This window comes from Streptomyces hundungensis (assembly GCF_003627815.1).
In the GTDB taxonomy this organism is placed as follows: Bacteria; Actinomycetota; Actinomycetes; order Streptomycetales; family Streptomycetaceae; genus Streptomyces; species Streptomyces hundungensis_A.
Genome location: NZ_CP032698.1, coordinates 6,168,873 through 6,225,930, shown reverse-complemented (window position 1 = coordinate 6,225,930; position 57,058 = coordinate 6,168,873). Strand labels below are relative to the sequence as shown.

Here is a 57,058-nt window from a genome sequence, read left to right as displayed (position 1 = left end):
CCGCGAGCGCTCCGGCGCCGGTGCCGCCGTCCCGGATCCACGGTGTGACGATTCCGTCCGCCTCGGTACGGCTGATCGCGGACATGTCCGAATACGGGGACTGAAACGGCCTGATCGCACGGGTGCGGCGCACGGGATGGAACCGTGCGCTCCCCCGCTCCGTCCAAGCGCCGTCCCTCGTCAAGGGGATGCGGGATACGACTGGACAGGAGCGATCTGGTGAGCAGCGAGCACACGCAGGACGAGCCCCGGCAGCGGCGTTCGCGGCGGTCTCCCTTGATCCTCGCCGCGACGGCCGTGGCCGTACTGGCCGCGGGCGGTGGCGGGGCGTACTGGGCCACGACGGCGTCCTCATCGGGCGGCGGCAGCGCGCCCGCCGCGGACGGCGCACCCCCGCCGCTCGCCCTCGACAGCGCCCCCGGCGGGAGCGGCGGCAGCGGTGGCGGCACCGGGAGCAGCGCCGGCAACGGCATCGCGCCGGGTGAGCCCGACCCGAACGGGGTCCTCTACCGGGCGTCGGTGAAGCTGCCCGGCGGCCCCCGCGAGGCGGCCGTCCACCGGCCGCGCGGCACGGTGGGCGAGGCGGAGGTGAACCGGCTCGCGCGGGCGCTGGGCGTCGAGGGCGCGGCGCGCCTGGAGGGCGAGCGCTGGACGGTGGGCGCGACGAAGGACGGCTCGGGACCGACTCTGACGGTCAGTCAGAAGGCGCCGGGTACTTGGACGTTCGCGCGTTTCGGCAGCGGCGGCACGGACAACTGCCCCAAGGGCGCGAAGTGTCCGATGCACACCACGGGCGCGGACACCGGGGGCGGTACGGGCGGCGGCCCGGTGAGCGAGCAGGCGGCGAAGGCGGCCGCGGCGCCGGTCCTCAAGGCGCTCGGACAGGACGACGCCAAGCTGGACGCCCAACAGATCCTCGCCTCGGCCCGGGTGGTGAACGCCGACCCGGTGGTCGACGGCCTGCCCACCTACGGCTGGACGACCGGCATCCAGGTCGGTTCGGACGGTCAAGTCGTGGGCGGCAGCGGCCGGTTGACGATGCCGGACAAGGGCGCGGTCTACCCCGTGATCAGCGCGGACAAGGCCCTCGACCAGCTCAACAGCCACCCCGGCCGGCGGCCGATGGCCAAGGACTGCACGGGCCCGGTGCCGCTCGACGGGCAGCCCACCCAGGGCCGGCTGCCGAGCGACCCCCAGGGCAACATCAAGCCCTGCGAGCAGCCCACCCCCTCGACGGTGACGGTCGACGGAGCCACCTTCGGGCTCGCCGCGCAGTTCGTGGACGGGACCCAGGCGCTGGTGCCCTCGTGGCTGTTCCATGTGAAGCCGGACGCCGGGCAGCCGTTCACGATCAGCGCGCCGGCGGTGGCGCCCGAGTACATCGCCAAGCCCCCCTCCCCGCCGACCGGCGCCCCGGTCCCGGCTCCCTCGGGCTCGGCCACCACGCCGGGCGCCCACGGCCAGGCGCTGGAGTCCTACGCCCTCGCGCCGGACGGGCGGACCCTGGACATCACGTTCTGGGGCGGGGTGTGCAGCACCTATACGGCGACGGCCGACGAGAGCGGCGACGGCGTGCGCGTCACGGTGACCGGCCAGGTGACGAATCCGAAGAAGATGTGTGTCGCGCTGGCCAAGCAGCAGACGGTCTCGGTGGAGCTGGGCCAGACGCTCGGGGCGCGCAAGGTGATCGACGCGGACACCGGCAAGGAGCTGGCGAAGAAGTAGCGCCGGGAAGAAGTGGCGCCGGCCGGACGGCTGTGGACGTCCGGACCGCTGTGGACATGACGAAGGCGGGTGCCCCCGAGATCGGGGGGGCACCCGCCTTTCGACTGCCGCGAGGCTTAGCTGAAGGAGTCGCCGCAGGCGCAGGAACCCGTCGCGTTCGGGTTGTCGATCGTGAAGCCCTGCTTCTCGATCGTGTCGACGAAGTCGATCGAGGCGCCGCCCAGGTACGGGGCGCTCATGCGGTCGGTGACGACCTTGACGCCGTCGAAGTCCTTGACGACGTCGCCGTCGAGCGAGCGCTCGTCGAAGAACAGCTGGTAGCGCAGGCCGGAGCAGCCACCGGGCTGAACGGCGACGCGCAGCGCCAGGTCGTCCCGGCCCTCCTGCTCAAGAAGGCCCTTGACCTTGGCCGCGGCGGCGTCGGACAGGAGGATGCCGTCGCTCACGGTGGTGGTCTCGTCCGATACGGACATCTGCTTCTCTCCCGGGTTGTACGGACTGCTTGCCGACGGTTGCAACCGGCGGGGCCCCGGATTCATTCCGGGTCTTCTCTTTCATGCTCGCACACGTGGGCGCAAGCGGGGAAAGGCCTGGGGACAACCGGGGGCGGAGAGGGACGGGGGCCGGGTGCGTCACATCGACGTTATGGCCATCGTCAAAGTGACGTGAAGCAGTTATGATAGATAGCGTCATTTAGACGAAAACCCCCGGTGCACCACACCGGCTCCACTGGAGCGGCTCCGCCGCACTGCTCAGGAACAGAAAGGGTGCGTGACGTGACCACCGCCCAGCCCCGTCAGGACCTCGCCGGCCGCGTCGAGCTCGACGTCCAGCCGACGCCGCTCGCGCTGCTCCTGCTCGGCCGCGAGGCCGACCCCAAGAGCGAGCGCGGCGTGGAGTGCCCCGGCGACCTGCCTTCGCCCTCCGACCCGGACCTGGTGGCGCGCGCCCGCGCGGCCAAGGCGAAGCTCGGGGACAAGGTCTTCATCCTCGGGCACCACTACCAGCGCGACGAGGTCATCGAGTTCGCCGATGTGACGGGCGACTCGTTCAAGCTCGCCAAGGACGCGGCCGCCCGGCCCGAGGCCGAGTACATCGTGTTCTGCGGTGTGCACTTCATGGCCGAGTCGGCGGACATCCTGACCGGGGACGACCAGAAGGTCGTCCTGCCGGACCTCGCCGCGGGCTGCTCGATGGCCGACATGGCCACCGCCGAGCAGGTCGCCGAGTGCTGGGACGTACTGACCGAGGCCGGCATCGCCGAGCAGGTCGTTCCCGTCTCGTACATGAACTCCTCGGCCGACATCAAGGCGTTCACCGGTAAGCACGGCGGCACCATCTGCACCTCCTCCAACGCCGAGCGCGCCCTGAACTGGGCCTTCGAGCAGGGCGAGAAGGTGCTCTTCCTGCCGGACCAGCACCTGGGCCGCAACACCGCGGTGCGCGACCTCGGCATGTCGCTGGAGGACTGTGTGCTCTACAACCCGCACAAGCCCAACGGCGGGCTCACCGTCGAGGAGCTGCGGGGCGCCAAGATGATCCTGTGGCGCGGGCACTGCTCGGTGCACGGCCGCTTCTCGCTGGACTCGGTGAACGACGTGCGCGAGCGGATCCCGGGCGTGAACGTCCTCGTGCACCCCGAGTGCAAGCACGAGGTGGTGGCCGCGGCGGACTACGTCGGCTCGACGGAGTACATCATCAAGGCCCTGGAAGCCGCCCCGCGCGGCTCGAAGTGGGCGATCGGCACCGAGCTGAACCTGGTGCGGCGCCTGGCCAACCGGTTCGCCGCCGAGGACAAGGAGATCGTCTTCCTCGACAAGACGGTCTGCTTCTGCTCGACCATGAACCGCATCGACCTGCCGCACCTGGTGTGGACCCTGGAGTCGCTCGCCGACGGCAAGGTGATCAACCAGATCCAGGTCGACCGGGAGACCGAGAGCTTCGCGAAGCTGGCTCTTGAGCGGATGCTGGCGCTGCCGTAACCGCGCGGAACACGACGGAAGGCCGCCCCCCTCGACGGGGGGGCGGCCTTCGTCATGCCTGGGCCTTCGTCATGCCTGGGCCTTCGTCAGGCGCGGACCTTCGTCACGCGTGGCCCGGTCAGGCGTTGGCCGGCTCGCGGTCGTCGGAGTCCGACGCCTCGGCGGCCCCTGCCTTCTTGGCGCGCTTGGCCGCCTTCTTCTTCGCCTTGCGCTCCTTGCGGAGCTCGACCATCGCATAGAGGGTCGGCACCAGGAGCAGGGTCAGCAGCGTCGAGGTGACCAGGCCGCCGATCACCACCACCGCGAGCGGCTGGGCGATGAAGCCGCCCTCGCCCGTGATGCCGAGCGCCATCGGGAGCAGCGCGAAGATCGTCGCCAGTGCCGTCATCAGGATCGGGCGGAGCCGGTGGCGACCCCCCTCGACGACCGCCTCGACCACGCCGAGGCCCTGCTTGCGGTACTGGTTGATCAGGTCGATCAGGACGATCGCGTTGGTCACCACGATGCCGATCAGCATCAGCATGCCGATCATCGCGGGGACGCCCATCGGGGTGTCGGTGATGATGAGCAGGCCGATCGCGCCGGTGGCCGCGAAGGGGATGGCGACCAGCAGGATCAGCGGCTGGATGAGGGACTTGAACGTCGCGACCAGGAGCATGAAGACGATCGCGATCGCCGCCAGCATCGCCAGGCCCAGGTTCTTGAACGCGTCCGACTGGTCCGAGGAGACACCGCCGATGGAGGCGGTGGCGCCGGCCGGCAGCTTCAGGTCCTTGATCTTGGCCTGGAGGTCGGTGCTGACCTTGCCGGTGTTGTCGCCGACCGGCTTGGCGGTGATGGTCGCCGAGCGGGCGCCGTCGATCCGGGTCATCGAGACCGGGCCGGGCACCAGCTTCACCTCGGCGATGTCACCGAGCTTGACCGGGCCGAGGGAGAGGCTCCTGAGCTGGTCCACGGTGGTGGCCGGGTTGGGCGAGGTGATGTAGACGTCCCGCTCGGAGTCGCCCATGATCGCCTTGGTGACCTGGGTGCCGCGCACCTGCTGGGCGACGGCCATGCCGAGGGTGGTCTGGTTGAAGCCCGCGTCGGCCGCCTTGGCGTTGGGCTGCACCGAGACGCGGGGCACGCTCTGCGCCAGGTCGCTCTGCACGTCGCTGACGTCCTTGAGACCCGCGACGGCCTGACGCACCTGCTCCGCGGCCTTCTTCAGCACGTCGCCGTCGGCCGCCTTGACGACCACGCTCAGGTTCTGGCTGCCGAAGCCGCCGCCGGAGGAGATCGCGGGGTTGCCCGGCTGGTTCTTGAGGGCCGCCTCCAGCCGGTCGTGCGCCTTGTCGTAGTCGCCCGCGCTCTTGAGCGTCACGGTGTACGAGGCCTGGTTGGCGCCGGTGCCGCCGCCGAAGGCCGCCATGAAGCCGGAGGAGCCGACGGTGACCTGGTAGCTCTTGACCGCCGGGTCACCGGCGAGGATCTGCTCGACCTTCTTGGAGGCGGCGTCCGCCGCGTCCAGGCTGGTGCCCGGCTCCAGCTCCTGCTTGATCGACAGGGTGTCCTGCTCGCCCTGGTCGAAGAAGTTGGTCTTGAGCAGCCCGGCCATCCCGAAGGTGCCGATCAGGATGACGACCGCGAGCAGCACACTGGTGAGGCGGCGGCGGGTCGCGAAGCGGAGCACCGGGACGTACACCCGCTGGAGGCGGGACTTGTTCTCCTTCTCCTCGGCCCTGCGGCGCGCCTCGTCCGGGTCGATGCCCGCGATCGCCTTCGGCGCGCGCAGGAACCAGAACGACAGGACCGGGACGACGGTCAGCGAGACGAGCAGCGAGGCCAGCAGGGCCGCGGTGACGGTGAGGCTGAACGAGCCGAAGAGCTCGCCCACCATGCCGTTGACGAAGGCGATCGGCAGGAAGACCGCGACGGTGGTGAGCGTCGAGGCGGTCACCGCGCCGGCCACCTCCTTGACGCCCGTCAGGATCGCCTCATGGCGCTCCTCGCCGTAGCCGAGGTGGCGCTTGATGTTCTCCAGGACCACGATCGAGTCGTCGACGACCCGGCCGATCGCGATCGTCAGCGCGCCGAGCGTGAGCATGTTCAGGGAGAGGTCCTGCGTCCACAGCACGATCAGCGCGAGGACCACGGAGAGCGGGATGGAGACCGCGGTCACCAGGGTGGAGCGGATCGAGGCGAGGAACAGCAGGATCACGATCACCGCGAAGAGCAGGCCGAGCGCGCCCTCGGTGGTCAGGCCGGAGATGGCCTTGGAGACCTGGGGGCCCTGGTCCGAGACGACGGTGAGCTCCGCGCCCGCGCCGAGGTCCTTCTTCAGGTCGGGCAGCTTGTCCTTGACGGCCTGGGAGATCGCGACGGCGCTGCCGTCGTGGTCCATGGTGGCCATCACGGCGAGGCTGGGCTTGCCGTTGGTGCGGGTGATGGAGACCCGCTTCGCGGGCACCTGCGTGACCGTGGCGATGTCACCGAGGCGGACCGGGGCGCCCTGCTGCGGCTTGATCCGCAGGTCCTGGATCTGCTGGAGCGAGGTGTAGGGGGCGCCGACCTGGACGGTGCGGCTCTTGCCGTCCTCGGAGAACGAGCCGCCGGGTATCGTCGCGCCGCCCGCCTTGAGGGCGTCGCCGAGCGTCATGGTGGTGAGGCCGGCCTCGGCGAGCTTCTTCGCGTCGGGCACCACGTTCACCTGGAGGTCCTGGACGCCGTCGACGCTGACGCGGCCGACGCCCTTGATGTCCTCCAGGACCGGCACGACCGTACGGTCCAGCTGGTCGGCGAGCGCCTGCTGGTCCTTGTCGGAGGTCACCGCGAGCACCACGGTCGGCATGTCGTCGGTGGAACCGGCCACGACCTGCGGGTCGACCTCGGAGGGGAGCTGGGTGCGGGAGCGGTTGACGGCCTGCTGGATGTCGGCCACGAGCTGCTTCGTACCGGTGCCGAAGTCGAAGGTCGCCATGATGACGGCGTTGCCCTCGGACGCCGTGGACGTGATGCCCTTGACTCCGCTGACGGCCTTGATGTTCTTTTCGAGCGGCTCGACGACCTGCTTCTCGACCACGTCGGGGGACGCGCCCTGGTAGGGGGCGAGCACCGACACCATCGGCAGTTCGATGGTGGGCAGCAACTGCTGCTTGAGCTGCGGAATGGCGATCGCCCCGAAGACGATCGCGACGATCGACATCAGGCCTATCAGGGCCCGCTGTGCGAGGCTGAATCTGGACAGCCAGGACATGGGTGGGGTCTCTCTTCTGTGGCGTGCGAGCGGCGGTACGAGGCAGGAGGGGCAGGCGGGACCGGCCCGCGATCACGCGGCGCATCACCCGGGAAGACCCGGCCCCCACCTACAACCCTCGGCCATGGGGCGGGGTCAATGCCTCGCTCCCAGGTCCCTTTCCTTATCCCGCGCATACCGCAGCCGCAGTACGCCGCACTCCACCCGTCACTCCACCCGTGGGCGGACAAGGCCCGATTCGTAGGCGATTACCACCAGTTGGGCGCGGTCGCGGGCGCTCAATTTGGCCATCGCCCGGTTGACGTGGGTCTTGACCGTGAGCGGGCTGACGGTGAGCCGCTCGGCGATCTCGTCGTTGGAGTGGCCGCCCGCGACCTGGACCAGCACCTCGCGCTCGCGCACGGTCAGGGCGGCGAGCCGCTCGCCGTACCGCCGCGACTCCTCCTCGCCGGCGTCCCAACTGCCGCCCTGGGCAAGGAAGGTGGTGATCAGGCCCTTGGTCGCGGCCGGGGAGAGCAGGGCCTCGCCGGCCGCGGCGATCCGGATCGCGCCGAGCAGCTCCTCGGGCTCGGCGCCCTTGCCGAGGAAGCCCGAGGCACCCGCCCGCAGCGACCGCACCACGTACTCGTCGACCTCGAAGGTCGTCAGCATCACCACGTGGACGGAGGCGAGGGCGGGGTCGGCGGTGATGGCGCGGGTCGCGGCCAGGCCGTCGGTGCCGGGCATCCGGATGTCCATCAGGACGACGTCCGGCAGCGTCCGGTGGACCACGTCGACGACCTCGGCGCCGTCGGCCGCCTCGCCCACGACCTCCATGTCCGGCTCGGAGTCGACCAGGACGCGGAAGGCCGAGCGCAGCAGCGCCTGGTCGTCGGCGAGTACCACCTTGATGGTCATGACGTGCCTTCCCCCGTGGCCCCGGTCTCCGCGGCCTTGACCGGCAGTATCGCCTGGACGCGGAAACCGCCGCCGTAGCGGGGGCCCGCGGTGCAGCTGCCGCCGAGGGCGGTGACGCGCTCGCGCATCCCGAGCAGGCCGTGGCCGCCGCCGTCGCCGTCCGCGGCGCCGGTGCTTGTGCCGTTGTCGATGACGGTGATCTCGGTGTTCGGACCGACCCGTACGACGCTCACCTCGGCCCTGGCGCCGGGGCCCGCGTGCTTGCGTACGTTGGTGAGCGCCTCCTGGATGACCCGGTAGGCGGCGAGGTCGACGGAGGCGGGCAGCGGGTCCTCGTCGGTGCGGGCGAGCTCCACGGGCAGCCCCGCGCGCCGGAAGCCGGCCAGCAGATCGTCCAGGACGGCGAGGCCGGGGGCGGGTTCGGTGGGGGCGGCGGGGTCCCCGGACTGGCGCAACAGGCCGACGGTGGAGCGGAGTTCGTCCAGTGCGGAGCGGCTGGCCTCGCGTACGTGGGCGAGGGCCTCCTTGGCCTGGTCGGGCCGCTTGTCCATGACGTGGGCCGCGACACCGGCCTGCACGTTGACCAGGGCGATGTGGTGGGCCACCACGTCGTGCAGGTCGCGGGCGATCCGCAGGCGCTCCTCGGCGACCCGGCGCCGGGCCTCCTCCTCGCGGCCGTGCTCGGCCCGCTCGGCGCGCTCCCGGATGGCGTGGATGAAGGCACGCCGGCTGCGGACGGCGTCTCCGGCGGCCGCGGCCATGCCGGTCCAGGCGAAGACGCCCAGGTGTTCCTGGGAGTACCAGGGCGGGACGCCGAACAGCATGGCCGTGCCGGTGAGCACGACCATCGTGAGCAGGCCGACCCGGTAGGTGGTGGGCCGGTCGGTATGGGCCGCGACGGTGAAGAGGGCGACGACCGCGCTCATCGCGACGGGCGCGGGCGGCGCGCCGAGGGCGAGCTCCACCGCGGCGAGCGCGGTGGTGCAGGCGAGCACGGCCATGGGCGCGCGGCGCCGCAGCACGAGGGCGCCGGCGCCCAGCGTCATCAGGACGAGCGAGCGGGGACCCGGCGTACGGGTGCCGAAGGTGGGCCCGTTGGGGCCGTGCGGGTCGGCGAAGGACCCGATGACCATGCAGATCAGGACGCCGACGGCGAGGGCGGCGTCCAGGGCCAGCGGATGCGCCCTGAGCCAGGGCCGGGCGCGGTCGATGGGGGTCACGGGCACCTACCGTAAGGGTCCGGGGGCCCGCCCCCGTCAGCCCGGGATGAGCCCGTCGTCGCTGAGCATGTCCCTGACCTCGTCCAGACTGGCGTCCGGGCCCGGAAGGATCAGCTCGGACGGTTCGAGGGCGTCGTCGGGCAGGGGCGTACCCAGGCGGCGCACCGCGTCGAGCAGCGCGCCCAGGGTCTGGCGGAAGCCCTGCTCGTCGCCGCTCTCCATCTGTTCGAGGAGCTCGTCGTCGAGCTTGTTGAGCTCGGTGAAGTGGCTGTCCGCCAGCTTCACCTGCCCCTCCCCCATGATCCGGACGATCATGAACGTCTCCTGCCGCTCGTCACTGCTTGTCGAAGCGCGGGCTCTGCTGCGGGGCCTGGTCCTGCGGGGTGGTGGCGCCGCCCTCGATGGCCTGCTTCCCGGCGGATCCGCCGCCCATGAGCTCGGCCTTCATCCGCTGGAGCTCCAGCTCCACATCCGTACCACCGGACAGCCGGTCGAGCTCGGTCTGGATGTCGTCCTTGGCGAGGCCCGACTGGTCGTCGAGGGCGCCGGAGGCGAGCAGTTCGTCGATCGCGCCGGCCCGCGCCTGGAGCTGCGCGGTCTTGTCCTCGGCCCGCTGGATGGCGAGGCCCACGTCGCTCATCTCCTCGGAGATGCCCGAGAAGGACTCGGCGATCCGGGTCTGGGCCTGGGCCGCCGTGTAGGTGGCCTTGATAGTTTCCTTCTTGGTGCGGAAGGCGTCGACCTTGGCCTGGAGCCGTTGGGCCGCGAGGGTGAGCTTCTCCTCCTCGCCCTGCAACGTCTGGTGCTGCGTCTCCAGGTCGGTGACCTGCTGCTGGAGCGAGGCACGGCGGGACAGGGCCTCGCGCGCCAGGTCCTCGCGGCCCAGCGAGAGGGCCTTGCGCCCCTGGTCCTCCAGCTTGGAGGACTGGCTCTGCAACTGGTTGAGCTGTAGTTCAAGACGCTTGCGGGAGGTCGCCACGTCGGCGACGCCCCGGCGTACCTTCTGGAGCAGCTCAAGCTGCTTCTGGTACGAGTAATCGAGGGTCTCGCGAGGGTCCTCGGCCCGGTCAAGGGCCTTGTTCGCCTTCGCGCGGAAGATCATTCCCATACGCTTCATGACACCGCTCATGGGCTTCGCGCGCCCCCTTCTGACGGACTCCAGCTCCCGCTGCTGCAACAGAACCCACAGTACGGGCCCTGCATCCATTACCGCACTGTTCGGGCGTCGATGCGCTCATCCCCAAGGACGACTACGTCCGCCGTCGATCCGGCGCAGGGAGTAGGTGACCCTCGGGGGAAGCGCGCGCCGCCCGTCCCTACGGACGCAAGGCGTTGCGGGATCGTTCCCCACCGGCCTGGGGTCCATGCCGGGTACCCCGTACCCTTGGGGATTGTGTTCCGTAGCCGTTCCAACGCAGAGAAGGCCCCCACCGACAAGGTGACGGCGGACCTCTCCCAGAAGTCCCGCGACCCCGAGGCTCCCAAGGGGCGCCCCACTCCCAAGCGGAGTGAGGCCCAGACCCAGCGCCGCCGGGCTTCCACCGTGCCGACCGACCGCAAGGAGGCCGCCAAGCGCCAGCGCGAGGCCCGCCGGGTCGACATGGCGAAGCAGCGCGAGGCGCTCGCCAAGGGCGATGAGCGCTATCTGCCCGCCCGTGACAAGGGCCCGGTGCGCAGGTTCGTCCGCGACTACGTCGACTCGCGGTTCTCGGTCGCCGAGATGTTCCTGCCGCTCGCGGTGATCATCCTGGTGCTCTCGATGATCCGCATCGGCAGCCTCCAGAACCTCTCGCTGCTGCTGTGGCTCGTGGTGATCGTGCTCATCGTGCTCGACTCGGTCGGCCTCGCCTTCCGTCTGAAGAGGGCGCTCGCCGCCCGCTTCCCGGACGAGCCGAAGAAGGGCGCCGTCGCCTACGGCCTGATGCGTACGCTCCAGATGCGTCGACTGCGGCTGCCCAAGCCGCAGGTCAAGCGCGGAGAGCGGCCCTGAGCGGCACACCGTCCGGGTTCACCGGCGCCTCCGGCGCCTGGCTGGAGGGGCTCGGCGGGCTGCGCAACGTCGTCCGCCAGGAGCTCGTCGCCCGGCACCTGGACGAGCAGATAGCCGGGCGCTTCCCGGTGGGCCAGCGGCTGCGCGTCCTGGACGTCGGCATGGGCCAGGGCACCCAGGCCCTGCGCCTGGCCCGCGCCGGGCACTCCGTGACCGGGCTCGAATCCGACCCCGCGATGCTCAAGGTGGCCCGCGAGGCGCTGGTCACCGAGCCCGAGGGCATCCGTGAGCGGGTCCGCCTGATCGAGGGCGACGGCCGCGAGACCGGTGTGCACTTCATGCCGGGCTCCTTCGACGTGGTGCTCTGCCACGGCGTCCTGATGTACGTCGAGGAGCCGGACGCGATGCTGGCGGGCCTGGCCCGGATGCTCGCCCCCGGCGGTCTGCTCTCGCTGCTCGTGCGCAACGCGGACGCGCTGGCCGTGCGGCCGGGCCTGGCCGGTGACTGGGCGGGCGCCCTGACCGCCTTCGACACCGACTCGTACACCAATCGGCTCGGTCTGCCGGTGCGGGCCGACCGGCTCGCGGTGCTGACCCGCACGCTGGACGGGATCGCGGCGCCGCTGCACACCTGGTACGGGGTGCGGGTGTTCACCGACAACGTGCCCAACACGGCCGAACTGCCCGCCGCCGACGAGCTGGAGCGGCTGCTGGCCGCCGAGGACCGGGCCGGCCGCACCGACCCCTACCGCCAGGTCGCGGCGCTGCTGCACCTCTTCGGCGTACGGGACTGAGCCGCGGGTATCCGCCGAGTGGGCCCCGGTCCGGGGCTCCGGTACCTGATCGGGCGCACCGAGGGGCCGTCATATCGGACCAAAGGGATACTCCTGCCATGGATGCATCTCTTCGCGCCGGGCGGGCGCGCCGTGCGGTGCCGCCGCTGACCGTCGCCGTCGCCACCGCCGTCGCGCTGAGCGGCTGTTCGGGCACCGGACCCGCCGCGGCGCCGAAGGCGTCGACCGCCACCTCCGCGAGCTCCGCGGCCCCCCAGCACAGCGGCTCCGGGGGTGCCAACACGCTCCAGAGCGACTACCAGCGGGTCATCAAGGACGTGCTGCCCTCCGTCGTGCAGATCGACGCCTCCAACAGCCTCGGGTCGGGGGTCGTCTACGACGGCCAGGGGCACATCGTCACCAACGCCCATGTGGTCGGCAACGAGCGGACGTTCAAGGTGTCGACCTCCGGCAGCGGTGCGGCGATCACCGCGCGGCTCGTGTCGTCCTACCCCGAGCAGGACCTCGCCGTGATCAAGCTCGACTCGGTGCCGAGCGGCCTCAAGGCCGCCCGGTTCGGCGACTCGGCCAAGGTCGAGATGGGCCAGATCGTGCTCGCCATGGGCTCCCCGCTCGGCCTGTCCTCCAGCGTCACCCAGGGCATCGTGTCGGCGACCGGCCGCACCGTCTCCGAGGGGAGCGCCGGCGGCGGGACGGGCGCCACCATCGCCAACATGGTGCAGACCTCGGCCGCGATCAACCCCGGCAACAGCGGCGGCGCCCTGGTGAACCTGGACGACGAGGTCATCGGCATCCCGACGCTCGCCGCGACCGACCCGGACATGGGCGGCAGCGCGGCCCCCGGCATCGGTTTCGCGATCCCCGCGTCGATGGTCAGGACGGTGGCCGACCAGATCATCAAGAGCGGCAAGGTCACCGACTCCGGCCGGGCCGCGCTCGGCATCACCGGCCGCACCGTGGTCGACGCCGGCTACCAACCGGCCGGGGTCGCGGTCGTCCAGGCCCCGGCGAACGGCGCGGCGGCCCGGGCGGGCCTGCGGCCGGGCGACATCATCACCCGGCTCGGCGACACCGACATCGCCTCCATCACCGCGCTCACCGAGGCCCTGGCGGCCGACAAGCCCGGCCAGAAGGTCCAGGTGACGTACGTCCGCGACGGAGCGAAGAAGACGGCGGAGGTCACCCTCGGCGAGATCTGAGACGGGCCGGGGGCACCGCGGGCGCCCCCGGCCGCCTGGTTTCAGACCTGTTCGGCGTGCAAGCTCATCGGGCCGTAGATCTTCGCGCCGTCCTCGAAGAGGAAGACCTGGTCGGCCCCGCCCTCCACGAGGTCCTTCCACACCTCACCGATCCAGGACTCCGCGTCGCCCTGGGTCGTGAACTCCTCCGGCGCCACCGCCGGCTCGACCTCCGTACCGTCCGACTTCTCGAAACGCCACGTCCACGCCATGTCCGCCTCCTTACGTCACGTTGCTGCCCGCAGCGTAACCGGGCGCGCAAGAGGGCCGGTTACGCGGGAGGATCGTGCCTGTGGAACTGACTCTCCTCGGCACCGGGGCCCCCGCCGGCCTGCCGCGCCCCGACTGTCCCTGCGCCGCGTGCGCCGTAGCCCGCGGAGCGGACGCCCGCGCCGCGACCGCCCTGCTCGTCGACGGCGCGCTGCTGCTCGACCTCACACCCGGCGCGGCGCTCGCCGCCGCCCGCGCCGGGCACTCGCTGGCGGGCGTGCGCCAGGTGCTGCTCACCCACCCGCACGACGGGCCCGCCCTCGAACTCCCCGCCGGGCTGCCCGCGGCCGGCCGGGTGCCGGACGGCCGCAGGCTGTCGCTGATCAGCGGCCACCGGGTGGTGGCCGTGCCGCTGGACTCGCCGGGCACCGGGTACGAGGTGGCCTCCCCCGACGGCGAGCGCCTGCTCTACCTGCCGCCGGGCGGCGCCCCCGCGGGCCCCGCCGAGGTGCGCCCGTACGACATGGTGGTGGCCGATGTCTGCGGGCGCCCCGACGCGCTGGCCAGGCTGCGGGCGGCGGGCGGCATCGGCCCCGCCACCGATGTGATCGCGGTGCACATCGACCACGAGGTGCCGCCGGGGCGGGAGTTGGAGCGCCGGCTCGCCGCGCTCGGCGCGCGGGCGGTGCCGGACGGCACGACGCTGGTGGTCGGCGAGTACCACGCGGTGCCGGACGTGCCGCGCCGGGCGCTCGTCCTCGGCGGGGCGCGCTCCGGCAAGTCGGTGGAGGCCGAGCGGCGTCTGGCGGGCTTCCCGCGGGTCGTGTACGTGGCGACGGGGGGCGGCCGCGAGGGCGACGCCGAGTGGGCGGCGCGGGTCGGCCTGCACCGCGAGCGCCGGCCCGCCTCCTGGCGTACCGAGGAGACCTGTGAACTCGCGCCGCTCCTCGACGAGCCGGGGCCCCCGCTCCTGATCGACTGTCTGGCGCTGTGGCTGACCGACGCGATGGACCGGGTCGGCGCGTGGGACGACGAGAAGTGGGCGGCGGGCGGCGAGCGGGCGCTGAAGGAGCGTACGGCCGAACTCGTCGCGGCCGTCCGGGGCACCTCGCGCACCGTGGTGGCGGTGAGCAACGAGGTGGGCTCGGGCGTGGTGCCGGCGACGGCGTCGGGCCGCCGGTTCCGGGACGAACTGGGGCGCCTGAACGCGGCGTTCGCGGCCGAGTGCGAACAGGTGCTGCTCGTCGTCGCGGGTCAGGCGCTCCTGCTGCGCGGCTGATGTCCACCCGCTGGCGGTACTGTTCGGCAGATGAGCAGGCTGAACCTGGACGACTTCTCCGATCTGATCGAACGCCCCGACAACGGCGTGCGGCGTGACGCCGAGGAACGCCGGGAGCGGCAGAGCGTGCCGCCCGGCGCGCTCGGCCGGCTCGACGAGCTGGCCACCTGGCTCTCGGCGGCGCAGGGCGCCAACCCCGTCAGGGCCGTCGAGCGGCCCCGCGTGGTGCTGTTCGCGGGCGACCACAAGGTGGCCGGGCTCGGCGTCTCGGCCCGTCCCGCCGCCTCCGCGCACACCCTGGTCCGCTCCGTCCTGGAGGGCGAGAGCCCGGTCGCGGTGCTCGCCCGCCGCCAGGGCGTCCCGGTCCGGGTGGTCGACGCCGGTCTCGACTGCGACCCGGCCCTGCTGCCCGAGGACGTGGTGCGCCACCGGGTGCGGCGCGGCAGCGGCCGTATCGACATCGAGGACGCGCTCACGGTGGAGGAGGCGGAGGCGGCCGTACGGCTCGGCGTGCGGATCGCCGACGAGGAGGCCGACTCCGGCACCGACCTGGTGGTGCTCGGCGACCTCAGCGTGGGCGGCACCACCCCGGCGGCGGTGCTGATCGCGGCGCTGTGCGGGACGGACGCCTCGGTGGTCACCGGGCGCGGCGGCGCCGGGATCGACGATCTGGCGTGGATGCGCAAGTGCGCCGCGATCCGTGACGCGCTGCGCCGGGCGCGGCCGGTTCTCGGCGATCAGCTCGAACTGCTGGCCGCGGTGGGCGGCGCGGACCTTGCCGCCGCCACGGGTTTCCTGCTCCAGTGTGCGGTGCGCAGACTGCCGGTGATCCTCGACGGGGTCGTCTCGTCGGCCTGTGCGCTGGTCGCCCAGCGGGCCGCCTTCCGGGCGCCGGACTGGTGGCTCGCTGGCCAGTCGAGCGGCGAGCCGGGCCAGGCGAAGGCGCTGGACCGGATGGCGCTCAACCCTCTGCTCGATCATGGCGTCACAGTGGGCGAAGGAACCGGGGCATTGCTCGCTCTTCCCCTCGTACAAGCCGCGGCCGCCCTGGCCGCGGAGCTGCCCGAGCGCGCCGACCAGCGCACGGACGGCACGCAGGAGAGCGTCGAGGAGTGAGTCACGGCAGCGCCGGGGGGCCTCCCCCCTGCGCTGCCCGCGGCCACTGCGAAACGCCTTGCCCCCATATCATCGCGTTTCATGGGAGAAGTCCGCTTGAGCACCACTGAAGGAACGAACCGGAGCACCCCCCGCTCGCGGACCGGCGCGGCGTTCGCCGTCTGGTACCTGCGCGTCGTGACGTTCATCAACTTCCTCAGTGCCGTGTGGGTGACCCTCGGACAGGGGCTGCGGCGGCACAACACGGACGACTACTTCACGCCGTATCTGCTCGAAGCCGGCTTCACCTCCGGGGTGGTCACGCTCTTCCTCGCCGTCACCATGCGCCGCCGCAAGCGGGCCGCCTGGATCCTCAACCTGGTGCTCGGCGGGCTCTTCCTGCTGCTCTGCGCGTACGTCATGGCCCTGCCGGGGTTCCACCGCTACCTCCAGAACTGGATCTCGCTGGGGCTCACCACCGCCTTCGTGGTGGCGCTCCTGGTGGGCCGCCGCGAGTTCTACGCCAAGGGCGACCGCTCCAACCCGCTGGCCGCGGTCGTCACGGCCGTCGGCGGGCTGCTCGTCACCTCGCTGATCGCGGCGGTCCTGGTCAGCGCGACCAACACCTATGACGGCACCGACCAGTCGACGTTCCTGCGCCGCTGGCGCTACGGCCTGATGCGTCTGGTCTTCCTGGTCCCCGACGACCGGCACACCCAGGGCGTCACCACCCCGGGCTGGGTCAACGTCACCATCAACGTGCTCGCCACGCTGCTCCTGATCGCGGTCGTCTACGCCGCCTTCCGCAACCGCAGGGCCGTGGACCCGCTCACCGTCGAGGACGAGGAGAAGCTGCGCGCGCTCCTGGACAAGCAGGGCGAGCGCGACTCGCTCGGCTACTTCGCGCTGCGCCGCGAGAAGGCCGTCATCTGGTCGCCCACCGGCAAGGCCGCCGTCACCTACCGCGTGATCAACAGCGTCTCGCTGGCCTCCGGCGACCCCATCGGCGACCCCGAGGCCTGGCCCGGCGCGATCGAGCCGTGGCTCGCCGAGGCCCGCGCGCACGGCTGGATCCCGGCCGTCACCGGCGCCAGCGAGGAGGCCGGGCAGATCTACGCCCGGCACGGCCTCGACGCACTGGAGATGGGCGACGAGGCGATCGTGGAGACCGCCGAGTTCACCCTGGAGGGCCGCGCCATGCGGACCGTGCGCCAGGCGTACAACCGGGTGAAGCGGGCCGGGTACGAGGTGCGGATCCGCCGCCACGCGGACATTCCCGCCGAGGAGATGGACGAGCTCCTGCGCAAGGCCGACGACTGGCGCGACGGCGCCACCGAACGCGGCTTCTCGATGGCGCTCGGCCGGCTCGGCGACCCCGCCGACGGCCAGTGCATGATGCTCGAATGCTTCGACGGGGACGGCGAGTTGAGGGCGCTGCTCAGCTTCGTGCCCTGGGGCCCCGAGGGGCTCTCGCTCGACCTGATGCGCCGTGACCGTGACTCCGAGAACGGCCTGATCGAGTTCATGGTGATCGAACTCCTCCAGCGCGCCAAGGAGATCAGGATCACTCAGGTCTCACTGAACTTCGCGATGTTCCGTTCCGTCTTCGAGCGCGGCTCGAAGCTCGGGGCGGGACCCGTGCTGAGGCTGTGGCGCTCGCTCCTCAGCTTCTTCTCCCGCTGGTGGCAGATCGAGTCGCTGTACCGGTCCAACGCCAAGTACCGGCCGATCTGGGAGCCACGGTTCACCTTGTTCGAGAAGAGCGCGGACCTGCCGCGCATCGCCATCGCGTCCGCGCGCGCCGAGGGCTTCCTGGAAGCCCCGGGCCTGCCCAAGTGGCTGCACCGCAGACACCTGGAGTCGCAGAGATGAGCGGTGGGGCCAGGGGCGGGGTGCGCCGGTTCGCGGAACGCGAATGGGGGCCCCTGCTCAAGACCGTGTCGTACGCGCTGCACACCCAGCGCTGGCGGGCGATCGGGCTGACGCTCTCGGCGGTGGCCCTCACCTCGGTCTTCCAGATCATCCAGAACCAGTCCTGGGGCTTTCGGCCGATCCAGATCATCGGCTCGGTGAAGGCCGAGTACCCGCTGTGGATCTCCCTCCTGCGCACCCCGTTCTCGCTGTTCGTGCCGGCCCTCGACCTGCCGGTGTGGGGCGCGCTCGCCCAGGTGCTGCTCGTCTTCGGCGTCGCGGAGATCTGCATCGGACGCGGGCGGATGCTGCTCATCGCCTACGCCGCGACGCTGGCCGGCACCCTGTACGCGCGGGTCGGCATCCACATCGGGCCGGACAGCGTCTTCGGCCTGCCCGCCTCCGCCGCCGAGATGGTCGACACCGGCCCCTCGGCGGCCGTCGTGGCCCTCGCGGTGTACGTGTGCTGGCGCTACCGGGCGTACTGGACGGCCGGGGTGGTGGTCGCCTCGATGGTGCTCGAAGTGGTGCTCAAGAACAACCTCGCGGGCAAGGAGCACATCGCGGCCCTCCTCGCGGTCGCCGTGATCTGCTGGGTCACCTGGGTGCGGCGCAGGAGGCGACGACGCGACCGTCATGATCGCGGGCGGCGCACCGGGAGCTTGTCGGGTGCGCCGCCGATCCAGTCCTGAAGCCGACGGCGCGGCGCCGACCAGCGCCGGTCGTGACGGTAGGCCCGCATCCCCGCCCTGGCCCTGGCCCGGGGCCGTTTGCGGTAGAAGCGCCGGGCCCACGGGGAGTCGGGGCGGGCGAGCCGGATCGCGCCGAACAGGGCCACGAACGGCACGAAGATGCCGAGCACCGAAAGCCGCACCTTGCCCTTGAAGAGCGCGATCAGCACGAAGCAGAAGTTGATCGCCATCGTGGTGATGAACGAGGCGCGGTCCTGCCGCTCCCCGGGGCTCACGTCATTGACGCCGAGCGGTGAGAACCCGGCCAGCACCAGCGTCATCAGGGCGGCGGTCAGCACCACGACCTCGACGCTCTTGCGCCCGTTCTCGGTCCAGTACACGTCGTCGAGGTGCAGGATCAGCGCGAACTCGTCGAGGACGAGGCCCGCGCCCATCCCGAACAGGACGGCGAAGACGGGAGCGGCGATGCCGTGCCGGCCGCTGCCCACCGCGCCGAAGCCGCCGACGATGGTGAGGATGACGCCCGGCACCACATGGTGGATGTGCAGCCCGCCGGGCCTGATGTTGCGGAACGGGCCGCGCCCGGCCCGGATCAGACGGGTGATGGAGCGCGTCACCACGAACGTCACGACGAACGCGGCGAGTGCGAGCAGCATGGGCAGCTTGCCCGGCTCGGTGATGTTCCGGTAGAACCAGTGACCCATCCCACCCGCTCCTGTTTGCGCTGGTATGCGCAATTTACCGCCGGGGGCGGGCGAAGCGCTCAAGATAGCCTGCGCCGGGTGAACCCAAGCACGGCCCTGCACGGCGTACGTTTCGCCTTCGGCACCCTCACCGTCTTCCCCGCCCGCATCACCCGGTGGGACCGCGCCACCGCCCGCGCGGGGATGACCCTCGCCCCGCTCGCCGGGCTCGCCGTGGGCCTGTGCGCGGCGGCCGCGGGCGCGGGGCTCCGGGCGCTCGGGGCGGGGGCCCTGCTTGCGGCCGTGGGGAGTGTGGCCGCGCCCGCCCTGTTGACCCGGGGTCTGCATCTGGACGGGCTCGCCGATGTCGCCGACGGCCTCGGCAGCGCCAAGCCCGCAGAGGAGGCGCTGCGCATCATGAAGCGCAGCGACATCGGCCCCTTCGGCGTGGTCACCCTGCTGTTCTGTCTGCTGGCCCAGATCGCGGCGCTGTCCCGACTGTTCGAGGACGGCTGGGCGCGGGGCGCGGCCGGGGCCGTCGTCGCGGCGCTGACCGCCCGCACCGCGCTGACCCTCGCCTCGCGGCGCGGGGTCGCGGCGGCCCGGCCCGACGGGCTCGGCGCGGTGGTCGCGGGCACGGTGGCGGGGTGGGGCGCGCTGGCCGTGGCCGCCCTGGTGACGGCGGTCTGCGCGGGCACGGGCGGCCTGTTCGGGCCCTGGTCCGCGCCGCACTTCGCGCTGGCCGCGGTGGCCGGGCTCGGGGCGGCCGAGGTGCTGCTGCGACGGTGCCTGCGGCGCTTCGGCGGGGTGACGGGCGATGTGTTCGGGGCGGTCGCAGAGGGCTGCGCGACGGTGACGCTGGTCGCCCTCACGCTCGGCTGAGCTTGTCGTTGAACGACGAGCTCAGCCTCAGCAGGGGTCGCGCCAGACCTGGAGGTCGTACTTCTTCGCCATCGAGCTGAGGCCGAGCTTCTTCGACTGGGCGCAGAACCGGGCGGGCGGGAGTTCGTACTCGACGTGGAAGACGGCCTTGCCCGCGGCGACGAACGGGGTGAGCCGGTCGCACTCGTGGTACTGGGCGCACTGCTCGTTGACCGCGAAGTCGAAGTGGGCGAGCAGCGGCGGGATCTGGTCGAGGTCGTTCTTCAGGCCCACCCCGAGCCCCCGGTCGTGGGCGAGGCGGGCGACCAGCTCGTTGTAGCGGAGCTGGTCGGCGGCCTTGAGGGGGAAGCCGGTGTCGTTGCGGTAGCCGTCCATGTTGTCCGGTTCGACCGCGTCGAAGCCCTTGGCCCGGCACATGTCCAGACGGGCGGCGACGAGCGGCTCCAGGACGTCGGTGCGGCGGATGTCGAGCCAGCGCTCGCCGTCCCAGCCGTTGCCCTTGCCGAGCACGTCCTTGGGGAACCGCGCCGCGTCGGGCCGCCAGTTCTCCCAGGCGCCCGTCGAGACGTAGCAGATGACCTTGCGGCCCCGGCGGTGCAGATCGGCGACGGCCGCCGCGCTCTGGTCGAAGGCGTCGATGTCGTACACCTGGACGTCCACGGTTGCGTCGAGGGTGCCCTTGAGCTGCCACTGCCAGGTCAGGCCCGGCTTCGGCTTCCAGTGCGGGCCCGAGGGGGCGGGAGGCCTGGTGCTCCCGCCGTCCGCGCCGTCCCCCTCGTCGGGCCCGTCCGGGGAGGAGGTGCACGCCGCGAGCAGGAGCAGCGGGGCGAGCAGGAGGAGCGCGCGTCTCACCGGGCGGGCTCCGGGAGGTGCGGCAACGTGCCCCAGGGGTGCGGGAGTTGACCGGGAACCAGGCAGTGGACCGGGGCCTGGGCGACCGCGTCGGGCGGCGCCTCGTACACCAGGTGGCAGGTGTCGGGTCCGGCCGTCCCGGTCGGCCGGTACGCCGACCAGGGGCCCTCGAAGGTGACGAGGAGGTCGGCGATCCTGGCGTAGCCGGGGTGCGGGTCGGCTCCGTGGTTCAGGACGAGCGTGACATAGGTGTCCTGGGTGGCGGCGAGCGCGGTCCGCAGGTCCGCGTAGTACGGCAGTTGCTGGGCGTTGGTGGCCGCCTGGTCGAGGAAGAGCCCGTGCACCCCGTACCACTGGTGGTGGCGCACCGCCTCGCGCACCACGTCCTGCGGCGGGCGCCGGCCGTAGGCGGTGTCCACGTAGCCGAGCACCCGCACGCCCGCCGAGCGCAGCCGGCCGGCCACCGCGGCGAACGCGGCGTCGGGTGAACTCCCGGGCCCGCTGGCCGGGTTGAGGACGACCCCATACAGCGAGGGCGCGGCGGCGATCAGCGCGTCCCAGGCGTCGGGGCGCTCGGCCGGGTGCTCGTAGTAGGGCACCAGGAGTCTGCTCATGTGCTGCCTCGCAGCGCGCTCGGGGTTCTCGGAGGGCTCGGTGGGGGGTTCATGGGCGGTGGGGTTCATGGATGGCTGGGTTCATGGGCGGCGGCGTTCATGGGCGGCGGCGTTCATGGGCGGTGGGCGCTCGCCCTTCCCAGTAGGACACACGCCATGGCGGCCAGCAGCGCGACCGCGCCGCCCGAGACCACCAGGCCCGCCTCGGGCGGCGCGCCCAGGAGCAGGGCCAGGGTCTGTGCGAGGGCCGCCGCGCAGCACACCACGGCCGCTCCCGGCGCCGCCCCGAACGACTGGAGCAGCAGCCCGGTCCACAGCACCGCGCCGATCATGAGCAGCGTCGCCAGACGGATGCCGCTCAGTGCGGGGGCGTCCGGCCACAGCCGGGTGCCCGCCTCGGCGAGCGCGGCCAGGGTCAGGAGATAGGCGAGGAGGCAGAGCGAGACGGTGGCCGTCACCGAACCGCGAAATCCCCGCGCGCTCGACGTGGCGCGCAGGCCCGCGAGGCTCTCGGCGCGGAAGCGGTGCAGGAGCCATTCGGCGGGGCCCATGCTCAGCGTGAGGGCGACCGCGGACGGCCCGGCGACCATGCCCGTGGAGTCGTGCCGAAAGAGGTCGCCGAGGGCGGCGTACAGCACGAGGATGCCCGCGCCGAGGCCGAACAGGCCGTACGGGACGGAGGCGGCGAGCCGGGGCGAGACCGCGCCCCGCGGGCCGGGCCCGGCCGTCTCGCCGCGCAGCGCGAGCACGGCGAGCGTCACCGCGGCGAGAAGCGAGCCCAGGAGCAGCGCGGGGCCCACGGTGGCCGCGACTGCCGGTACGAGGCCGAGGGTGAGGGGCAACAGGGCCCAGAACAGCGGGCGTTCGCGGCCCAGCACCAACAGCGTGGTGGCCGCCGCGAGGTAACAGCACTGGCCGGCGGCGAACACGGCGGCGTCCAGGTCGTTCGGGCCGGCCGCGGCGACAGCGGCCAGGGCGCTGAGCGCGGCGCCGAGCGGGGCGCCCAGGCGCAGCGCGCGGACGGCGGCGGGGCGGTCGGCGAGGCTGAGCCAGGAGTGCGCGCGGTGGGAGAGCGACTGGTTCCACACCCAGCCCGTGACGGTCCCGGCGAGCAGGGCGAGCGTCCCGGAGGGGAGGCCGAACTCGGCGGGCGGCCCGGCCAGCAGGGGCGCCCCCAGGACGTAGGCGAGGCCCGGCAGGGCGAAGACGAGGCCGCGCAGGAGGCAGGAGCCGAGGTGGGTGTGCCAGGGCTCGGGGGGCGGGGCCGGGGCGGCCGGGTAGTGGCGCTCGACCCGGCCGTAGAGCTCCTCGGCGAGCGAGAAGGAGTCGGGATGGCCGTAGACGGCGTGTATCCGGGCGTCGGTCATGCCGTCGGACTCCATGATCGCGGCTATCTCGTCCGGGTGGACGGCCACGGCTATCAAGTCCTCAAGGCGCAGGGCGAGTTCGGCCACGGCGTCGCCCTCGGGCGACCGGGCCGTGCGCTGGCGGGGGATGAAGGGCAGGGTGTCCTGCCCCTCCTCCCCGCCGATCCACAGGGATCCGCTCATCGGGCCACCCCGCCGAGCGTGCCGGCCGCCCCGTCGTGGGACAGCTCGCGGTACCAGGGCGCCGCGAGTTGCAGCGTCCAGTCGTCCTCGGGCCTGAACTCGGCCCGCGCGGGCTCGGGTTCGAGGTGTCCGGCCAGTTCCCGGTAGATGCGGCGGAAGCCGTCCACCGACCGGTGCAGGGTGAACTTGTCGATCACGCGCTGACGGGCGGCGGCGCCCAGTTCGGTGCGGCGCGCGGGGTCGCGGAGCAGTCCGATGGCGGCTTCGGCCATGACGGCGGGCTCCCGTGGCGGCACCACGAGCCCCGCGTCGCCGGCCGCTTCCCGTACCCCTCCGACGTCCGTGGAGACGGTGGCCCGCCCGCAGGACATGGCCTCGATCAGGGAGAACGGGAAGCCCTCGCTGATGCTGGAGAGCATCACGACGCTGCCCGAGGCGTACGCGCTCGCGACGTCCGTGACGCGGCCCTCGTAGGAGATGCCGTCGGTGACGCCGAGTTCGGCGGCCAGCTTCTCCAGACGGGTCTTGTAGTCCTGGCCGCCGGCCGGCACTCCCCCGTACAACCGCAGCCGGGTGTCGGGGAGTTCGGCGCGCACGATGGCGTACGCCCGGATCAGGGTCTCCAGGTCCTTGATCGGGTCGATGCGCCCGCACCAGCTGAGGGTGGGGATCGCCGGGTCGGGTCCGGCGTGCGGGAACAGGTCGGGGTCGACGCCGTTGTAGACGGTGCGGATGCGCTCGGAGGGGGCGCCTCCGCGCTCCTCCCAGCGGCGGTTGTACTGGTTGCAGGGGGTGATGAGGTCGGCCTTGCGGTATCCCAGGGTGTTGAGCTCCCGGTAGAAGCTCAACAGCACCGCCTTCACCGGCCAGCTCTGCTGGGCCGTGCGGTAGCCGAGATAGCGTTCGCGCAGGTAGATGCCGTGTTCGGTGAGCAGGAACGGCACCTGGTCGAAGTGCTGCGCGGCGAGCGCGGGCAGCGTGGCCAGGCCGCTGCTGACCGCGTGCGCCACGCTGTCCGCCGGGATGCGGGCGGCGAGCGGGCGCAGGGCGTGTTCCAGGAGGTCGGTCGCGGTCAGGGCGTCGTGCACGGTGGGCCGCGCCCGGGAGAGCGCCAGGTGCGGCATGCTCCAGATCCACATGAGCGACTTCAGCGCCGCCTCGGAGCGCAGCGCCGCCGACAGGCGCCCGGCCCGGGCGAGTTCGGCCAGGCCGTACAGGGCCGAGGCGAAGTCACAGCCGGACTCCGGGTCGAGCAGGGCGAGCAGGAAGCGTTCGTAGGTGTCGGTGAACCGGCGCCGCTCCTTGCCGAGGAGCGGCCGGCGCCTGCCGGGCTGCGGCCCCCACAGCGCGAAGGCCGTGTGCCGGTAGACGTTGGCGGGAAGCTCCCAGGTGACCGGCTCGCGGCCGCTGCCGGTGAGGGCGACGACCTGGAAGTCGACCTCCGGCATCCCGCGGACGAGCTGATCGCACCAGGTACTCACACCCCCGTGAATATGCGGATATGTGCCCTCTGTGAGCATGGTGACATGACGGCCACTGCTCGGCATGAATGTCCCCCCAGGACAAGCGGTCGTGCGTACAAGGTCTGTCCGGCGGGTCCCGCCCCCGGGACGCCCTGTGGTTCACGGCGTCCGGGTGCCGGGCCGCCGACGGGCGACCGGACCCGCCGGACAGACCCTGGCGATCGAGCGGTCGGTCAGGCCGGCAGCTTCAGCGTGATCGCCGACTGGAGCGCCTCGGGCGAGGTCCAGTCGGAGCGCTCGCCCGCGTACGGCGTCCCGAAAACGGCGGTGCCGAGGAGCAGTTGCTTGACGGTGCCCTCCGGCGCCGTGACCGGGGCGGCCACCCCCTTCGGAGCCTGGACGGTCACGGCGGTGCCGATCCGGTAGGCGGTCACCGAACCGGACGCGAGCGCCTTGTCCCAGGACGCCCGGCGGCCCAACTCGGTTCCCGCGTCCTTCTCGCGCAGGTTCACGATCGGCGCGTTGTCCGCGTACAGCGCCTTGTAGTCGCCGAGGATCCGGTCGAGGACCGGGTAGAGGATCCGCTCCTCGGCCAGGTTCGACTGGTGGACGTACGTCGGGCGCGGGTCGTTCCACAGCACGTGCGAGAGCGCGGTCTTGGCCTCCCGCGGCACGATGTACGACGCGTAGCCGGTGGCCGTGTCCAGCGGTGCGGGCATGCAGGTGGAGGCCGGGTTGTCCTCGCAGACGCCGCTTCCGCCGTTGGCCCGTGAGGTGTACAGCCAGTTGTACTCGTCGGTCATCTCGGCGGCCTTGCCGACGTTGTAGTACACGTTCATCGGGTGCCGGGGCACCGTCTGGGTGGCGCCGACCGCGCGCTGGTCCGGCTCGCGCGAGGCGTCGCTGCCGGCCCATTTGATCCCGTTGTCGGCGAAGGCGCCCGCCAGGTTCGGGTTGTCGTCGGGCTGCTGCGGCAGGACCTTCATGCCGGAGTGCTCACCGGTGACGATCTCGCTCTTGTCGACCGGGAGGCCCTTTTGGACGGCCCAGTTGTAGTTCTGCGAGATCTGCGCCGAGATGTCGGCCCGGCTCATCCACTGGGTGCTTCCGTCGGCGTTCTTCTTGCACTGCCACGGCACGACGGTGTTGTCCTGGACGCAGCCGAGGAACTCGTGCGTGTAGGTGTGGTTCATCCAGCGGAACTTGGCCTTGTCGGCCAGGAGTTGGGCGGTGAGCGCGTCGGTGCCGCCGTTCTCCGACTTCCACTCCTCGCCCGAGCCCGCGTTGAAGACCATGTCGAGCGTGAAGCCGCTGGTCTGCTCCCACTGCGCGGCGTACTGGGCGTCGGCCGCCGTCATCCGGATGTCCGTGCTCGCGGCGCCGCCCGCGGGGCAGTCGAAGTCGCCGGGCGTGCAGTTGTTGACGGTGTCCCAGCGGGCGTCGGGCGCGAACACGTCGTCCACGTGCATCGACAGGTAGTTGTGGCTCTGCCCCAGGTGCACGCCCTGGGTGACCCACTCCACCATGCCCTTGGCCAGCGCCTGGAACTGCTGCTGGTACTGGTTGTAGGCGAAGGTGACGACCAGCTCGCTGCGGCCGTCGTGGGCGTACTGGCCGAGCATGCTGCCGCCGGTGGGGGCGTCCAGATAACTGGTGAAGCCGTCCCGGGGGTGGGCCGCGTAGCCGTAACTCTCGGGCACCGCCGGGTCGTTGTCCTCGAAGGTGAGCGGCCCGTCCAGATAGCCGAAGGCCGCCGCCTTGCCGGCCGCCGTGAGCTGCGTCTTCGCTCCGTCCAGGACGCCGGACCAGCCGCCGTTCTGGTCGGTGTAGTCGAGCCCGACCTCGGGGTGGGCCCAGGTGTAGGCGTCGATCTGGCGGATCCCGAAGGTCTTCTCGTAGGCGGCCAGAGCGGCCTGTTCGGGAGCGTCGGCGGCGCCGAACGGGATCTCGTTGGGCGCGATGACGCCCTGGAACTTGGCGTGCGGACGGCCGCTGATGTAGTCGCTGAGGAACGCGGCGTTGACGGTCGGCCGCCCCGCGGCGCCCAACGCGACCGTCTGGTACGGGACTCCGGTGTTCTTCAGCTCGGCGACGAGGGCGCCGACCGCGCTCCCCCCGTCGTCGAGGACCAGCACCTTCAGATCGATCCTCGGCAGCACCGTGGCCGCCGCGCCCGCGGCCGGAACGGCCGTGCCGAGCAGGCCGGTTGCCAGCAGCGCCGTGAGCGCCACCCGCGATCTGGCCAGTTTCAAGGCCTTCGCCTTCATATGTCCCCCCTCATGAGGCTCTCCGCACACGGAACGCGCCGGGAGAGCCTGTGGTGATGATGCAAAGGGGCACCGTGTCCCCTGTGCCCGATCGAGGTGAGTGTGACGGAGCTCTCAGCGAGAATGCGGGCCAAACATGAAAGAGACACCACGGATGAGTGAATTACCGCCGCCGCTATCGAACTCCGTCACCGCGCGTAGGCTCGTGGCTGGTGCTCGACCGCCCGAAATACGATGTGCGGGGCCCCGGCCGGGCCATCCGACGGTCGAACACTCCCCAAAGATTCTCAAGGAAGAGAGATCTCACCACCGTGACTGCTCTGACTCTCAGCACTGCCGGTGCGGCGACGCTGCGCGCCGACGCCCTCGTCGTCGGCGTCGCCAAGGCCGCGGGCCCCAAGGGTGGGCTGGTCGTCGCGCCCGGCGCCGAGGCCGTGGACAAGGCGTTTAGCGGAAAGCTCGCCGCTGTCCTGGAGACCCTCGGCGCCCGTGGTGCCGAGGGTGAGGTGACCAAGGCCGTGTCGCCCTCCGGCCTCAAGGCCCCGTTCGTCCTCGCCGTCGGTCTCGGCACCGCCCCCGCGGCCGACGAGGCCTACGACGCCGAGGTGCTGCGCACCGCGGCGGGCAACGCCGCGCGCGCCCTGCACGGCATCAAGAAGGCCGCGTTCGCGCTGCCCATCGAGGCCGCCGAGGACATCGAGGCGATCGGCGAGGGCGCCCTGCTGGGCGCGTACGCCTTCACCGCCTACCAGTCCGCCGACAAGACGGCCCCCGACGCCAAGGGCCCGCTCGCCGAGGTGACCCTGCTCGGCGCCAAGCCGCGCGACAAGGCACACAAGGCCGCCGTCGAGCGCTCGCTGGCGGTGGCCGAGGAGATGAACCGCGCCCGCGACCTGATCAACACCCCGCCGAACGACCTGACCCCCGAGGCCTTCGCCGCGGTCGTCTCGGCCGCCGGCAAGGAGCACGGCCTCAAGGTCCAGGTGCTCGACGAGAAGGCCCTGGAGAAGGGCGGCTTCGGCGGCATCCTCGGCGTCGGCGTCGGCTCCGAGAACCCGCCCCGCCTGGTGAAGATCACGTACACGCACGCCAAGAACGCCAAGCACCTGGCGCTCGTCGGCAAGGGCATCACCTACGACTCGGGCGGCATCTCGCTCAAGCCGGCCGGTCACAACGAGACGATGAAGTGCGACATGTCCGGCGCCGCCGCCGTGTTCGCCGCCGTCGTCGCGGCCGCGCGCCTGGGCCTCGAAGTGAACGTCACCGGCTGGCTCGCGCTCGCCGAGAACATGCCGTCGGGCTCGGCCACCCGCCCCGGCGACGTGCTGCGCATGTACAGCGGCAAGACCGTCGAGGTCCTCAACACCGACGCCGAGGGCCGCCTGGTCCTGGCCGACGCGCTGTGGAAGGCCTCCGAGGAGAAGCCGGACGCGATCGTCGACGTGGCCACGCTGACCGGCGCGATGGTGCTGGCGCTCGGCGACCACACCTTCGGCATCATGGCCAACGACGACGCCTTCCGCACCGCGATCCACGAGATCGCGGAGGAGTCCGGCGAGCAGTCCTGGCCGATGCCGCTGCCGGCGAACCTGCGCAAGACCATGGACTCCCCCACCGCCGACCTCGCCAACATGGGCGTGCGGATGGGCGGCGGCCTGGTGGCCGGCCTGTTCCTGAAGGAGTTCGTCGGCGAGGGCATCACCTGGGCCCACCTCGACATCGCGGGCCCCGCCTACAACGAGGGCGCCCCGCACGGCTACACCCCCAAGGGCGGCACCGGCTCCTCGGTGCGCACCCTGGTCCGTCTGGCGGAGCGCACCGCCTCGGGCGACCTGGGCTGACGGCTCGCGCACAGCCGACACACGGGCGGCCCCGGGCATACGCGCGGGGCCGCCCGTGTTCACGCTCCGTACCGTCACGCTTCGGCGGATTTCGCTGTCGACGAAATCCGCACGCCGGGGCGTGGTGGTGGAGTCACTCCTGAGACCGCCGTGCCCGACGATCAGCGGTCTCAGACACCGGCCCCGCGTCCCGCCTTCCGTCAACAAGTGCGAAGATGGGTTCTCGGCAGGACAGGGCCCCCACCACAGGGCCGAAGACAAGCGGCCGATACCAGCCGCCGCCGGTCATCGACGACCGCGCCCGGCGCACATGCATGGAGGACGTGACGTGGCGAACGACGCCAGCACCGTTTTCGACCTAGTGATCCTCGGCGGTGGCAGTGGCGGTTACGCCGCGGCCCTGCGCGGAGCGCAGCTGGGCCTGGACGTCGCACTGATCGAGAAGAACAAGCTCGGCGGCACCTGCCTGCACAACGGCTGCATCCCCACGAAGGCCCTGCTGCACGCCGGCGAGATCGCCGACCAGGCGCGCGAGGCCGGCCAGTTCGGCGTCAAGGCCACCTTCGAGGGCATCGACATCAACGCGGTCCACGCGTACAAGGACGAGGTCATCTCGGGCCTGTACAAGGGACTCCAGGGCCTGGTCGCCTCCCGCAAGGTGACCTACATCGAGGGTGAGGGCCGGCTGTCCTCCCCGACCTCGGTGGACGTGGGCGGCCAGCGCGTCCAGGGCCGCCACGTCCTGCTCGCGACCGGCTCCGTGCCGAAGTCGCTGCCGGGCCTGGAGATCGACGGCAACCGCATCATCTCCTCCGACCACGCGCTGACCCTGGACCGCGTCCCGCAGTCCGCGATCATCCTGGGCGGCGGCGTCATCGGCGTCGAGTTCGCCTCGGCGTGGAAGTCCTTCGGCACCGACGTCACCGTCATCGAGGGCCTCAAGCACCTCGTCCCGGTCGAGGACGAGAACAGCTCCAAGATCCTGGAGCGCGCGTTCCGCAAGCGCGGCATCAAGTTCAACCTGGGCACCTTCTTCCAGAAGGCCGAGTACACCGCCAACGGTGTGAAGGTGACGCTGGCCGACGGCAAGGAGTTCGAGGCCGAGGTCCTCCTCGTCGCCATCGGCCGCGGCCCGGTCTCCCAGGGCCTCGGGTACGAGGAGCAGGGCGTCGCGATGGACCGCGGCTACGTCCTGGTCGACGAGTACATGCGCACCAACGTGCCCACCATCTCCGCCGTCGGCGACCTCGTTCCGACGCTCCAGCTCGCGCACGTCGGCTTCGCCGAGGGCATCCTGGTGGCGGAGCGGCTGGCCGGTCTCAAGACCGTCCCGATCGACTACGACGGCGTGCCCCGGGTGACGTACTGCCACCCCGAGGTCGCCTCCGTGGGCATCACCGAGGCCAAGGCCAAGGAGATCTACGGTGCGGACAAGGTCGTCGCTCTGAAGTACAACCTGGCGGGCAACGGCAAGAGCAAGATCCTCAAGACCGCGGGCGAGATCAAGCTCGTCCAGGTCAAGGACGGCGCCGTGGTCGGTGTCCACATGGTCGGTGACCGTATGGGCGAGCAGGTCGGCGAAGCCCAGCTGATCTACAACTGGGAGGCTCTGCCGGCCGAGGTCGCGCAGCTCATCCACGCGCACCCGACGCAGAACGAGGCGCTCGGCGAGGCCCACCTGGCCCTGGCCGGGAAGCCGCTGCACTCCCACGACTAGTAGCCCCTCGGGCGCGACGACCACTTCCCGCAATTCGTAAGGAGCAACCGAAACCATGTCGGTTTCCGTAACCCTTCCGGCGCTCGGCGAGAGCGTCACCGAGGGCACCGTCACCCGCTGGCTGAAGGCCGAGGGCGAGCGCGTCGAGGCCGACGAGCCGCTGCTCGAGGTCTCGACCGACAAGGTCGACACCGAGATCCCCGCCCCCGCCTCCGGCATCCTCGCCTCCATCAAGGTGGCCGAGGACGAGACCGTCGAGGTCGGCGCGGAGCTCGCCATCATCGACGACGGCTCCGGTGCGCCGGCCGCCGAGTCCGCCCCGGCGCAGCAGGCTCCGGCGCAGGAGGCCCCCGCCCAGGAGGCCCCCGCACCGCAGGCCGCGCCGTCCACCGAGACCGAGACCCCGGCTCCGGCCCCGACGGCCGAGGCCGCTTCGGGCGGCGGCTCCGCCGAGGGCACCGACGTCGTCCTTCCCGCGCTCGGCGAGAGCGTGACCGAGGGCACCGTCACCCGCTGGCTCAAGGAGGTCGGCGAGGAGGTGGCCGAGGACGAGCCGCTGCTCGAGGTCTCCACCGACAAGGTCGACACCGAGATCCCCGCGCCGGTCGCCGGTGTGCTCCTGGAGATCGTGGTCGGCGAGGACGAGACCGCCGAGGTCGGCGCCAAGCTCGCCGTCATCGGCGCCCCGGGCGCGGCTCCGGCCGCCGCTCAGGCTCCGGCCGCCCCGGCTCCCGCGGCCGCCCCGGCCCCGGCTCCGGCCGCCACTCCGGCGCCCGCCCCGGCCGCTGCTCCGGCGCCCCAGGCCCCGGCCGCGCCCGCCGCTCCGGCTCCGGCGCCCCAGGCTCCGGCCGCCCCGGCTCCGGCTCCGGCCGCCCCGGCGCCCGCCCCGGCCGCTCAGGCGCCCGCCCCCGCCGCCACCTCCGGTGACGACGGCGCGTACGTCACGCCGCTGGTCCGCAAGCTCGCCTCCGAGTCCGGTGTGGACCTGGGCGCGGTCAAGGGCACCGGCGTCGGTGGCCGCATCCGCAAGCAGGACGTCATCGCCGCCGCGGAGGCCGCCAAGGCTCCCGCACCGGCCGCCGCCGCCCCCGCCGCGCCGCAGAAGGCCGCCCCGTCCGTCGAGGCGTCCCCGCTGCGCGGTCAGACGGTCAAGATGACCCGCATGCGCAAGGTCATCGGCGACAACATGATGAAGGCCCTGCACTCGCAGGCGCAGCTCACCACGGTCGTCGAGGTGGACATCACGAAGCTGATGAAGCTGCGCAACGCGGCGAAGGACGCCTTCGCCGCCCGTGAGGGGGTCAAGCTGTCCCCGATGCCGTTCTTCGTCAAGGCCGCGGCCCAGGCGCTGAAGGCCCACCCGGTCGTCAACGCCCGGATCAACGAGGACGAGGGCACCATCACCTACTTCGACTCGGAGAACATCGGCATCGCCGTGGACTCCGAGAAGGGTCTGATGACTCCGGTCATCAAGGGTGCGGGCGACCTCAACCTGGCCGGCATCTCCAAGGCCACGGCCGAGCTGGCCGGCAAGGTCCGCGGCAACAAGATCACCCCGGACGAGCTGTCCGGCGCGACCTTCACCATCAGCAACACCGGCTCGCGCGGTGCGCTGTTCGACACGGTCATCGTGCCGCCGAACCAGGTCGCCATCCTGGGCATCGGCGCCACCGTCAAGCGTCCGGCGGTCATCGAGACCGCCGAGGGCACCGTCATCGGCGTCCGCGACATGACGTACCTGGCCCTCTCCTACGACCACCGTCTGGTGGACGGCGCCGACGCGGCCCGCTACCTGACCACGGTCAAGGCGATCCTGGAAGCCGGCGAGTTCGAGGTCGAGCTCGGCCTGTAAGGCTCTCCAAGGCACCCTGGGACGGCTGTAACACTCGTCTCACCAGCGGCCGCGCCCCCGTTCGGACTCTTCCGGGCGGGGGCGCGGCCGTATTGTTTGGCACGTCACCGCTCGCCTTAAGGAGCCATCCCCATGACCGTGCCCGTCGTCCACTCGCTGCGCGAGCAGATCCGCGAGCACATCGTGGAGGGGATCGTCAGCGGGCGCTGGAAGCCCGGTGAGCGGATCGTGGAGCGGCGCATCGCGGTGGAGCTCCAGGTCAGCCAGACGCCGGTGCGCGAGGCCCTCAGGGAGCTGGAGAGCCTGCGCCTGATCGAGTCGGCCCCCAACAAGGGCGTACGGGTGCGCAATCTGAGCGCGGCCGATCTGGAGGAGAGCTACCCGGTGCGGGCCGGTCTGGAGCAGATCGCGGCCGAGCTGGCGGCGGAGCGGCTCGCCCGGGACTGCTCGGCCCTGGAGCCGCACGTGGCGGCCCTGTACGAGGCGGACCGGGCGGCGGACGGCACCGCGCAGGTGCGCCACACCGTGGGTTTCCACCGCGAACTGGTGCGCGCGGCCGACAACAGTGTGCTGTTGCACACATGGGAGGGGCTCGGCATCGAGGTGTTCACGGCCCTGTCGATCCGCTGGCTCGGCACCGTGCAGAAGTCGTACGCCGAGGAGCACGAGGATCTCGTCGCGGCCTTCCGGCGACGGGATCCGGCCATCGGCCCGCTGGTGAAGGCCCATGTCCTGGGGTGTGCGCCGCGTAGCGCCTGACCTGCGGGGCGGAGCGAGAAGCACCTGCCATTCCAAGGCACCGGGTGCCCTTTTTCGCGGCACCCTGTGCCGACTTTCCGGATTCGAAGAAGTTTTTGGCTCAACGCTTTGATCGATCATCGATCGTCGGCTTACAGTCAACGGCGGACTCACCGGTCCAAGGCCCCGTCCTGCCAGACAAAGGCCCCCTTTTCTCCACCCCCCTCCTGTCCGGAAGGCGGCGATCATGATCGACCCCGTAGCCAAGTTTCCGAGCGAGCTCGACCAGCTCCCGGACCGTGACACCGAGGAGACCGCCGAATGGGCGGCCTCCCTCGATGCCGTCGCCAAGGCCGCCGGCCCGCACCGGGCCGCGTATCTGATGCGCCGCACGCTCCAGCACGCCGAAGGCGCGGGCCTCGCCCTGCCGAAGCTGCTGGAGACGGACTACGTCAACACCATCCCGTCCTCCGCGGAGCCCGTCATCGACGGCGACGAGGAGATGGAGCGCCGGATCACCGCGTGGAACCGCTGGAACGCGGCCGCGATGGTGACCCGCGGCTCGAAGTACGGCGTCGGCGGCCACATCGCGACCTTCGCGTCCGCGGCGTGGCTGTACGAGACCGGCTTCAACCACTTCTTCCGCGGCAAGGAGGGCGACGGATCGGGCGACCAGCTCTACATCCAGGGCCACGCCTCGCCCGGCATCTACGCCCGCGCCTTCCTCGACGGCCGCCTCACCGAGGCGCACCTCGACAAGTTCCGCCAGGAGTCCGCGGGCGACGGCCTGCCGTCCTACCCGCACCCGCGCCGGCTGCCCTGGCTGTGGGAGTTCCCGACCGTCTCCATGGGACTCGGCCCGCTCTCCGCGATCTACCAGGCGCGCTTCAACCGGTACCTCACCAACCGGAACATCAAGGACGTCTCCAACTCCCACGTGTGGGCGTTCCTCGGTGACGGCGAGATGGACGAGCCCGAGTCGACGGCGGCCCTGGCGCTCGCCGCCCGCGAGGGTCTGGACAACCTGACCTTCGTCATCAACTGCAACCTCCAGCGCCTCGACGGCCCGGTCCGCGCCAACTTCAAGATCGTGCAGGAGCTGGAGGCCCAGTTCCGCGGCGCCGGCTGGAACGTCGTGAAGTCGCTGTGGGGCGGCGCCTGGGACGAGCTCTTCCAGCTCGACACCACCGGCGCCCTCGTACGCCGCCTGCGCGAGGTCCCCGACGCCCAGGTGCAGACGTACCAGACGCGCGACGCGGCCTACATCCGCGAGGACTTCTTCGGCAAGGACCCGGCGCTCGTCGAGATGGCGAAGCTGCTCTCGGACGACAAGATCCTGGAGTGCTTCCACCTCTCGCGCGGTGGCCACGAGCCGCGCAAGGTGTACGCCGCCTACAAGGCCGCCCTGTCCCACAAGGGCGCGCCCACCGTGATCCTGGCGCAGACCGTCAAGGGCTTCACCCTGGGTGAGGGCTTCGCGTCCAAGAACGCGAACCACCAGATGAAGAAGCTCACCAACGACGAGTTCAAGAACATGCGTGACCTTCTTGAACTGCCCATCTCCGACGCCCAGTTCGTCGACGGCCAGGTCCCCTACGGCCACCCCGGCGCCGACTCCCCCGAGGTCCGCTACCTCCAGGAGCGCCGCGCGGCGCTCGGCGGCCCGGCCCCGGCCCGCCGCAGCCACGCGATCGAGGCGCTGCCGGCCCCGGCCGACAAGTCGTTCGCGGCGTTCGACAAGGGCTCCGGCAGCCAGTCCATGGCCACCACCATGGCGTTCGTCCGGCTGATGAAGGACCTCATCCGCGACAAGACGACCGGCAAGCGCTGGGTCCCGATCGTCCCGGACGAGGCCCGCACCTTCGGCATGGAGTCGCTCTTCCCCTCGCTCGGCATCTACTCGCCCAAGGGCCAGACGTACGAGCCGGTCGACCGCGACCAGCTGATGTACTACCGCGAGGCCAAGGACGGCCAGATCCTCAACGAGGGCATTACCGAGGCCGGCTCGATGGCCGACTTCATCGCCGCCGCCAGCGCGTACGCCACGCACGGCGAGCCGATGATCCCGTTCTACATCTTCTACTCGATGTTCGGCTGGCAGCGCACGGCCGACCAGATGTGGCAGCTCGGCGACCAGCTCGGCCGCGGCTTCCTGGTGGGCGCGACCGCCGGCCGCACCACCCTGACCGGTGAGGGCCTCCAGCACGCCGACGGCCACTCCCCGGTGATCGCGGCGACCAACCCGGCGGCCCTCTCCTACGACCCGGCCTTCGCCTATGAGGTCGCGGCCATCGTCAAGGAGGGTCTGCGCCGGATGTACGGCGAGGCGGCGCCCGGTGAGGACCGGGACGTCTTCTACTACCTCACCGTCTACAACGAGCCGATGCCGCAGCCCGCGAAGCCCGCGGGCATCGACGAGGGCATCATCAAGGGCCTGTACCGCTTCAACACGGCGGAGTCCGCGGGCGTCACCGTCCCTGGCAACGCCCCGCGCATCCAGCTGCTCGGCTCCGGCACGGCGATCCACTGGACGCTCGAAGCCCAGAAGCTGCTCGCCGAGGAGTGGGGGGTCGCCGCCGACGTGTGGTCCGCCACCTCCTGGACCGAGCTGCGCCGCGACGCCCTCGAAGCCGATGCGGCCCTGCTGCGCGGCGAGGAGCGAACTCCCTTCATCCGCACGGCACTTGAGGGCGTGGACTCCCCCGTCCTCGCGGTCTCCGACTACATGCGCCAGGTCCCCGACCAGATCGCGCAGTGGGTCGAGCAGGACTACTCCTCGCTCGGCGCGGACGGCTTCGGCCTCTCCGACACCCGTGAGGCGGCCCGCCGTCACTTCGGCGTCGACGCCCAGTCGATCGTCGTCGCGGCCCTGGCCCAGCTCGCCAAGCGCGGCGAGGTCCCGGTCACGGCCGTGAAGGAGGCGCGCGAGCGCTACGGCCTGTAGGCCGCACCCGGTACGCACGTGTGCCCCGTCCCGATTGCCGGGGCGGGGCACCCGTGCGTGAATGGGCGACCGGGGGCGGCACGACTCCGGGAGCACCGCATGAAGATCTACAACCGTCCCTCCGCGCCCGCCTGGGCCGATCTGTCCACGACCGACGTGTCCGGCGCCAAGGCCTTCTACGGCGGCCTCTTCGGCTGGCAGGGCGCGGACGTGCCGATGGAGGAGGCCGGCGGCTACGGCATGTTCCTGCTCGGCGATCAGTACGCGGGCGGATACGGACCCTGCATGGCGCCCGGGCAGCCGGTGGCCTGGCTGGCGTACTACCAGGTGGAGTCGGCCGACGCGACGGCCGCGCTGGTGACCGGCAACGGCGGAACGATCGTGGCCGGCCCCATGGACGTCTTCGACTCCGGCCGCCTCGCGGTGTTCGCCGACCCGGAGGGCGCGGTCTTCGGCGTGTGGCAGCCCAAGGAGCACAAGGGCTTCGGGGTGGCCGGCGTGCCCAACAGCATGACCTGGTTCGAGCTGCTGACCCGGGACCCCGACCGGGCGAAGACGTTCTACCGGGCGGTCTTCGGCTGGGGCGGCGACGCCGAGCCCTACGGCACCTCCGAGTACACCGAATGGCAGCTGGAGGGCGAGAGCTTCGGCGGCATGATGCGGATGACCGACGACTTCCCGCCCGAGGCGCCGCCGCGGTGGATGGTGTACGTCCGGGTCGAGGACTGTGACGCCACCGCGGCGAAGGCCCGCGCGCTGGGCGGCGAGATCCACGTCCCTCCGACCACCATCCCACCGGGCCGCTTCGCCGTGCTGCGCGACCCGCAGGGCGGTGCGTTCTGCGTGATCGCCCTGAACCCGGCGTAGTTGACGGTGCCGGGGCGTACGTTCCGGTATCAGAAGACCCCAACTCGGGCCGCACGACAGTGCATTGGCAGGCACGGACCGTTCATGACAGACAACTCGCCGTCAATGGCAGGGCGTTGTAGTCTGGGGCCGTGCCTGGAATCAGCGCTTCGACCGATGGACGGCGTCGTCCGCGGGATGTGGTCGCCGACGGCCTGCGGGCCCTCATCTCCGGCGGGGAGCTGCGGGTCGGTGAACACATCCCGACCCAGGCGCAGCTCAGCGAGCGCTTCTCGGTGCCGCGCGGCGCGGTCCGCGGCGCGGTCGAACTCCTGGAGCGCGAAGGCCTGATCAGGCGGGCCCAGCAGGGCACCCCGCCCACGGTGGCCCGCCCCGGCGCGGGCCGGGTTCCGGCTCGGCGCGACGAGGTGCCCGGGCCGCGCCGGCACGCACCGCGGCCGGCCGGGATCTTCCTCGGCGAGCGGGTGGCGCAGTGCTTCCGCGAGGAAGAGGTGACCATCGACGCGTACTGCCTCAATGGCGAGACATTGGCATCGGCGCTGGCCGGTCCGCTGGTCACCGTGCAGGCCGAGGGCGCGGGCCCGCGCCGGGTGGCGGTGCGCATCCTGCTGCCGGACGCCGAGGCTCCGCTGGCCCTGCCGCAGGTGGTCGGCGATCTGGGAAACGCCAGGGCGCGCGAGCGGCTGCGGATCACCAGCAACCACATCTACGGCTCGCTGCGCCATTCACTGCGCATGCTCAAGGTCCGCGACCTGGTCCCGGACGTGACGGTCGAGGCCCGCAAGGTGTCGATCACACCGACGCAGAAGGTCTACATCCTCAACGGCCGCGAGGTGCTGGCCGGGCACTACCAGGTGACCGAACGCACGGTGGATCTCGACCGGACCCCGATCGAGATCTACGACATGCTCGGCGTGGAAGGCATGCTCTTCCGGCACACCGTGGTCGACGACGACGAGGTCACCCGCGGCTATGTCGAGCAGACCCAGCAGTGGTTCGACTCGCTGTGGAACACCATCGCCCGCCCCATGGACCCGAACTGAGCCGGATCCGGAGCGGGCGCCACACGGGCCGGCCGTGCGGTCAGCGGGCGGCGATCAGCAGCACCACCACGAGCACGGCCGCCACGCACACGAGGTTGGTGCGCGGCCCGGACGGAACCGTCGCCGGCTGCTCGCCGCCCTCGCCGCCCGTCTCGCCGCCGCCCTTCGCGAGCAGCACACCCAGGGCGAGCACCAGCAGGCCCGACGGCCCGAGCAGCGACACCACACCAGCGTTCGACAGCAGTTCGAGGACGATTCGCACGCGTGTCTCCAGTCCCATGGAACACCTCCTCCGGTTGTCGCCGCCGCGGACCGCGTGAGTGACGATCGCAACCTCATTGGCAGGCGATTGTGTTCCCTCCTCCTACCCGGACTGAATGGCTGCCATCTATGGTCAACCGGCTGCATATCGACCAACACGACTATGCCAATGGGAAGTTGCCCGGCCAACCGGCTCAACCAGCCGGTCAAGTACGGCAGTTGACCGGTCGGCACAACCATCTGTCCTGTCCTGACCGCGAGTTGTAGCCTCTGTGGGTGACGACCCACACCACCGGGGCCGACCGGGACGACGCCGGGGAGATCCCCCGCTACCGATTGGTCGCCGACGCGCTGCGCCAGGACATCCAGAACGGGGTGCCGGCGCCCGGCGAGGGGCTGCCTAAACAGGAGCAGCTCATGCGCCGTTTCCACTGCGGACGCGGCACCGTGCAGAAGGCGCTCCAACTGCTGCGCGACGAGCAGCTCCTGGAGGAGGGTGTCTCGGGCCGGGGTGCCCGGGTGGCTCGCCAGGCTGCCATCGGGCGACCATTGGTCTACTACATCTCCCGCGCCTTCGAGGCGCCCCATGTCTCCCTCGACGTCTGGTCGCTGCACACCGAGGAACTGTCCCGGGCCGTCCAACAGCAGGCCGAACTCATCGGGCTCGGCGACCGCCCGGCGCCGCGGTCGATCCGGGTCCGGGTCCTGGTGCCGGACCTGGACACCCACCACCCCTATCCCCGCCACCTCGACGACCCGGAGGACCTGCGCCCGCTGCGGCGGCTGCGCCGGGTCATCCGGATGTACGCGGAGGCGCTCCACCACTCGCTCACACAGCTGGCCGAGGAGGGCACGGTGGGGTCGGTGTCCGTGGAGATCCGGGTCCTGCCGACGGTGCCCGGCGAGAAGCGCTACCTCATCAACGGCACCCAGATGCTGACCGGCTACTACTTCCTGCGCAAGACCCGGATCCTGGTGGACGCCGCGTCCATAGAGGTGCTGGAACTGCACAGCGACACCCTGTTCCCGGCCACCCTCGAAGGCAACGGGGCCCGGTCCCTGGAGCGTGCGGAGTTCCAGCAGGCCCAGGCCTGGTTCGACTCGCGCTGGGAGACGGTGGCGACACCACTGCGCCCGCTGGACGAATGGCCCGGCCAGTAGCGCGCCCCCCGGGTACCCCCTCCGCCCTTGCCCGCCACGGGCCGCACGACACGGCCCCGAGGGGGGCGACAGGTGTGCCAGGGGTGGCCCGGCGTGGCAACCGGACGAAAAGCGCCGCTCCGCGTGCGCCGCCTCCCGCCACCCACGATGCTGGATCCGTGATGGACGAGACGGAGTTCTGGGAGATCGTCGACCGTACCCGCGAGGCCGCCGACGGCGACCCCGAGGAACAGGCCGACCTGCTCGTGGAACGGCTGGTGCAGTTGGACCCCGACTCCGTGCTCGACTTCGCCCGGCACTTCGAGGCGCGCTACAACCGCGCCTACCGCTGGGACCTGTGGGGCGCCGCGGCGGTGCTGCTCGACGGGGCCGGCGACGACACCTTCGACTACTTCCGCTGCTGGCTCATCGGCCAGGGCCGCGAGGTCTTCGAGGGCGCGCTGCACGACCCCGACGCCCTGGCCGACCTGCTCGGGGAGTTCGACGAGGAGGTCGACGGCGACGGCGAGGAACTCGGCTACGCGGCCGACGAGGCGTATGAGCAGCTCACCGGAGTCGTCGCCCCCGACCTCGGCATCCCGCCCCAGGCCGACGAGCCGGAGGGGACCGCGCTGGACTTCGAGGACGACACGGCGCTCGCCTCCCGCTACCCCCGCCTGTGGGAACGCTTCGGCACGGGCTGAGCGGGGCTGCGCGCGGGAGCGGGCACGAGGGCGTCGTCCGGGGCGGGCGCGCGAGCGTCGTCCGGGGCGCGGGGCGCGTCTCGCCGCCCGGGCGCGGGTGGCTCAGAAGTGCGTTCCGCCGTCGACGCGGACCTCGGTGCCGGTGATGAAACGGCCGTCGTCGCTCGCCAGCATCGCGACCACCGACGCCACCGTCTCCGGTCCTGCGAAGCCCTGGCCGATCGCCGGGGCGAGCTTCACGAAGAGCGACATGTCGGCGTCGGCGGGCAGGCCCGGGCCCACGCTCGCCCGGGAGGCGCCGGTGCCGTCGGTCATGCCGGAGGAGATCGAACCGGGCTGCACCGCGGTGAAGCGGATGCCCTGCTTGGCGTACTCGGCGGCGAGCGCGTGCGTCATCGACTGGATGCCGCCCTTGCTGGCCGCGTACGCCGCCATGTAGGGGTGGGCGAACACCGCGGAGGTCGAGCTGAAGTTGACGACCGCCGCGCCACGGCCTTCGAGCAGCGCCGGGATCGCCTCGCGGATCATCAGGAAGGTGCCGGTCAGATTGACCGCGACGACCTGGTTGAACTCGGCCAGGCTCGTCTCGTGGGTGTGCGAGGAGCGCAGGATGCCGGCCGCGTTGACCAGGACGTCCAGGCCGCCGAGCGCGCAGACCGCGGCGGTGACGCCCTCGGTGACCGAGGCCTCGTCGGCTATGTCGATGACGAGGGTGGTCAGCCGCCCGAGCCCCGCGCCCGCCTTCTGGGCGGTGTCCTTCAGACCGGCCTCGCTGACGTCCGCGGCGACGACGTGGCCGCCCTCGGCGAGCAGGCGAAGCACGGTGGCCTGCCCGATGCCGGAACCGCCGCCGGTGACCAGTGCACGGCGTCCTTCGTAGCGGTCGGTGACGGTGTTCGGGCTCATCGCGGTCCAGCTTTCTCGGGTTGGCGGCCCGGGCGGAACACCCGGGGGAACACCACCGTACGCCCAGGTGACACGTTTTGCCATGTCGTCAAAGCGTGCATACCACCTGGGTGCGCGCGTACGCTGACGACGTGACCGCCTCCGATCCGCAGCCCGCCTCCCCGTCCCGGCCCTCGCTGACCGAGCGCCGCAAGGCCGCGACCCAGCTCGACATCGCCCGCGCCGCGGCCGCGCTCTTCGCCGAGCACGGGCCCGACGGCACCACCGCCGAGGCCATCGCCCGGCACTCCGGGGTCGCGCTGCGCACCTTCTACCGCTACTTCCGCTCCAAGCAGGACGCGGTCGGCCCGCTCCTGTCCGGCGGCGCCGAACGCTGGCGGGCGCTCCTGGAAGCGGCCGAACCGGGCCCGCTCGCCGCGATCCTGGATTCCGCCGTGCGGGAGGCCCTCGCGGCGCCCGACGCACCCGCCGTCGAGCAACTGCACTGGACCCGGGGCCTGTTGCGCGCGGCCGAGCACGACGCGGCGCTGCGCGCGGTCTGGTACCGGGTCAACCAGGACTCCGAGGAGCGCCTGCTGCCCGTGCTCGCCCGCCTCGCGGGGCCGGGGGCGGACGCCCTGGAGGTACGGCTCGCCGCGGCCGCGGCCACGGACGCGATCCGGGTGGCGCTGGAGGCCTGGGCCGCGACGGACGCCCCGGTCTCGGGCACCGGCTCCCCCGCCGAACTCGCGGTGCGCTGTCTGCGCGAACTGACGGGCGGGATGCGGCTGTTGGGGCGGTGAGGGCGCGGGGGTGATGCCCGTGGGACCGGATCTCGCCGGGCCGCGGGTGATGCCCGTGGGACCGGATTTCGCCGGGCCGCCCGGGTCGGTTTTCGAGCGCCCGGGTCAGCCTTCCAGCAGGGAGCGCCCCATCAGGACGTCGTCCGCGTACCTGCCCTCGATGAGGAACTCGCCCGGCAGTACGCCCTCGACGGCGAAGCCCTCCGCCGCGTACAGCGTGCGGGCCGGCGTGTTGTGGCCGAGCACGCGCAACGTGATGCGGGTGGCGCCCTGCCTGCGGGAGGCGTCGTACGCCGCGTGCAGCAGGGCCCGGGCCACGCCCCGGCCGCGGGCCGCCTCGGCGACTTCGAGCCCCTGGATCTGCCGGACGTGCCGGTTGCAGGCGAGCGGCGTGGCGGGCACCAGCCGGATGAACCCCGCGAGTTCGCCGTCCACCTCGGCCACGAGGTAGTCCGCGGCCTCGTGCCGCTCGTCGAAGAACGGCTCGTACGGCTCGGTCGGGCGCGGCTGCACGGAATGCAGCGGGGACCAGACGGCCCGGGTGAGCGCGCCCAGCGCCTCGCCGTCCGAGCGCCGGGCGGGGCGAATCCGCACGGGCGACACGGCAGGGGTGGGAGGAGAAGGACGGGGATCGCGGGACGACTCGGCCATGCGGTCACTGTGCCACGGGCCGGCGAGCGCGAGGATGGACTCCATGAAGATCGCGGTGACGGGTTCGACAGGACTGATCGGTACGGAGCTGGTGCGCTCGCTGCGGGCGGACGGGCACGAGGTGCTCCGTCTCGTACGGCGCCGGCCGGGCGCACCCGACGAGGTCGCCTGGGATCCGGTACGCCAGTACGTGGACGCGGCGGGGCTGGCCGGCTGCGAAGCGGTGGTGCATCTGGCGGGGGCGGGCGTGGCCGACCACCGGTGGACCGCCGCGTACAAGAAGGAGATCCGGGACAGCCGGCTGCTCGGCACGGCCGCGCTCGCCGAGGCGCTCGCCTCGCTCGACACCCCGCCGAAGGTGCTGGTCAGCGGGTCGGCGATCGGCTACTACGGCGACACGGGCGACCGGTTGGTGGACGAGTCGGCGCCGCCGGGCGAGGGCTTCCTGCCCTCGGTGTGCGTGGAGTGGGAAGAGGCGGCGGCCCCGGCCCGGGAGGCGGGCATCCGGACGGTGTTCGCGCGTACGGGACTGGTGGTGGCCCGCCACGGCGGCGCCTGGGCGAAGCTGATCCCGCTGTTCCGGGCGGGGCTTGGGGGCCGGCTCGGCAGCGGGCGCCAGTACTGGTCGTTCATCGCGCTGCACGACGAGGTGGCGGCGCTGCGGTTCCTGGTGGACACGGAGTCCCTTTCGGGGCCGGTGAACCTGACGGCGCCGGAGCCGGTGACGAACCGGGAGGTGACGGCGGCGATGTCCCGGGTGCTGCGCCGCCCGGCCCTGCTGCCCGTGCCGGCGGCGGCGGTTCGGCTTGTGCTGGGGGAGGCGGCGGGGGATGTCCTGGGCGGGCAGCGGGTGCGGCCGGGGCGGCTGCTGTCGGCGGGGTTCAGTTTCGCCTTCCCCGAAATCGAGCCGGCGATCCGCACGGCAGCAAGCCAGGGGGTTCCCCCAACCCCCTGAGCCCCAGGGTTGGCTGACCCCGGCCCCCCTGGGGCTCCGCCCCAGACCCCACCGCGTTTGCCCACCCACCCGCCCGTGACGGGGGTTGGACAGCCCCGGGCCCCTGGGGCTCCGCCCCAGACCCCGTTCGCGCCTTAAGGGCGCTCGTCCTCAATCGCCGGACAGGCTGAAGGTGCTGGCCAGCACCAAGTAGTTAGGGGCGCGGGGAACTGCGCGCCCAACCACCCACGGCCCGCAGACGAAAACGGGTTGGTTCTTCAGGGGCGCGAGGAACCGCGCAAAAAGCGACCACGACCCGCAGACCGAAGCGTCTTTAGGGGCGCGGGGAACTGCGCGCCCAGCCACCCACGGCCCGCAGACGAAAACGGGTTCCTTGGGGGCGCGAGGAACCGCGCGAGAAGCGACCACGACCCGCACACCGATGGGTCTTTAGGGGCGCGGGGAACTGCGCGAGAAGCGGGCACGGTCCGCCGGGATCGAGAGGGGTTAGGGGCGCGGGGAACTGCGCGACCGTCGTCCCCGGAGCACGCTGGGGGCCGGGCCGGGCGGAGCCCCGGGTGGGGGGTGGCGGAGGTGGGCCACCCCGGCAAGAGCCACGGCCCACCCCCGGAGGGCAACCGTGCGCCCGCCATGCCCCAACGCCCACCCCCACGCGCACCACCCCGAACCCCGAGAAGATACCTACTCTCTCCCCGAACTCCGGCATTCCGTGGGCCAGTTGGGGGCATGAGGCCTCCACCTACCGCGCCTACCTCGGGGAGGGCCACGTGCTCAGTACCGCACACCATGCGGACGTACTCATCGTGGGGGCCGGGCTCGCGGGCCTGTCAGCGGCTCATCAGCTGACCGGCGCGGGAGTCGCGGTCAGCGTCCTGGAGGCCGCCCCCGACGTGGGCGGCCGCATGTCGACCGCCTCGGTCGACGGCTTCCGGCTGGACCGGATAGGCCAGCTTCTCTCGACCTCGTACCCGGAACTGCGCCGCACCCCGGGCCTGGCGGACGTGCCGCTGCGGGCGTTCTCGCCGGGCGCCCTCGTGCACAGCGAGGGCCGGCACTACCGGGCCGGCGTGACAGGGAGCGCACGGGGCGCACTGGCCGCCGCGCGCGCCCGTGCGAGCGCCCCTCGGGGCGCGGTCACCCCGCTCGGCGGCGCCCTCGATCAGGCCCGGCTCGGCAAGGCGCTCGCCCGGCTGGCCGCGACCCCCGTCGAGCGGCTCACCGCGCGCCCCGAACTCCCCATCGGCCAGGCCCTGTTGGGGCGGGGCCTGCCCGCCCGCACCCTGGACGGCTTCCTGCGCCCCCTGCTCTCCGCGCTGCTCTGCGACCCGGACCTGACCACGTCGAGCCGCTGCGCCGACCTGGCGCTGCGCGGTTTCGCCCGCGGCCGGCTGTGCGTCCCGGCGGGCGGCGCGGCCACCCTGCCCGAGTTGCTCGCCCGGGCCCTGCCGCCCGGCACGGTGCGTACCGACGTGAAGGTGACCTCCGTCGCCACGACCTCGGTCACCACCGCCGACCACGGCGTGCTGGGCTGCCGCTCCGTGCTCCTGGCCACCGACGCACCCGCCGCCGCCGAGCTGCTGCCCGGTCTACGGGTCCCGGACTTCCATCCCCTGACCGTGCTGCACCACACCATGGCGAGGTCGCCGCTGGCCGACCCGGCGCTGCTCCTCGACGCGGACCGCAGCGGGCCGGTGGCGTACACCTCGGTGATGAGCGAGGTCGATCCGAGCCGCGCGCCGCACGGCCGGGCCCTGGTCACCTCGACCGTGCTCGGCCCCCCGCCCGCCGATCTGGAGGACGCCGTACGCCGTCAACTGGCGCGTCTGTACGCCACGTCCACGCGGGCGTGGGAGCTGCTGGCCGTGCACCACACCCCGCAGGCGGTGCCCTCGATGCCCGCCCCGCACGATCTGCGCCGCCCGGTGCGGCTGCTCGCCGGCCTGTACGTCTGCGGCGACCACCGCGACACCGGCACCGTGCAGGGCGCCCTGTACTCGGGCCGGCGCGCCGCCCGGGCGATCCTCACCGATCTGGGCGTCCCGTCCTGGCAGGCGACGGCGGAGGTGATCCACAAGGCGGCCTGACCACCCGCGCCCCCCGCTCGCCCCCCCAGCACGCTCAGCCCAGCGCAACCACCCGGTCCCGGCAGCCGCGCTCAGCCCAGCGCGGCCACCCGGTCCCGGTAGGTGCGCACCGCCGCCGCGTCCCGGTACGGCTCCAGGCGGCGCTCGAAGTCACGTACGTACTCCACGGCGCGCGCCGACCTCATCTCGCTGGCCTGCTGCGCCGCTTCCGCGCCCAGCGCGCAGGCCTGGTCGAGTTCGCCGAGGCCGAGCCGGGCGGTGGCGAGCACGACCCGGCTGAACAGCCGGGAGCGGGCATAGCCCGGCGCGCGCAGTTGCAGCGAGCGCTCCGCGTGCTGGGCGGCGGTGCGGTACTGCTGGAGGTCGCGGTGGCAGTGGCCGAACTCGTCGGCGAGCTGTGCCTCGTCGAAGTACCGCCCCCAGTGCGGCACGTCGTCGCCGGGCCGCGCGCTCTCCAGGGCCCGCTCGGCCCGGGCCAGCGACGCCGTACAGGCGCGGACCTCGCCGAGCACCCCGTGCCCGCGCGCCTCCACAGCGTTGAGCAGCGACTGCACCACGGGCGGCGCCGCCGATCCGACGCCCTGCTGGGCGACCCGGGCCAGCTGCACCGCCTCGCGGCCGTGCCCGAGGTAGACGGCCTGCCGGCTCATGGTGACCAGCACATAGGAGCCGTACGCCCGGTCCCCCGCGGCCTGGGCGAGCCGCAGCGCCTGCACGAAGTAGCGCTGGGCGAGCCCGTGCGCCGCGATGTCGTACGAGGTCCAGCCGGCCAGTCTGGTCAGGTCGGCCGCGGCCGCGAAGAGCCGGCGCCCCACGTTCTCGCCGTAGGTGCCCCGCAGCATCGGCTCGGCCTCGTGCTCCAGATAGCGCACCAGTGCCTGGCGCGCGTGGCCGCCGCCGTAGGCGTGGTCCAGCGTGCGGAACAGTTCGGCCACCGAGCGCAGCGCCGCGATGTCCCCGCCGGTCACCCGCTGTCCCGGCCCGCGGTCGGTGGTGCGCTGGCGCGGCACCGAGGGGCGGCCCTGGACGGGGATGCGGGCCGTCTGGGCCTGGGGGTTCGGCTCGCCGCGGCCCACCCGGTCGTCGGCCCGCCCGATCAGCCAGTCCCGGCTCGGGACCACCAGGCCCGCGGGGGTGAACGCGATCTTGCGGAGTTCGGCGTGGCTGCCCGAGTCCTTGCGCCACAGACCGCTGACGATGTCGACGGCCTCCTCCGGGGTCGCCGCGAACTCCAGACCGGCGTACACCGGCGCGCAGGCATCCAGGCCCAGGTCCTGCGCGGAGAGCCGGCGGCCGAGCCGCCGGGTGAACACCTCGGCGATGAGGGCGGGTGTGGTGCCGCGTGGTTGCTGGCCGCGCAGCCATCGGGTCACCGAGGTCTTGTCGTAGCGCAGGTCCAGGCCGTGCTCGAGACCGAGCTGGTCAACGCGGCGGGCGAGGCCGGCATTGGAGAACCCGGCTTCTGCGATGAGTGCGGCGAGCTGGCGGTTGGGGGTGCGCTGCGAGGGTCGTTCCGTCATCAGCTCTGCGTTCTCCTGCCTTCCGGGCCAACCTTGCAGCCCTCATGGAACGGCGAGAATTTAGCGGTCAATACGGCCGGTGCCGCCACCTTCGCCCCGCATTCATCCGATCGTGTGGTGACGTGCCGTTTCTGCCGGGGTCAGGGGCGTACGGGGGTTGTCGAACACGGTCGTACAGTGAGGAGCGCGCACGGGACGCATCCGAGACGTTCGACGGGAGAGCTGGCGTGAACGAGCTGCGATTTGTCCGGCTGGGATTCGGCAAGGACGCGGTCGAGTACCAGGAGGCCTGGGACGAGCAGCGCCGGGTGCACGCGGCCCGGTTCGCCGACGAGGTTCCGGACACGTGTCTGCTCCTGGAGCACCCGCCGGTCTACACGGCGGGGCGGCGCACCGAGGACAGCGAGCGCCCCCTGGACGGCACCCCCGTCATCGACGTCGACCGCGGCGGCAAGATCACCTGGCACGGCCCGGGCCAGCTGGTCGGCTACCCGATCCAGAAGCTGCCCCGCCCGGTGGACGTCGTCGCGCACGTACGCCGTCTCGAAGAGGCCCTGATCCGTACCGCCGCCGACTTCGGCCTCGCCACCACCCGGATCGAGGGCCGCAGCGGCGTCTGGGTCCTGGGCGACCCGATCGAGCAGCGCCCGAAGCTCGGCGGCCTCTCCCTCGACTTCGACCCGCGTCTGCACGACGACGAGTTCGACGCCCGCCTCAACGGCCCCGAGTACGCGCCCTCCAACGCCGGCCAGCGCCGCGAGGACCGCAAGCTGGCGGCGATCGGCATCCGCGTCGCCAAGGGCGTCACGATGCACGGCTTCTCCTTCAACGTGAACCCGGACAACACCTGGTTCGACCGGATCGTGCCGTGCGGGATCCGGGACGCGGGTGTGACCTCGCTCTCCTACGAGCTGGGCCGCGAGGTCACGATCGAGGAGGTGCTCCCCGTGGTCGAGCGCCACCTCAAGGACATCCTGGAGCACGCGGAACTGGCCCCGCGCGAGATCGAGCGGGCCTCCGCGTAGCGGACCCGGCTCCCCGGGGGCCGAGCTCCCGGGAGCTCGGCAGGGGAATGTGGCCGAACCCCCCGCGAGTTACCCCCCGGGGGAAGCCGCACCGAACCCGAGCAAACAACGGGCGTACCCTAGGGTTCGCCGAAGAATCGAAGTCACAGGGAGCCGGACGTGTCCGCAGTCGCACCCGACGGACGCAAGATGCTGCGCCTGGAGGTCCGGAACAGCCAGACCCCCATCGAGCGCAAGCCCGAGTGGATCAAGACCCGGGCGAAGATGGGCCCCGAGTACAACCAGCTCCAGAAGCTGGTGAAGAGCGAGGGGCTGCACACGGTCTGCCAGGAGGCTGGCTGTCCGAACATCTTCGAGTGCTGGGAGGACCGCGAGGCGACCTTCCTCATCGGCGGCGACCAGTGCACCCGGCGCTGCGACTTCTGCCAGATCGACACGGGCAAGCCCGAGGCGCTCGACCGTGACGAGCCGCGCCGCGTCGGCGAGTCCGTCGTCACGATGGACCTGAACTACGCGACCATCACCGGCGTCGCCCGCGACGACCTCGCGGACGGCGGTGCCTGGCTGTACGCGGAGACGGTGCGCCAGATCCACGCGCAGACCGCGGACCGCGCCGAGGGCCGCACCAAGGTCGAGCTCCTGGCGCCCGACTTCAACGCGGTCCCCGAGCAGCTCGAAGAGGTCTTCTCCTCCCGCCCCGAGGTCTTCGCGCACAACGTCGAGACCGTGCCGCGGATCTTCAAGCGGATCCGCCCCGGCTTCCGTTACGAGCGCTCCCTCGACGTGATCACCCAGGCCCGCGACTACGGCCTGATCACCAAGTCGAACCTGATCCTCGGCATGGGCGAGACCCGCGAGGAGGTCAGTGAGGCGCTCCAGCACCTGCACGAGGCGGGTTGCGAACTCATCACGATCACCCAGTACCTGCGCCCCTCCGTGCGCCACCACCCGGTCGAGCGCTGGGTGAAGCCGCAGGAGTTCGTGGAGCTGAAGGAGGAGGCCGACGAGATCGGCTTCTCCGGTGTGATGTCGGGCCCACTGGTCCGCTCCTCCTACCGCGCCGGCCGGCTGTACCAGCAGGCGATGGAAGCCCGGAGCGCCGCCACCACGGCCTGACCCGGGCGCGGGTCGCGTGAACCCGCTCACAAGCGACTACCGATCGGTAATGGCCTCATCGACGCGGCCCGTACCTTCCCCGCAGGTCGGGGCGGGCGTACGGGTCGCGTCAGTGTTTTGCCGGGGCGCGTAAAGGTTTCATTGGCGTTTGACCGCTTCGACACGCCCTGGTAACACCAATCAGTGACGATGGCTCTACGCACCGCGCACACCCCCACACCCCGTACCCCACCGCCCGCTTCCCACTTCCCGTCCCGAGGGGGGACCTCGACGATGCAGGCCGTTACCTCTCCCGTTACCGCTCCGCAGACCGTGCGAGCCACCACGCTCGACTCCGTCACCGGCGCGCTGCGCGTCATGGAGTCGCTGATCATGGGCTCCGGCCAGCGCACCGCCCGTCGCAACGCCTGGACCGCGGTCCTGGAGGATCGGCGCCGGGCCAAGGACCGGGTCGAGGCCCAGCACGTACTGGAGGCCGTGGCCACCCGGCGCTCCTAGGCCACGTAAACTTCCTGCTATGGCGAGGAAGGCAACCGCAGAGAGCGCTGCGAACGATGCGAATGCGGGGCGACTGAAGCAGATCGCCCTGACCTACAAGATGACCCGCAAGGCCGACTCCAAGATCGGGCTTGTCATCACTGGCGTGGGAATCGTCGTTCTCGGCGTCTTCCTGGCGATCGGGTTCCTGCTCGGGCACCCGGTCTATCTCGGCATCCTGGGCCTCCTGGTGGCCGTGCTCGCGATGGCAATCGTCTTCGGACGGCGTGCCGAGCGGGCGGCGTTCGGACAGATGGAGGGCCAGCCGGGCGCGGCGGCCGCGGTGCTGCAAAACATCGGGCGGGGCTGGACCACCACCCCGGCCGTGGCGATGAACCGCAGCCAGGACGTCGTCCACCGGGCGGTCGGCCGGGCCGGTGTCGTGCTGGTGGCCGAGGGCAACCCGAACCGGGTGAAGTCCCTGCTGGCCGCCGAGAAGAAGAAGATGGCCCGCATCGTGGTGGACGTCCCCGTCCACGACGTGATCGTCGGCGACGGCGAGGGCCAGGTGCCCCTGAAGAAGGTGCGCACCACCCTCCTGAAGCTCCCCCGGGTGCTCTCGGGCCCGCAGGTGACCGCGGCCAACGACCGGCTGCGCGCCATGGGCGACCTGATGAGCAACATGCCGCTGCCGAAGGGTCCGATGCCCAAGGGCTCGCGGATGCCGCGCGGCGGAAAGATGCGCTGACCCTCACCTCGTTCGCATACGAATCGTCCGCATACGAAGGCGGCCCGGACCGACATGGTCCGGGCCGCCTTCTGACGTCGTACGCCCCGAAACGCCGGGGGTGGCGAAGCGGTCAGATCCTGACCTGGACCGCGCGGGCGAGGCGGTCGTGCAGGCCGCGGCCGTCGCGGTCCCAGATCAGCGCGGGGATCGCCAGGCACAGCAGTACGGTGCGAAGCGTGACGCGGACGAGGCCGAGCCGGCCGCCCTCCTCCGCCACCACCCGCAGGCCGAGCAGGCGCTTGCCCGGGGTGAACCCGACGGTCCCGACCGTCAGTACGCCCAGCACGAGGAACAGCAGCAGCGCCCAGTTGTTGGCGGCGCGCGTGTCGCCGTGGGCGAGCAGCCCGTAGGCGATCAGGGCGCACAGGCCCCAGTCGATGAAGATGGCGCCGAAGCGCCGGCCGAGCGGGGCCACGGAGCCGGGCCCGTCCTTGGGCAGACCGAGCCGCTGGCCCCGGTAGCCGAAGTCGACGCCCATCTCCTCGGCGGCCGCGCGGGGTCCCGAGAGCCACGATCCGATTGCTTGCCTGTTGTCCACGGATCCACGGTACTGCGCCCGTTTTCGATCACTTCGGGCCGGGTCGGCCTTGGCACCTTCGCCACCAGGCCGGTTAACTTGGGCGAAACAAACGGGTCACGCTTGGGAAATCCCGCCTGCCTATGGTCGGGTCCAGCGTGTGCCACCGCACTGGCCGCACGACCGAGCTGCAACCCCGCCCCTCCCCGGGTGGGAGTAGGAGGAGTTGGATGTTCCAGAACGCCGACGACGCGAAGAAGTTCATCGCGGACAACGACGTGAAGTTCGTCGACGTCCGGTTCTGTGACCTGCCGGGCGTGATGCAGCACTTCACGATCCCCGCGAAGGCGTTCGACCCGGCCGAGGAGCTCGCCTTCGACGGCTCGTCGATCCGTGGTTTCCAGGCCATCCACGAGTCCGACATGGCTCTCCGCGCGGACCTGTCGACGGCACGCCTCGACCCGTTCCGCAAGGACAAGACGGTCAACATCAACTTCTTCATCCACGACCCGATCACGGGCGAGCAGTACAGCCGCGACCCGCGCAACATCGCCAAGAAGGCCGAGGCCTACCTCGCCTCCACCGGCATCGCGGACACCGCGTACTTCGGCCCCGAGGCGGAGTTCTACGTCTTCGACAACGTCCGCTTCCAGACGTCGGCGAACGAGAGCTTCTACCACATCGACTCCGAGGCCGGCGCCTGGAACACCGGGTCGACGGAGAACAACCGCGGCTACAAGGTCCGTTACAAGGGCGGTTACTTCCCCGCCCCGCCGGTCGACCACTTCGCCGACCTGCGTGCCGAGATCTCCCTGGAGCTGGAGAACTCCGGCCTCCAGGTCGAGCGCCAGCACCACGAGGTGGGCACGGCCGGCCAGGCCGAGATCAACTACAAGTTCAACACGCTGCTCGCCGCGGCCGACGACCTGATGCTCTTCAAGTACATCGTGAAGAACGTCGCCTGGCGCAACGGCAAGACCGCCACCTTCATGCCGAAGCCGATCTTCGGCGACAACGGCTCGGGCATGCACGTCCACCAGTCCCTGTGGGCCGGCGGCGACCCGCTGTTCTACGACGAGCAGGGCTACGCGGGCCTCTCGGACATGGCGCGCTACTACATCGGCGGCATCCTCAAGCACGCCCCGTCGCTGCTGGCCTTCACCAACCCGACGGTGAACTCCTACCACCGCCTGGTCCCCGGTTTCGAGGCCCCGGTCAACATGGTGTACTCGCAGCGCAACCGCTCCGCCGCGATGCGCATCCCGATCACGGGCTCCAACCCGAAGGCCAAGCGCGTCGAGTTCCGCGCCCCGGACCCGTCCTCCAACCCGTACCTCGCCTTCTCGGCGCTGCTGCTCGCGGGCCTCGACGGCATCAAGAACAAGATCGAGCCGGCCGAGCCGATCGACAAGGACCTCTACGAGCTGGCCCCCGAGGAGCACGCGGGCGTCCAGCAGGTCCCGACCTCGCTCCCGGCCGTCCTGGACGCCCTTGAGGCGGACAACGAGTACCTCCAGGCCGGCGGTGTCTTCACCTCCGACCTGATCGAGACCTGGATCGACTACAAGCGCACGGCGGAAATCGCCCCGATCCAACTCCGCCCGCACCCGCACGAGTTCGAGCTGTACTTCGACCTGTAGGAATCCACGGCTGATTTGGCCTTTGACTTCGCCCGCGGGCCCCTCCTAAGCGCAGGAGGGGCCCGCGGTCTTGTGCTCGCGCACGCGTGCCGGTTGCCCCTTCGGCCACCGTCAGCCGCCGCCCTGCTGGAGGCCCCTCTCGATCGCAGCCGCAAGAGCGCGCAATCGCTTCGCCGCCGGACGCGCATCACCAATGCGAAACGTCGCGTAACGCGGGTCGTGTACGTCCTCGACACTCCGCACAATGTCCAAGTCGAGGCGATCGAATAGCCTGAATGTTTCGAGTAGCTCGTCAACATTCGGGGCCAGCTGTGAACCGCGCTCCATCAGCGCAATATCGCGGGCCGAAACAGCTTCCTCCGTTTCCGACTCAATCTTCAGTCGAGAAATCACGAGGGCCAGAGTGTCTAGTTCGCGCTGCCGGATGTCGATCAGTTCGATCAGCCTGGACAAACCATTAGGCACCTCGAAAAGTATTGCGACGTCCGCTGGCCTGAGACCCAGGGCCTCGCAGGAACTGACGACGCGCGCCAGCTCCTCAGCCGTGATGAGCGCCCACTGTCTTTTCTGCGCCATATTCTTGATGGTGTCGCCGCTGAAATCCGGGCCGATGATCGCAACGTACTGCGCCGAACGCTTTTCCTTGTGTGTATCGATAGCCACATCACTAACCTGAGTGTGGGCGACTCTCCCAGAGGACGTCGACTTTCCCTCCACAACCGCAGTCCGCAGGGACCCGCCATGGCCATACCACTGCACCAGAATATCCGTATCGCCAGGACCGCTAATTCGCTGCGCATGAAAACCCATGTGGCGGAACGCACTCTCGATGCACCGTTCAAAAGCTGAACCCGGCGCAGCCCCATCGGCAGATGGGTCGGCAGAGGTACGCTTCAACGCCTCAGTGATGCGTGCGACTTCGTCCGGCGTGGTGAGTACTGGCTGTGTCGACGCGGGCTCGAATTCCGTAGCGGCCTCGAGCCGACGCGGCGCGGCCAGGGGAAGCGTGTGAACGAGGCGTAGCCCGACCGCTGTAGCTTGAACCGAAGACCAAGACGTTTCGACTAGGAGACCCGCCTCAACCAGGAACGCGATGCGCCAGCGCACCTTGTCCTTGTTCAGGCCGTACTCAACACCTTCTCGATATACATCGTTCCGCAGAACTTTAGTATTTGCTGCGCGAATAATCTCGCCGACGAATCTCATTTTCGCGTGAAGAATCCGAATAAAATCAATATCCGATCCCGACTGCAACCAAGCCTTGGCTGCCGGAGTCGCGGCGAATACCCCGCGCATCACTTCTTGCAGAAGTCCAGCAGCTCGCATGAACGGCAACATCGAATCAACGCTACTGCGCTTCAGGCCGAACCGATCCGCAATGAATCTCAGCAGCGCCTCCTTTTCAATAGGAGCTGTGGCCGCCGCAATACACGTGCGCATGTTCTCAATCTTATTGGGGTCACTCTTCGGACTCGGAACCCAAATGTTGTAGGTACTTCTGGCTTCCTGGGCGCCCTGGCTTGCGACTAGCTGTTCCAAAAGTGCGGCTACCTCCTCTGGAACACCAGGGAGATCGATCACTTCGCCGGAGCTGTGGATCGCCAAGGCTTGAGGTGTCACGATGTCCGTGGCGGCAAAGAATGCATGGCCGTCTGAAGTCGCCCCCAACTTCCGCTCTCCGAGCCACTCGATCATCCCCAGGACTTCGAGCCACGTCGTCCGCATGCGCGTATTTTCTACGCTTGTCCAGTCGAGATTATATGCATCAATCAGCTCGGAATTTACCTCTTCGACTGTCATCGGCTTACGTACCAGTAGTCCGAGCGCCTCTGTGAACAGCCGGGTCCGACCAGCGAGCAGAGAAGCGAGGCGTGAGCGAGTCTCGTCTGCGAGCAGGTCGGAACCCTCAGCGGTCAGACGTAGGGCACCCCTTCCAGTCTCGACCAGTCCCATCTGGCGCAGCGCGTACGAGTACTGCCGCCAGGTTCTCGGAGACTCAATGTTTGCCAGTGATGGACGCGCGTCGAGATCGGCAACTCCACCGCTCTCAATCATCCGGATCAGCCCGAGAGTCAGCGGGAACATTTCGTCTTTCCGACAGAGGAGGTTCGGTACAGAGGACGCCTGCTTCATCCACCTGCTCCGCTGGGCTGCGAGATCAGCAGCATCCGAAAGAATGGCAGGCCCGCTGCCCGCTGCGCTGCCGACCTGCTTAGACCCGCTCATCTTCCTCGCCCGTTCCTTCCGTCTGCCAAATGCTCGCAGGGCTTATTTCGTGACCACCATAGAGTTTCTAATGCAAGCCAGTAGGCGTCATCTGGGGTCAGGCGTGTCGTTGCTTCCTTGGTCGTGCCCGCCTCCGACACCCGTCTGCAACGCGCGCGATGGCTCCGAACAACAAAAGCGGCCCGGCGTACCGGCGACATCCAGCCGTCAGACAGGTCTCTCTGCGCCTCGTTCCGCCCTATCCCCACGTGGTTGCGTGAAAGGACCGCTCTGGGCTCGGCCATGCACGACCATGGTTGGGATTTCTTAGTCCGGGTGCGACAACGACAGAGGGGGACCACATGCGCGTGGAGATTCGTGTAGAGCCGGCGGACGACGAGCTGCGCTCCCTGCTGAGCTGGCTCCGCCGGGACCCCGACCTTCGGCGTACAGCCAGCGTGGAGATGTGTGAGCAGGCTCCGCGCCCAGGCGAAATGGGGGCAGTCGCCGACATCGTGCAGTTGGTCACGGAGAACGGCTGGAGTGCCGCCAACTTCGCCCTGACGCTTGCTGCCTGGAAGCAGACACGTCCACGCGCCTCTCGCGTGACGGTCCGGCACGAGGATCTCGTTGACGCCCTGACCGATTGCAGTGACGAGGAGATCGAACGCATCACACAGCTCCTCCGCGTCGCTAGGCGCAACGATGAGGAAGGTTCGGCCGGTTGAGCGTGTTTCCGGATCCCGGGGTTTCGAAGGCGGTGTTGATCGGCACGAGCACGTACGACATCCTCGAAGACCTCCCCGCCGTCTCCAACAACCTCAGCTCCCTGGCGGAGGTGCTTACGGGGCCGACATCGTGGGGTCTTGGCAACGACGCCTGTGCCGTGCTGTCCAACCCTTTCAGCGCGGCGACGGCGATGAACCCGCTGCGCGAGGCCTGCGCCACGGCCAGGGACACTCTGCTCGTGTACTACGCGGGGCATGGGCTGGTCACGCCAGAGGGCGACCTCTACCTGGGACTGCCGCAGTCACAGCAGCACCGGGTCGAAACGGGGATTCCGTACAGCTGGGTCCGCAGCGCACTACTGGAGGGGCAGGCGGAGCGGACCGTCGTCATTCTCGACTGCTGTTACGGCGGGTTGGCTTTGGGAACCATGGGGCCCTCGGAGTTGGCTGCGCAGGCCGATGTCGAAGGAACATACTTGATCACAGCGGCCTCGGAGAACCGTCAGGCACTCGCCCCACCCGGAGAGCGCCACACCGCCTTCACCGGAGAGCTGCTCACCCTCCTGAGTTCCGGGATCGTGGGCGGCCCCGAACACCTGGATCTCGATAGCGTCTTCCGCGCGCTGCGTAGGGCACTCCCGGCCAAGGGCCGTCCGGTTCCGCAAGGGAGGGAGCGCAACAGCAATGGGCGGCTCGCGTTGGCCTGGAATCCCGCGTTCAGCAGGGCCCCTGTAACCGACCTCCCGAGTGCTGGGCGTATCAGCCAACGCACGTGGCCGGACCCGGCGACCGTCCACACCGTGGAGGGATTCGTCAGCGCGTTGGCGCGGGTCCGCGTCATTGGCGCCCTTACGCACACAGCCATCAGCCACCGTTCCGGCGGGCAGATCTCCGCCGGGACCGTCAGCAAGCTCCTCAACCGCAAGGATCTGCCCCTGACATGGCGGACGATCGGGATCTATCTCTCAGCGTGCGGGCTGCCTGACGAGCATTTGGATGACTGGCAGGCCTGCTGGGAACAGCTCCGGTCGGCTCCCCTGCCTACAGCCGTGTCCGCAGCCGGAGAGGCACAGAACCCCAGACCTCGCGTCCGGCCCTTCTGGGGGCGAACTGTCCGCAAGCTAGTGGGACGGCGTCCCTGTGACTGACTGGACCGTCCGCTGTGGCTGCGGCTTCGTGCCGTCGCCACTCTCTCCGAAGAAGGTGTTCCAGGCAGCGATCAGCAGGAGCACGCCCAAAGCCGCCGCCCAAAACCCGGGCTTTTTGGCCCTGCTGGATACCGTCGTCGGCTTCACGTAATGCGCTGCCCGGTAGTAACCCTTCCGCGTCTGTGCCATGGTCCCCATACCCCCCGATTTAGCACCTTGTCCGTCACTGTGAAGTGTGGCAGGACACTGGAGACAACGATCGGTGAACGGGGAACAGCGGCCGGATCTGATCGACGCCCAGCCGCGCCGTGGAGCGAAGCCGCGACGCGGGCGGGGACCTTCACTCCCCCCGCGAAACGAACTCCGGCTGGTCCAGTACGCGGAGCCAGCTGCCGTCGGGCTGGCGGCGGGCTACCTGGGCGCGGGCGCCGGTGCCGTCCTTCGGGGGGGTTGCCGTGAGGGCGAGGTCGCCGTTGAGCAGGGTCGGCAGGGGCTGCTCCTGTTCGAAGTGGGGGCGGTGGGCGAGCACCTTCTCCCAGAGTTCGCGGATCGCCTCGCGGCCCACCGTGCGGCTGCCCGGCGGGTAGGCCAGCACCGCGTCCTCCTCGTAGAGCGCGGCGACCCCGGCCGCGTCGCCGGCGTTGGACCGCTCGACGAACAAGCGCGTGATGTCCTCGGGTCGCATGGCCTTCTCGTACTGCGACATGGGGTCCTCCTGGGCTCGGTGGTGGCGGCCGTCCGCCTGGTGCTTCCGTACGACCAAGTCTCGTCGGGGGCACATCAGAAGTCCAACAGATGGATCTGATGGGAGCTAGAATCCACAGTCAT

Annotated in this window: 51 protein-coding genes (2 of these 51 only partly in view); 31 read left to right on the top strand and 20 right to left on the bottom strand. The window is 71.0% G+C overall.

The window, feature by feature from the left end; all coding sequences use genetic code 11:
* Together DWB77_RS27595 and DWB77_RS27590 are read left to right on the top strand one after the other, a co-directional pair.
* Nucleotides 1-104 carry the 3' portion of a hypothetical protein gene (locus DWB77_RS27595; protein ID WP_120724112.1) on the top strand. It extends 103 nt beyond the left edge of the window, so the window shows 104 of its 207 coding nt (coding positions 104-207); its start codon lies off the left edge, out of view; it ends in the stop codon at nt 102-104.
* A 115-nt stretch (nt 105-219) separates the two neighbouring features.
* The gene (locus DWB77_RS27590; RefSeq protein ID WP_120724110.1) at nt 220-1,725 is read left to right on the top strand and encodes a hypothetical protein; all 1,506 of its coding nucleotides are present in this window, start codon (nt 220-222) and stop codon (nt 1,723-1,725) included.
* A gap of 116 nt (nt 1,726-1,841) precedes the next feature.
* On the opposite strand, the gene DWB77_RS27585 is transcribed toward DWB77_RS27590, so the two are convergent.
* Nucleotides 1,842-2,198: a HesB/IscA family protein gene (locus DWB77_RS27585; RefSeq protein WP_030933606.1), complete on the bottom strand. Its 357-nt coding sequence runs from the start codon at nt 2,196-2,198 to the stop codon at nt 1,842-1,844.
* A 294-nt stretch (nt 2,199-2,492) separates the two neighbouring features.
* On the opposite strand from DWB77_RS27585, the gene nadA reads away from it, so the two are divergent.
* The gene (gene nadA, locus DWB77_RS27580) at nt 2,493-3,707 is read left to right on the top strand and encodes a quinolinate synthase NadA (RefSeq protein ID WP_120724108.1); all 1,215 of its coding nucleotides are present in this window, start codon (nt 2,493-2,495) and stop codon (nt 3,705-3,707) included.
* Between the two features lie 118 nt (nt 3,708-3,825).
* Here the strand turns inward: nadA and DWB77_RS27575 are convergent, their stop codons facing one another.
* The 5 genes from DWB77_RS27575 to DWB77_RS27555 form a co-directional block, all read right to left on the bottom strand.
* A complete protein-coding gene (locus tag DWB77_RS27575) occupies nt 3,826-6,942 on the bottom strand; it encodes an efflux RND transporter permease subunit (protein WP_120724106.1) in 3,117 nt (1,038 codons plus the stop codon).
* A gap of 207 nt (nt 6,943-7,149) precedes the next feature.
* A complete protein-coding gene (locus DWB77_RS27570) occupies nt 7,150-7,839 on the bottom strand; it encodes a response regulator (protein ID WP_120724104.1) in 690 nt (229 codons plus the stop codon).
* A complete protein-coding gene (locus tag DWB77_RS27565) occupies nt 7,836-9,065 on the bottom strand; it encodes a sensor histidine kinase (RefSeq protein WP_428985154.1) in 1,230 nt (409 codons plus the stop codon). Before DWB77_RS27565 ends, DWB77_RS27570 begins: the two co-directional genes overlap by 4 nt.
* 30 nt (nt 9,066-9,095) lie before the next feature.
* Nucleotides 9,096-9,374 (bottom strand): PspA-associated protein PspAA, encoded by a 279-nt coding sequence (pspAA, locus tag DWB77_RS27560; protein WP_120724102.1) that lies wholly within the window; start codon nt 9,372-9,374, stop codon nt 9,096-9,098.
* Between the two features lie 19 nt (nt 9,375-9,393).
* On the bottom strand, nt 9,394-10,188 hold the full coding sequence (locus DWB77_RS27555) for a PspA/IM30 family protein (RefSeq protein ID WP_120724100.1): 795 nt from the start codon (nt 10,186-10,188) through the stop codon (nt 9,394-9,396).
* A 264-nt stretch (nt 10,189-10,452) separates the two neighbouring features.
* On the opposite strand from DWB77_RS27555, the gene DWB77_RS27550 reads away from it, so the two are divergent.
* From DWB77_RS27550 to DWB77_RS27540, 3 genes are all read left to right on the top strand, one after another.
* Nucleotides 10,453-11,049 (top strand): DUF3043 domain-containing protein, encoded by a 597-nt coding sequence (locus tag DWB77_RS27550; RefSeq protein WP_120724098.1) that lies wholly within the window; start codon nt 10,453-10,455, stop codon nt 11,047-11,049.
* A 41-nt stretch (nt 11,050-11,090) separates the two neighbouring features.
* Nucleotides 11,091-11,843, top strand: a complete 753-nt coding sequence (locus DWB77_RS27545) for a class I SAM-dependent methyltransferase (protein ID WP_174248727.1) — start codon at nt 11,091-11,093, stop codon at nt 11,841-11,843.
* A 98-nt stretch (nt 11,844-11,941) separates the two neighbouring features.
* Nucleotides 11,942-13,042 carry a S1C family serine protease gene (locus tag DWB77_RS27540; RefSeq protein WP_120724096.1) on the top strand — a complete coding sequence of 367 codons (1,101 nt, stop codon included), beginning with the start codon at nt 11,942-11,944 and terminating at the stop codon, nt 13,040-13,042.
* Nucleotides 13,043-13,083: 41 nt separating this feature from the next.
* Here DWB77_RS27540 and DWB77_RS27535 read toward each other — a convergent pair whose 3' ends face one another.
* The gene (locus tag DWB77_RS27535) at nt 13,084-13,293 is read right to left on the bottom strand and encodes a hypothetical protein (RefSeq protein ID WP_120724095.1); all 210 of its coding nucleotides are present in this window, start codon (nt 13,291-13,293) and stop codon (nt 13,084-13,086) included.
* Between the two features lie 80 nt (nt 13,294-13,373).
* Here DWB77_RS27535 and DWB77_RS27530 point away from each other — a divergent pair, with 80 nt between their 5' ends.
* The 4 genes from DWB77_RS27530 (at nt 13,374) to DWB77_RS38310 (ending at nt 18,268) form a co-directional block, all read left to right on the top strand.
* Nucleotides 13,374-14,570: a bifunctional adenosylcobinamide kinase/adenosylcobinamide-phosphate guanylyltransferase gene (locus tag DWB77_RS27530; protein WP_162952634.1), complete on the top strand. Its 1,197-nt coding sequence runs from the start codon at nt 13,374-13,376 to the stop codon at nt 14,568-14,570.
* A gap of 30 nt (nt 14,571-14,600) precedes the next feature.
* Entirely contained in the window at nt 14,601-15,686 is a 1,086-nt protein-coding gene (gene cobT / locus DWB77_RS27525) for a nicotinate-nucleotide--dimethylbenzimidazole phosphoribosyltransferase (protein WP_120724093.1), read from the top strand.
* 81 nt (nt 15,687-15,767) lie between these two features.
* Complete coding sequence (locus tag DWB77_RS27520) at nt 15,768-17,537, top strand: phosphatidylglycerol lysyltransferase domain-containing protein (protein WP_120724091.1); 1,770 nt, start codon at nt 15,768-15,770, stop codon at nt 17,535-17,537.
* Nucleotides 17,534-18,268 carry a hypothetical protein gene (locus DWB77_RS38310; RefSeq protein WP_174248633.1) on the top strand — a complete coding sequence of 245 codons (735 nt, stop codon included), beginning with the start codon at nt 17,534-17,536 and terminating at the stop codon, nt 18,266-18,268. Before DWB77_RS27520 ends, DWB77_RS38310 begins: the two co-directional genes overlap by 4 nt.
* Here the strand turns inward: DWB77_RS38310 and DWB77_RS27510 are convergent.
* Nucleotides 18,211-18,972 (bottom strand): hypothetical protein, encoded by a 762-nt coding sequence (locus tag DWB77_RS27510; RefSeq protein WP_120724089.1) that lies wholly within the window; start codon nt 18,970-18,972, stop codon nt 18,211-18,213. The two genes, DWB77_RS38310 and DWB77_RS27510, sit on opposite strands and share 58 nt — an antisense overlap.
* 69 nt (nt 18,973-19,041) lie before the next feature.
* On the opposite strand from DWB77_RS27510, the gene DWB77_RS27505 reads away from it, so the two are divergent.
* Entirely contained in the window at nt 19,042-19,833 is a 792-nt protein-coding gene (locus tag DWB77_RS27505; RefSeq protein WP_428985200.1) for an adenosylcobinamide-GDP ribazoletransferase, read from the top strand.
* Between the two features lie 27 nt (nt 19,834-19,860).
* On the opposite strand, the gene DWB77_RS27500 is transcribed toward DWB77_RS27505, so the two are convergent.
* From DWB77_RS27500 to DWB77_RS27480, 5 genes are all read right to left on the bottom strand, one after another.
* On the bottom strand, nt 19,861-20,685 hold the full coding sequence (locus DWB77_RS27500; RefSeq protein WP_120724086.1) for an endo alpha-1,4 polygalactosaminidase: 825 nt from the start codon (nt 20,683-20,685) through the stop codon (nt 19,861-19,863).
* Nucleotides 20,682-21,299: a spherulation-specific family 4 protein gene (locus tag DWB77_RS27495; protein WP_120728324.1), complete on the bottom strand. Its 618-nt coding sequence runs from the start codon at nt 21,297-21,299 to the stop codon at nt 20,682-20,684. Before DWB77_RS27495 ends, DWB77_RS27500 begins: the two co-directional genes overlap by 4 nt.
* Nucleotides 21,300-21,412: 113 nt before the next feature.
* Entirely contained in the window at nt 21,413-22,849 is a 1,437-nt protein-coding gene (locus DWB77_RS27490) for a hypothetical protein (protein WP_120724084.1), read from the bottom strand.
* Complete coding sequence (gene pelF / locus DWB77_RS27485) at nt 22,846-24,396, bottom strand: GT4 family glycosyltransferase PelF (RefSeq protein WP_120724082.1); 1,551 nt, start codon at nt 24,394-24,396, stop codon at nt 22,846-22,848. Before pelF ends, DWB77_RS27490 begins: the two co-directional genes overlap by 4 nt.
* Nucleotides 24,397-24,545: 149 nt before the next feature.
* Nucleotides 24,546-26,579 (bottom strand): hypothetical protein, encoded by a 2,034-nt coding sequence (locus tag DWB77_RS27480; RefSeq protein WP_246033659.1) that lies wholly within the window; start codon nt 26,577-26,579, stop codon nt 24,546-24,548.
* A 311-nt stretch (nt 26,580-26,890) separates the two neighbouring features.
* On the opposite strand from DWB77_RS27480, the gene DWB77_RS27475 reads away from it, so the two are divergent.
* The 7 genes from DWB77_RS27475 (at nt 26,891) to DWB77_RS27445 (ending at nt 37,581) form a co-directional block, all read left to right on the top strand.
* The gene (locus DWB77_RS27475; RefSeq protein ID WP_120724080.1) at nt 26,891-28,420 is read left to right on the top strand and encodes a leucyl aminopeptidase; all 1,530 of its coding nucleotides are present in this window, start codon (nt 26,891-26,893) and stop codon (nt 28,418-28,420) included.
* 328 nt (nt 28,421-28,748) lie between these two features.
* Entirely contained in the window at nt 28,749-30,137 is a 1,389-nt protein-coding gene (gene lpdA / locus DWB77_RS27470; protein ID WP_162952633.1) for a dihydrolipoyl dehydrogenase, read from the top strand.
* 55 nt (nt 30,138-30,192) lie between these two features.
* Entirely contained in the window at nt 30,193-31,989 is a 1,797-nt protein-coding gene (sucB, locus tag DWB77_RS27465; RefSeq protein WP_120724076.1) for a 2-oxoglutarate dehydrogenase, E2 component, dihydrolipoamide succinyltransferase, read from the top strand.
* Between the two features lie 132 nt (nt 31,990-32,121).
* Entirely contained in the window at nt 32,122-32,748 is a 627-nt protein-coding gene (locus tag DWB77_RS27460; protein WP_120724074.1) for a GntR family transcriptional regulator, read from the top strand.
* Nucleotides 32,749-32,974: 226 nt separating this feature from the next.
* Nucleotides 32,975-35,671 (top strand): pyruvate dehydrogenase (acetyl-transferring), homodimeric type, encoded by a 2,697-nt coding sequence (gene aceE / locus DWB77_RS27455; RefSeq protein WP_120724072.1) that lies wholly within the window; start codon nt 32,975-32,977, stop codon nt 35,669-35,671.
* A gap of 99 nt (nt 35,672-35,770) precedes the next feature.
* Nucleotides 35,771-36,538, top strand: a complete 768-nt coding sequence (locus tag DWB77_RS27450; RefSeq protein ID WP_120724070.1) for a VOC family protein — start codon at nt 35,771-35,773, stop codon at nt 36,536-36,538.
* Nucleotides 36,539-36,669: 131 nt separating this feature from the next.
* Complete coding sequence (locus DWB77_RS27445; protein WP_120724068.1) at nt 36,670-37,581, top strand: GntR family transcriptional regulator; 912 nt, start codon at nt 36,670-36,672, stop codon at nt 37,579-37,581.
* 40 nt (nt 37,582-37,621) lie between these two features.
* Here the strand turns inward: DWB77_RS27445 and DWB77_RS27440 are convergent, their stop codons facing one another.
* Nucleotides 37,622-37,861 (bottom strand): hypothetical protein, encoded by a 240-nt coding sequence (locus DWB77_RS27440; protein ID WP_120724066.1) that lies wholly within the window; start codon nt 37,859-37,861, stop codon nt 37,622-37,624.
* A 257-nt stretch (nt 37,862-38,118) separates the two neighbouring features.
* Between DWB77_RS27440 and DWB77_RS27435 the strand changes: the two genes are divergently transcribed.
* The gene (locus DWB77_RS27435; RefSeq protein WP_120724064.1) at nt 38,119-39,003 is read left to right on the top strand and encodes a winged helix-turn-helix domain-containing protein; all 885 of its coding nucleotides are present in this window, start codon (nt 38,119-38,121) and stop codon (nt 39,001-39,003) included.
* Nucleotides 39,004-39,164: 161 nt separating this feature from the next.
* Nucleotides 39,165-39,686: a DUF4240 domain-containing protein gene (locus tag DWB77_RS27430; protein WP_120724062.1), complete on the top strand. Its 522-nt coding sequence runs from the start codon at nt 39,165-39,167 to the stop codon at nt 39,684-39,686.
* A 102-nt stretch (nt 39,687-39,788) separates the two neighbouring features.
* Here DWB77_RS27430 and DWB77_RS27425 read toward each other — a convergent pair whose 3' ends face one another.
* Nucleotides 39,789-40,592, bottom strand: a complete 804-nt coding sequence (locus DWB77_RS27425) for an SDR family NAD(P)-dependent oxidoreductase (protein WP_120724060.1) — start codon at nt 40,590-40,592, stop codon at nt 39,789-39,791.
* Nucleotides 40,593-40,723: 131 nt separating this feature from the next.
* Here DWB77_RS27425 and DWB77_RS27420 point away from each other — a divergent pair, with 131 nt between their 5' ends.
* On the top strand, nt 40,724-41,374 hold the full coding sequence (locus DWB77_RS27420) for a TetR/AcrR family transcriptional regulator (protein WP_120728321.1): 651 nt from the start codon (nt 40,724-40,726) through the stop codon (nt 41,372-41,374).
* A 105-nt stretch (nt 41,375-41,479) separates the two neighbouring features.
* Here DWB77_RS27420 and DWB77_RS27415 read toward each other — a convergent pair whose 3' ends face one another.
* On the bottom strand, nt 41,480-42,025 hold the full coding sequence (locus DWB77_RS27415) for a GNAT family N-acetyltransferase (protein ID WP_120724058.1): 546 nt from the start codon (nt 42,023-42,025) through the stop codon (nt 41,480-41,482).
* Nucleotides 42,026-42,059: 34 nt separating this feature from the next.
* Between DWB77_RS27415 and DWB77_RS27410 the strand changes: the two genes are divergently transcribed.
* Nucleotides 42,060-42,980: a TIGR01777 family oxidoreductase gene (locus DWB77_RS27410; protein ID WP_120724057.1), complete on the top strand. Its 921-nt coding sequence runs from the start codon at nt 42,060-42,062 to the stop codon at nt 42,978-42,980.
* Nucleotides 42,981-43,747: 767 nt separating this feature from the next.
* A complete protein-coding gene (locus DWB77_RS27405; protein WP_120724055.1) occupies nt 43,748-45,064 on the top strand; it encodes an NAD(P)/FAD-dependent oxidoreductase in 1,317 nt (438 codons plus the stop codon).
* Nucleotides 45,065-45,135: 71 nt separating this feature from the next.
* Here DWB77_RS27405 and DWB77_RS27400 read toward each other — a convergent pair whose 3' ends face one another.
* On the bottom strand, nt 45,136-46,584 hold the full coding sequence (locus tag DWB77_RS27400) for a regulator (RefSeq protein WP_120724053.1): 1,449 nt from the start codon (nt 46,582-46,584) through the stop codon (nt 45,136-45,138).
* Nucleotides 46,585-46,811: 227 nt separating this feature from the next.
* Between DWB77_RS27400 and lipB the strand changes: the two genes are divergently transcribed.
* From lipB to DWB77_RS27380, 4 genes are all read left to right on the top strand, one after another.
* Nucleotides 46,812-47,609 carry a lipoyl(octanoyl) transferase LipB gene (gene lipB / locus DWB77_RS27395; RefSeq protein ID WP_120724051.1) on the top strand — a complete coding sequence of 266 codons (798 nt, stop codon included), beginning with the start codon at nt 46,812-46,814 and terminating at the stop codon, nt 47,607-47,609.
* Between the two features lie 159 nt (nt 47,610-47,768).
* Nucleotides 47,769-48,725 (top strand): lipoyl synthase, encoded by a 957-nt coding sequence (lipA, locus tag DWB77_RS27390; RefSeq protein WP_120724049.1) that lies wholly within the window; start codon nt 47,769-47,771, stop codon nt 48,723-48,725.
* A gap of 273 nt (nt 48,726-48,998) precedes the next feature.
* The gene (locus DWB77_RS27385) at nt 48,999-49,223 is read left to right on the top strand and encodes an SCO2195 family GlnR-regulated protein (protein WP_120724047.1); all 225 of its coding nucleotides are present in this window, start codon (nt 48,999-49,001) and stop codon (nt 49,221-49,223) included.
* A 19-nt stretch (nt 49,224-49,242) separates the two neighbouring features.
* Nucleotides 49,243-49,950, top strand: coding sequence for a DUF4191 domain-containing protein (locus DWB77_RS27380; RefSeq protein WP_120724045.1), 708 nt, complete (start codon nt 49,243-49,245; stop codon nt 49,948-49,950).
* A 112-nt stretch (nt 49,951-50,062) separates the two neighbouring features.
* Here DWB77_RS27380 and DWB77_RS27375 read toward each other — a convergent pair whose 3' ends face one another.
* Nucleotides 50,063-50,530 (bottom strand): RDD family protein, encoded by a 468-nt coding sequence (locus DWB77_RS27375; protein ID WP_120724044.1) that lies wholly within the window; start codon nt 50,528-50,530, stop codon nt 50,063-50,065.
* Between the two features lie 209 nt (nt 50,531-50,739).
* Between DWB77_RS27375 and glnA the strand changes: the two genes are divergently transcribed.
* Nucleotides 50,740-52,149 carry a type I glutamate--ammonia ligase gene (gene glnA / locus DWB77_RS27370; RefSeq protein ID WP_120724042.1) on the top strand — a complete coding sequence of 470 codons (1,410 nt, stop codon included), beginning with the start codon at nt 50,740-50,742 and terminating at the stop codon, nt 52,147-52,149.
* A gap of 111 nt (nt 52,150-52,260) precedes the next feature.
* Here the strand turns inward: glnA and DWB77_RS27365 are convergent, their stop codons facing one another.
* Nucleotides 52,261-54,282 carry a restriction endonuclease gene (locus DWB77_RS27365; RefSeq protein WP_162952632.1) on the bottom strand — a complete coding sequence of 674 codons (2,022 nt, stop codon included), beginning with the start codon at nt 54,280-54,282 and terminating at the stop codon, nt 52,261-52,263.
* A 434-nt stretch (nt 54,283-54,716) separates the two neighbouring features.
* Here DWB77_RS27365 and DWB77_RS27360 point away from each other — a divergent pair, with 434 nt between their 5' ends.
* Complete coding sequence (locus DWB77_RS27360; RefSeq protein ID WP_120724038.1) at nt 54,717-55,082, top strand: effector-associated constant component EACC1; 366 nt, start codon at nt 54,717-54,719, stop codon at nt 55,080-55,082.
* Nucleotides 55,083-55,084: 2 nt separating this feature from the next.
* Entirely contained in the window at nt 55,085-56,230 is a 1,146-nt protein-coding gene (locus tag DWB77_RS27355) for a caspase family protein (RefSeq protein ID WP_246033929.1), read from the top strand.
* A 340-nt stretch (nt 56,231-56,570) separates the two neighbouring features.
* Here DWB77_RS27355 and DWB77_RS27350 read toward each other — a convergent pair whose 3' ends face one another.
* Nucleotides 56,571-56,936, bottom strand: coding sequence for a YybH family protein (locus DWB77_RS27350; RefSeq protein WP_120724034.1), 366 nt, complete (start codon nt 56,934-56,936; stop codon nt 56,571-56,573).
* A 120-nt stretch (nt 56,937-57,056) separates the two neighbouring features.
* On the opposite strand from DWB77_RS27350, the gene DWB77_RS27345 reads away from it, so the two are divergent.
* Nucleotides 57,057-57,058: a 2-nt sliver of a LysR family transcriptional regulator gene (locus DWB77_RS27345; protein WP_120724032.1), read on the top strand. It continues 889 nt past the right edge of the window; a 2-nt sliver of its 891-nt coding sequence is all that appears in the window; only part of the start codon is in view: it crosses the right edge, with 2 bases visible at nt 57,057-57,058; its stop codon lies beyond the right edge, outside the window.

Bases quoted from the DNA above. Each gene is read 5' to 3' on its own strand.
- DWB77_RS27585 (WP_030933606.1), bottom strand. From the start codon at position 2,198: ATGTCCGTATCGGACGAGACCACCACCGTGAGCGACGGCATCCTCCTG.
- DWB77_RS27575 (WP_120724106.1), bottom strand. From the start codon at position 6,942: ATGTCCTGGCTGTCCAGATTCAGCCTCGCACAGCGGGCCCTGATAGGC.
- DWB77_RS27570 (WP_120724104.1), bottom strand. From the start codon at position 7,839: ATGACCATCAAGGTGGTACTCGCCGACGACCAGGCGCTGCTGCGCTCG.
- pspAA (WP_120724102.1), bottom strand. From the start codon at position 9,374: ATGATCGTCCGGATCATGGGGGAGGGGCAGGTGAAGCTGGCGGACAGC.
- DWB77_RS27555 (WP_120724100.1), bottom strand. From the start codon at position 10,188: ATGAGCGGTGTCATGAAGCGTATGGGAATGATCTTCCGCGCGAAGGCG.
- DWB77_RS27540 (WP_120724096.1), top strand. From the start codon at position 11,942: ATGGATGCATCTCTTCGCGCCGGGCGGGCGCGCCGTGCGGTGCCGCCG.
- DWB77_RS27535 (WP_120724095.1), bottom strand. From the start codon at position 13,293: ATGGCGTGGACGTGGCGTTTCGAGAAGTCGGACGGTACGGAGGTCGAG.
- cobT (WP_120724093.1), top strand. From the start codon at position 14,601: ATGAGCAGGCTGAACCTGGACGACTTCTCCGATCTGATCGAACGCCCC.
- DWB77_RS27520 (WP_120724091.1), top strand. From the start codon at position 15,768: ATGGGAGAAGTCCGCTTGAGCACCACTGAAGGAACGAACCGGAGCACC.
- DWB77_RS38310 (WP_174248633.1), top strand. From the start codon at position 17,534: ATGAGCGGTGGGGCCAGGGGCGGGGTGCGCCGGTTCGCGGAACGCGAA.
- DWB77_RS27510 (WP_120724089.1), bottom strand. From the start codon at position 18,972: ATGGGTCACTGGTTCTACCGGAACATCACCGAGCCGGGCAAGCTGCCC.
- DWB77_RS27495 (WP_120728324.1), bottom strand. From the start codon at position 21,299: ATGAGCAGACTCCTGGTGCCCTACTACGAGCACCCGGCCGAGCGCCCC.
- DWB77_RS27490 (WP_120724084.1), bottom strand. From the start codon at position 22,849: ATGAGCGGATCCCTGTGGATCGGCGGGGAGGAGGGGCAGGACACCCTG.
- pelF (WP_120724082.1), bottom strand. From the start codon at position 24,396: ATGCCGAGCAGTGGCCGTCATGTCACCATGCTCACAGAGGGCACATAT.
- DWB77_RS27480 (WP_246033659.1), bottom strand. From the start codon at position 26,579: ATGAAGGCGAAGGCCTTGAAACTGGCCAGATCGCGGGTGGCGCTCACG.
- sucB (WP_120724076.1), top strand. From the start codon at position 30,193: ATGTCGGTTTCCGTAACCCTTCCGGCGCTCGGCGAGAGCGTCACCGAG.
- DWB77_RS27460 (WP_120724074.1), top strand. From the start codon at position 32,122: ATGACCGTGCCCGTCGTCCACTCGCTGCGCGAGCAGATCCGCGAGCAC.
- aceE (WP_120724072.1), top strand. From the start codon at position 32,975: ATGATCGACCCCGTAGCCAAGTTTCCGAGCGAGCTCGACCAGCTCCCG.
- DWB77_RS27450 (WP_120724070.1), top strand. From the start codon at position 35,771: ATGAAGATCTACAACCGTCCCTCCGCGCCCGCCTGGGCCGATCTGTCC.
- DWB77_RS27440 (WP_120724066.1), bottom strand. From the start codon at position 37,861: ATGGGACTGGAGACACGCGTGCGAATCGTCCTCGAACTGCTGTCGAAC.
- DWB77_RS27430 (WP_120724062.1), top strand. From the start codon at position 39,165: ATGGACGAGACGGAGTTCTGGGAGATCGTCGACCGTACCCGCGAGGCC.
- DWB77_RS27425 (WP_120724060.1), bottom strand. From the start codon at position 40,592: ATGAGCCCGAACACCGTCACCGACCGCTACGAAGGACGCCGTGCACTG.
- DWB77_RS27415 (WP_120724058.1), bottom strand. From the start codon at position 42,025: ATGGCCGAGTCGTCCCGCGATCCCCGTCCTTCTCCTCCCACCCCTGCC.
- DWB77_RS27410 (WP_120724057.1), top strand. From the start codon at position 42,060: ATGGACTCCATGAAGATCGCGGTGACGGGTTCGACAGGACTGATCGGT.
- DWB77_RS27400 (WP_120724053.1), bottom strand. From the start codon at position 46,584: ATGACGGAACGACCCTCGCAGCGCACCCCCAACCGCCAGCTCGCCGCA.
- DWB77_RS27385 (WP_120724047.1), top strand. From the start codon at position 48,999: ATGCAGGCCGTTACCTCTCCCGTTACCGCTCCGCAGACCGTGCGAGCC.
- DWB77_RS27380 (WP_120724045.1), top strand. From the start codon at position 49,243: ATGGCGAGGAAGGCAACCGCAGAGAGCGCTGCGAACGATGCGAATGCG.
- glnA (WP_120724042.1), top strand. From the start codon at position 50,740: ATGTTCCAGAACGCCGACGACGCGAAGAAGTTCATCGCGGACAACGAC.
- DWB77_RS27365 (WP_162952632.1), bottom strand. From the start codon at position 54,282: ATGAAGCAGGCGTCCTCTGTACCGAACCTCCTCTGTCGGAAAGACGAA.
- DWB77_RS27360 (WP_120724038.1), top strand. From the start codon at position 54,717: ATGCGCGTGGAGATTCGTGTAGAGCCGGCGGACGACGAGCTGCGCTCC.
- DWB77_RS27350 (WP_120724034.1), bottom strand. From the start codon at position 56,936: ATGTCGCAGTACGAGAAGGCCATGCGACCCGAGGACATCACGCGCTTG.